The organism is Ramlibacter sp. WS9 (assembly GCF_003797765.1).
GTDB lineage: Bacteria > Pseudomonadota > Gammaproteobacteria > Burkholderiales > Burkholderiaceae_C > Ramlibacter.
On record NZ_RKMB01000011.1, the window covers coordinates 1 to 56926 of the forward strand.

The 56926-nt window shown below is 67.8% G+C and carries 47 protein-coding genes and 2 pseudogenes (1 of these 49 cut by a window edge); 20 read left to right on the forward strand and 29 right to left on the reverse strand.

Annotated elements, in window-relative coordinates; all coding sequences use genetic code 11:
• Window positions 1-160 precede the first annotated feature (160 nt).
• Together EEB15_RS17110 and EEB15_RS17115 are read right to left on the reverse strand one after the other, a co-directional pair.
• Window positions 161-2449 carry a xanthine dehydrogenase family protein molybdopterin-binding subunit gene (locus EEB15_RS17110; protein ID WP_141511091.1) on the reverse strand — a complete coding sequence of 763 codons (2289 nt, stop codon included), beginning with the start codon at window positions 2447-2449 and terminating at the stop codon, window positions 161-163.
• Entirely contained in the window at window positions 2446-2898 is a 453-nt protein-coding gene (locus EEB15_RS17115; protein ID WP_141511092.1) for a (2Fe-2S)-binding protein, read from the reverse strand. Before EEB15_RS17115 ends, EEB15_RS17110 begins: the two co-directional genes overlap by 4 nt.
• Before the next feature lie 104 nt (window positions 2899-3002).
• Here EEB15_RS17115 and EEB15_RS17120 point away from each other — a divergent pair, with 104 nt between their 5' ends.
• Both EEB15_RS17120 and EEB15_RS17125 read left to right on the forward strand, forming a co-directional pair.
• A complete protein-coding gene (locus tag EEB15_RS17120; RefSeq protein WP_141511093.1) occupies window positions 3003-4874 on the forward strand; it encodes an ATP-binding cassette domain-containing protein in 1872 nt (623 codons plus the stop codon).
• 87 nt (window positions 4875-4961) lie between these two features.
• Window positions 4962-6695, forward strand: coding sequence for a phospholipase D family protein (locus EEB15_RS17125; RefSeq protein WP_141511094.1), 1734 nt, complete (start codon window positions 4962-4964; stop codon window positions 6693-6695).
• Window positions 6696-6704: 9 nt separating this feature from the next.
• On the opposite strand, the gene EEB15_RS17130 is transcribed toward EEB15_RS17125, so the two are convergent.
• Complete coding sequence (locus EEB15_RS17130; protein ID WP_141511095.1) at window positions 6705-8153, reverse strand: PLP-dependent aminotransferase family protein; 1449 nt, start codon at window positions 8151-8153, stop codon at window positions 6705-6707.
• A gap of 123 nt (window positions 8154-8276) precedes the next feature.
• Here EEB15_RS17130 and EEB15_RS17135 point away from each other — a divergent pair, with 123 nt between their 5' ends.
• The 10 genes from EEB15_RS17135 to EEB15_RS17180 all read left to right on the forward strand — a co-directional run bounded on the left by EEB15_RS17135 (window position 8277) and on the right by EEB15_RS17180 (window position 15810).
• Window positions 8277-8891 carry a LysE family translocator gene (locus EEB15_RS17135; RefSeq protein ID WP_141511096.1) on the forward strand — a complete coding sequence of 205 codons (615 nt, stop codon included), beginning with the start codon at window positions 8277-8279 and terminating at the stop codon, window positions 8889-8891.
• Window positions 8888-9787, forward strand: coding sequence for a DMT family transporter (locus tag EEB15_RS17140; protein WP_141511097.1), 900 nt, complete (start codon window positions 8888-8890; stop codon window positions 9785-9787). The genes EEB15_RS17135 and EEB15_RS17140 overlap by 4 nt, the downstream gene beginning before the upstream one ends.
• A gap of 43 nt (window positions 9788-9830) precedes the next feature.
• On the forward strand, window positions 9831-11072 hold the full coding sequence (locus EEB15_RS17145; RefSeq protein WP_141511098.1) for a PLP-dependent aminotransferase family protein: 1242 nt from the start codon (window positions 9831-9833) through the stop codon (window positions 11070-11072).
• A gap of 4 nt (window positions 11073-11076) precedes the next feature.
• Window positions 11077-11697 (forward strand): glutathione S-transferase family protein, encoded by a 621-nt coding sequence (locus EEB15_RS17150; protein WP_141511099.1) that lies wholly within the window; start codon window positions 11077-11079, stop codon window positions 11695-11697.
• Between the two features lie 23 nt (window positions 11698-11720).
• Entirely contained in the window at window positions 11721-12593 is an 873-nt protein-coding gene (locus EEB15_RS17155; protein WP_141511100.1) for a PhzF family phenazine biosynthesis protein, read from the forward strand.
• Window positions 12590-13276 (forward strand): VOC family protein, encoded by a 687-nt coding sequence (locus EEB15_RS17160; protein WP_141511101.1) that lies wholly within the window; start codon window positions 12590-12592, stop codon window positions 13274-13276. Before EEB15_RS17155 ends, EEB15_RS17160 begins: the two co-directional genes overlap by 4 nt.
• Window positions 13276-14244 (forward strand): threonine dehydratase, encoded by a 969-nt coding sequence (locus EEB15_RS17165; protein WP_141511102.1) that lies wholly within the window; start codon window positions 13276-13278, stop codon window positions 14242-14244. Before EEB15_RS17160 ends, EEB15_RS17165 begins: the two co-directional genes overlap by 1 nt.
• An 82-nt stretch (window positions 14245-14326) precedes the next feature.
• The gene (locus EEB15_RS17170) at window positions 14327-14998 is read left to right on the forward strand and encodes a histidine phosphatase family protein (RefSeq protein WP_141511103.1); all 672 of its coding nucleotides are present in this window, start codon (window positions 14327-14329) and stop codon (window positions 14996-14998) included.
• Window positions 14999-15029: 31 nt separating this feature from the next.
• On the forward strand, window positions 15030-15377 hold the full coding sequence (locus tag EEB15_RS17175; protein ID WP_141511104.1) for a thioredoxin family protein: 348 nt from the start codon (window positions 15030-15032) through the stop codon (window positions 15375-15377).
• A 151-nt stretch (window positions 15378-15528) separates the two neighbouring features.
• Entirely contained in the window at window positions 15529-15810 is a 282-nt protein-coding gene (locus EEB15_RS17180) for a KGG domain-containing protein (protein WP_233259522.1), read from the forward strand.
• Window positions 15811-15859: 49 nt separating this feature from the next.
• Here EEB15_RS17180 and cynS read toward each other — a convergent pair whose 3' ends face one another.
• The 7 genes from cynS to EEB15_RS17215 form a co-directional block, all read right to left on the reverse strand.
• The gene (cynS, locus tag EEB15_RS17185) at window positions 15860-16303 is read right to left on the reverse strand and encodes a cyanase (RefSeq protein ID WP_141511105.1); all 444 of its coding nucleotides are present in this window, start codon (window positions 16301-16303) and stop codon (window positions 15860-15862) included.
• 10 nt (window positions 16304-16313) lie between these two features.
• Window positions 16314-17174, reverse strand: coding sequence for an ABC transporter ATP-binding protein (locus EEB15_RS17190; protein WP_141511106.1), 861 nt, complete (start codon window positions 17172-17174; stop codon window positions 16314-16316).
• Window positions 17164-18021: a nitrate ABC transporter permease gene (gene ntrB / locus EEB15_RS17195; RefSeq protein ID WP_141511107.1), complete on the reverse strand. Its 858-nt coding sequence runs from the start codon at window positions 18019-18021 to the stop codon at window positions 17164-17166. The genes EEB15_RS17190 and ntrB overlap by 11 nt, the downstream gene beginning before the upstream one ends.
• Window positions 18018-19379 (reverse strand): CmpA/NrtA family ABC transporter substrate-binding protein, encoded by a 1362-nt coding sequence (locus tag EEB15_RS17200; protein ID WP_141511108.1) that lies wholly within the window; start codon window positions 19377-19379, stop codon window positions 18018-18020. Before EEB15_RS17200 ends, ntrB begins: the two co-directional genes overlap by 4 nt.
• Window positions 19380-19494: 115 nt before the next feature.
• Entirely contained in the window at window positions 19495-20166 is a 672-nt protein-coding gene (locus tag EEB15_RS17205) for a response regulator transcription factor (RefSeq protein WP_141511109.1), read from the reverse strand.
• Window positions 20159-21370 (reverse strand): PAS domain-containing sensor histidine kinase, encoded by a 1212-nt coding sequence (locus EEB15_RS17210; protein ID WP_141511110.1) that lies wholly within the window; start codon window positions 21368-21370, stop codon window positions 20159-20161. Before EEB15_RS17210 ends, EEB15_RS17205 begins: the two co-directional genes overlap by 8 nt.
• Window positions 21371-21430: 60 nt before the next feature.
• Window positions 21431-21898 carry a nuclear transport factor 2 family protein gene (locus EEB15_RS17215; RefSeq protein WP_141511111.1) on the reverse strand — a complete coding sequence of 156 codons (468 nt, stop codon included), beginning with the start codon at window positions 21896-21898 and terminating at the stop codon, window positions 21431-21433.
• 97 nt (window positions 21899-21995) lie between these two features.
• Here EEB15_RS17215 and EEB15_RS17220 point away from each other — a divergent pair, with 97 nt between their 5' ends.
• On the forward strand, window positions 21996-22553 hold the full coding sequence (locus EEB15_RS17220) for a TetR/AcrR family transcriptional regulator (RefSeq protein ID WP_141511112.1): 558 nt from the start codon (window positions 21996-21998) through the stop codon (window positions 22551-22553).
• Between the two features lies 1 nt (window position 22554).
• Here EEB15_RS17220 and EEB15_RS33705 read toward each other — a convergent pair whose 3' ends face one another.
• The 5 genes from EEB15_RS33705 to EEB15_RS34250 all read right to left on the reverse strand — a co-directional run bounded on the left by EEB15_RS33705 (window position 22555) and on the right by EEB15_RS34250 (window position 25105).
• Entirely contained in the window at window positions 22555-22731 is a 177-nt protein-coding gene (locus EEB15_RS33705; RefSeq protein ID WP_158290148.1) for a hypothetical protein, read from the reverse strand.
• A gap of 171 nt (window positions 22732-22902) precedes the next feature.
• The gene (locus EEB15_RS17225; protein ID WP_141511113.1) at window positions 22903-23343 is read right to left on the reverse strand and encodes a CBS domain-containing protein; all 441 of its coding nucleotides are present in this window, start codon (window positions 23341-23343) and stop codon (window positions 22903-22905) included.
• A gap of 142 nt (window positions 23344-23485) precedes the next feature.
• On the reverse strand, window positions 23486-23905 hold the full coding sequence (locus tag EEB15_RS17230) for a PaaI family thioesterase (RefSeq protein WP_141511114.1): 420 nt from the start codon (window positions 23903-23905) through the stop codon (window positions 23486-23488).
• Window positions 23906-23922: 17 nt separating this feature from the next.
• On the reverse strand, window positions 23923-24507 hold the full coding sequence (locus tag EEB15_RS17235; protein ID WP_158290149.1) for a TetR/AcrR family transcriptional regulator: 585 nt from the start codon (window positions 24505-24507) through the stop codon (window positions 23923-23925).
• Window positions 24508-24529: 22 nt separating this feature from the next.
• On the reverse strand, window positions 24530-25105 hold the full coding sequence (locus EEB15_RS34250; protein WP_233259523.1) for a hypothetical protein: 576 nt from the start codon (window positions 25103-25105) through the stop codon (window positions 24530-24532).
• Window positions 25106-25120: 15 nt separating this feature from the next.
• Between EEB15_RS34250 and EEB15_RS34255 the strand changes: the two genes are divergently transcribed.
• Window positions 25121-25678, forward strand: coding sequence for a serine hydrolase (locus EEB15_RS34255; RefSeq protein ID WP_233259524.1), 558 nt, complete (start codon window positions 25121-25123; stop codon window positions 25676-25678).
• Window positions 25679-25684: 6 nt separating this feature from the next.
• On the opposite strand, the gene EEB15_RS17245 is transcribed toward EEB15_RS34255, so the two are convergent.
• Window positions 25685-26503, reverse strand: coding sequence for a creatininase family protein (locus EEB15_RS17245; RefSeq protein WP_141511116.1), 819 nt, complete (start codon window positions 26501-26503; stop codon window positions 25685-25687).
• A gap of 170 nt (window positions 26504-26673) precedes the next feature.
• On the opposite strand from EEB15_RS17245, the pseudogene EEB15_RS34260 reads away from it, so the two are divergent.
• Window positions 26674-26924 (forward strand): annotated as a pseudogene (locus EEB15_RS34260) (CsbD family protein).
• 10 nt (window positions 26925-26934) lie between these two features.
• On the opposite strand, the gene EEB15_RS17255 reads toward EEB15_RS34260, so the two are convergent.
• The 9 genes and pseudogenes from EEB15_RS17255 to EEB15_RS34635 all read right to left on the reverse strand — a co-directional run.
• Window positions 26935-28929, reverse strand: a complete 1995-nt coding sequence (locus EEB15_RS17255; protein ID WP_141511117.1) for a hypothetical protein — start codon at window positions 28927-28929, stop codon at window positions 26935-26937.
• Complete coding sequence (locus tag EEB15_RS17260; RefSeq protein ID WP_141511118.1) at window positions 28926-30068, reverse strand: VWA domain-containing protein; 1143 nt, start codon at window positions 30066-30068, stop codon at window positions 28926-28928. Before EEB15_RS17260 ends, EEB15_RS17255 begins: the two co-directional genes overlap by 4 nt.
• Entirely contained in the window at window positions 30065-32386 is a 2322-nt protein-coding gene (locus EEB15_RS17265; RefSeq protein ID WP_141511119.1) for a DUF5682 family protein, read from the reverse strand. The genes EEB15_RS17260 and EEB15_RS17265 overlap by 4 nt, the downstream gene beginning before the upstream one ends.
• Before the next feature lie 10 nt (window positions 32387-32396).
• Window positions 32397-33482, reverse strand: a complete 1086-nt coding sequence (locus EEB15_RS17270) for an AAA family ATPase (RefSeq protein ID WP_233259525.1) — start codon at window positions 33480-33482, stop codon at window positions 32397-32399.
• 64 nt (window positions 33483-33546) lie between these two features.
• On the reverse strand, window positions 33547-36981 hold the full coding sequence (locus tag EEB15_RS17275) for a DUF4132 domain-containing protein (RefSeq protein ID WP_141511121.1): 3435 nt from the start codon (window positions 36979-36981) through the stop codon (window positions 33547-33549).
• The gene (locus tag EEB15_RS17280) at window positions 36978-39212 is read right to left on the reverse strand and encodes a DUF4132 domain-containing protein (protein WP_141511122.1); all 2235 of its coding nucleotides are present in this window, start codon (window positions 39210-39212) and stop codon (window positions 36978-36980) included. The genes EEB15_RS17275 and EEB15_RS17280 overlap by 4 nt, the downstream gene beginning before the upstream one ends.
• Window positions 39213-39336: 124 nt before the next feature.
• Window positions 39337-42687, reverse strand: coding sequence for a DUF4132 domain-containing protein (locus EEB15_RS17285; RefSeq protein WP_158290151.1), 3351 nt, complete (start codon window positions 42685-42687; stop codon window positions 39337-39339).
• 52 nt (window positions 42688-42739) lie between these two features.
• On the reverse strand, window positions 42740-46486 hold the full coding sequence (locus EEB15_RS17290; protein WP_141511124.1) for a DUF4132 domain-containing protein: 3747 nt from the start codon (window positions 46484-46486) through the stop codon (window positions 42740-42742).
• A gap of 393 nt (window positions 46487-46879) precedes the next feature.
• Window positions 46880-47194, reverse strand: a pseudogene (locus EEB15_RS34635) (IS91 family transposase); the annotation flags it as partial.
• A gap of 64 nt (window positions 47195-47258) precedes the next feature.
• Between EEB15_RS34635 and EEB15_RS17295 the strand changes: the two are divergent.
• The gene (locus tag EEB15_RS17295) at window positions 47259-48209 is read left to right on the forward strand and encodes an amidohydrolase family protein (protein ID WP_141511125.1); all 951 of its coding nucleotides are present in this window, start codon (window positions 47259-47261) and stop codon (window positions 48207-48209) included.
• Between the two features lie 21 nt (window positions 48210-48230).
• Here EEB15_RS17295 and EEB15_RS17300 read toward each other — a convergent pair whose 3' ends face one another.
• Window positions 48231-48995, reverse strand: coding sequence for a hypothetical protein (locus tag EEB15_RS17300; RefSeq protein WP_158290152.1), 765 nt, complete (start codon window positions 48993-48995; stop codon window positions 48231-48233).
• Between the two features lie 149 nt (window positions 48996-49144).
• Entirely contained in the window at window positions 49145-51820 is a 2676-nt protein-coding gene (gene mdeB / locus EEB15_RS17305) for an alpha-ketoglutarate dehydrogenase (protein WP_141511127.1), read from the reverse strand.
• A 120-nt stretch (window positions 51821-51940) separates the two neighbouring features.
• Between mdeB and EEB15_RS17310 the strand changes: the two genes are divergently transcribed.
• Window positions 51941-52414 (forward strand): Lrp/AsnC family transcriptional regulator, encoded by a 474-nt coding sequence (locus EEB15_RS17310; protein ID WP_141511128.1) that lies wholly within the window; start codon window positions 51941-51943, stop codon window positions 52412-52414.
• Between the two features lie 227 nt (window positions 52415-52641).
• Here the strand turns inward: EEB15_RS17310 and EEB15_RS17315 are convergent, their stop codons facing one another.
• Together EEB15_RS17315 and EEB15_RS17320 are read right to left on the reverse strand one after the other, a co-directional pair.
• Entirely contained in the window at window positions 52642-53523 is an 882-nt protein-coding gene (locus tag EEB15_RS17315) for a hypothetical protein (RefSeq protein ID WP_141511129.1), read from the reverse strand.
• A gap of 128 nt (window positions 53524-53651) precedes the next feature.
• The gene (locus tag EEB15_RS17320) at window positions 53652-54116 is read right to left on the reverse strand and encodes a helix-turn-helix domain-containing protein (RefSeq protein WP_141511130.1); all 465 of its coding nucleotides are present in this window, start codon (window positions 54114-54116) and stop codon (window positions 53652-53654) included.
• A gap of 324 nt (window positions 54117-54440) precedes the next feature.
• On the opposite strand from EEB15_RS17320, the gene EEB15_RS17325 reads away from it, so the two are divergent.
• The 3 genes in view from EEB15_RS17325 to EEB15_RS17335 are tightly spaced (each overlapping or abutting the next) and all read left to right on the forward strand, a layout consistent with a single transcriptional unit that may run on beyond the window.
• Window positions 54441-55436 carry a 3-oxoacyl-[acyl-carrier-protein] synthase III C-terminal domain-containing protein gene (locus EEB15_RS17325; RefSeq protein ID WP_141511131.1) on the forward strand — a complete coding sequence of 332 codons (996 nt, stop codon included), beginning with the start codon at window positions 54441-54443 and terminating at the stop codon, window positions 55434-55436.
• Window positions 55436-56428: an NAD(P)-dependent oxidoreductase gene (locus EEB15_RS17330; RefSeq protein WP_141511132.1), complete on the forward strand. Its 993-nt coding sequence runs from the start codon at window positions 55436-55438 to the stop codon at window positions 56426-56428. Before EEB15_RS17325 ends, EEB15_RS17330 begins: the two co-directional genes overlap by 1 nt.
• Window positions 56425-56926: the 5' portion of an MBL fold metallo-hydrolase gene (locus EEB15_RS17335; RefSeq protein ID WP_141511133.1), read on the forward strand. Its footprint extends 341 nt past the window's final position; 502 of the gene's 843 nt are visible here — the first part of the coding sequence; it begins with the start codon at window positions 56425-56427; the stop codon falls past the right edge of the window. The genes EEB15_RS17330 and EEB15_RS17335 overlap by 4 nt, the downstream gene beginning before the upstream one ends.

Consider the following 56926-nt stretch of genomic DNA (forward strand, 5'->3'; position numbering starts at 1 on the left):
TTGCCGCTTAGCTGCGATCAGCTGAGCCTTGAATTCTATACCAGTTTTTGATCACCAGTCAAACTCGATTTTCTTTTTTTCCGCCGCACCCGCCGCTTTCGCGTCGTCTTCAGCAGAGCCTGCGATTATGGCACGAATTTCGGGGCTGCCCAACTTCCGCTCAACTTTGTTTCAATGGGCCCGAAGGCAGCAGCGGTAAAGTGCGCTGCCTCACACCCGTCAAAGCGAACAGGGCATTGGCAACAGCAGGTGCCAGCGGCGGTACCCCTGGCTCACCAACGCCCCCGGGCGGGCGCTGGCTCGCGACGAGCCAGGTTTCCACCTGCGGCGCCTGGGACATTGTGACCATGGGGTAGCTGGGGAAGTTCCCCTGTTGCACCACACCGTCGTGGATGTCGATCCTCCCATGCAACGCCGCGGTGAGCGCGAAGATGACAGAGCTCTCCATCTGCTGAGCCACGATGTTGGGATTGACGACCGTACCGCAATCGACAGCGCACACAACGCGGTGGACGCGTGGCTTGCCGCCTTCAACAGAAACCTCGGCCACCTGCGCGACGATCGACCCGAACGATTCGTGCAGGGCCACCCCCAGTGCGCGGCCGGCAGGCAGCTTGCGCCCCCAGCCGGCCTTCTCGGCCGCCAGATTCAGGACAGCCAGGTACCGCGGAGCGCCTCTGAGCAGCTTGCGGCGGAATTCGACCGGGTCCTGGCGCGTCTCTGCGGCAAGCTCATCCATAAAGCTCTCCGAGAAGAACGCGTTATGGGAATGGCCGACCGACCGCCAGAACCCAACGGGCACGCCCATGCGGGTAGCGACATGCTCCATGTGTTGATGGGCAAAGCCGTACGGCAAGTCGAACAGCCCCTCCGCGGTCGTTTTGTCTGGCGTATCAACCGGCCCCGAGAGCGCGGGCAGGCCCCGAGCCATCCAGCGCGGCGTGATCGCATCGCCCGCCGAGGTGATCCGCAGGCTCGCAACGTTGCCCTGGCCGTCGATCGCGGCGCGCAGCATCGCCACATGCATGGGCCGGTAGAAGTCATGGGCGGTGTCTTCTTCGCGCGACCAGATCAGCTGCACCGGCGCCCCACCGCAGTCCATTGCCACACGCACCGCTTGCGCGACATAGTCCACTTCCAGCCGTCGCCCGAAACCTCCGCCCAGCAGCGTCAGGTGCACCTTGACCTCATCGACAGACACGCCAGCCACCCGCGCCGCGATGGCTCGCGCCATCTGGGGGACCTGCGTGGGCACCCAGATTTCCACCTTGCCGTCCTTGACCTGGGCCGTGCAATTCATCGGCTCCAGGGTCGCGTGGGCCAGATAAGGCGCGCGATACCAGGACTCGACTTTGCGTGCGGCCTGCCGCTCGGCGGCCTGCGTGTCGCCCTGCTCGTGAAAGACATAGCCATCGGCCGTCCGCACTGCCGCTTCCAGTCCGGTATCGATCTGCCGGGAATCCAGCGGCCCCCGGGGTCGCTGGCGCCACTCGACTTCGACTGCCTTGACCGCGCGGCTCGCGTGCCAGTAGCTCTTGCCCACCACAGCGAAGCCCGCGGTAGAGCCGGCATACGCGGGCAGCCGCACCAGGCGTTCGGCACCGGACATGGCGAGTGCCTTGTCTGCGTTGATCTGGCCCGGTGAACCGCCCAGCATCGGGCACAGCCGGATCGCGGCGAACCTCATGCCGGGCGGGCGCACATCGAGTCCGAAGCGCGCCGTGCCGTCGACCTTTGACGGCACATCGAGGCGCGCCGCCGGCTGACCGATCAGCTTCCAGTCCTTGCGATCCTTGAGCCGCACCGCCCCGGGGGGTGTCGCCGACGCAAGCTTCGCCATCTCGCCATAACCCACCGACTTCCCGCTGGGGTGGGAGATCACCCCAGCCTTGACCGTCAGTTCCTCGGCCGGCAGCCTCCACTGCAGGGACGCAGCCCCCAGCAGGGATGCCCGGGCGGTGGCGGCGGCCATCCGGACCACCTCCCAGGCATCGGCCACGCTGGACGATCCACCCGTCGCATTGATACCCAACTCGCGTGCCAGCTTGCCGACCACCCAGTGACCCGCCTTGACGCGTCCGAACCCATCCTCGTTCTCGGCCTCCAGCGGATGAAAAGGAAGACTCGCCACGAGCATGGCCACGTTGCCGTAGATCGTGTCCGATCCTGCCTGCTCGATGCGCACCGCCGACAACGGCACGTCCAGTTCCTCCGCCGCGAGCATGGGCAATGACGTATGGACGCCCTGCCCCATCTCGCTGCGCGGCATCGCGAGGATCACGGTGCCATCAGTGGCGATCTTGATCCAGCCATTCAGCGCGAAATGGCCCTCGGCCGGCAGCATCAGCCTCGCCGAACCGAGGCGAGAGCGCTGCGGCAACGCGCCCCAGCCGACGACCAGCACCCCTGCGGCACCCGCCGCAGTCAGCAGCATCATCCGCCGCTTCATGCTTTGACCCCGGCAGCCCGCTTGATCGCCATCCGCACACGCTGGTAGGTGCCGCAGCGGCAGATATTGGTCATGGCCTCGTCGATCTGCGCGTCCGTGGGCTTGGGCGTCTTCTCCAGCAGGGCCGCCGCCGCCATCAGCATGCCGCTCTGGCAATAGCCGCACTGCGGGACCTGCTCGGCAATCCACGCCGCCTGGAGGGCGTGAGGTTTGCCCGGAGCACCCAACGACTCGATCGTCTGGATGCGCTTGCCCGCCACGCTGGCGACCGGCGTGACGCAAGAGCGCACCGCTTGGCCATCCACGCGCACGGTGCATGCGCCGCACGCGGCGACGCCGCAGCCGAACTTGGTCCCCGTCATATTGAGCACGTCCCGCAGCACCCACAACAGGGGCATATCGGGTTCGGCATCGGCCTGTACGGCCTTGCCATTGATTTGCAATTCCACTCCGCCTCCTTGGGGCTTTGCCCAGCGTGCGACGACTATATAGAGGCCCGTCCGGAGGCGATAGAGGGCCCGCTCCAGCCGCTACCCGGATAATCGCGCCCTTCATGGCACTCATTACCCTCCTCAACGCACAACTGGCCTTCGGCCACGTGCCCCTGCTCGATCACACCGATTTCGCCCTGGAGACCGGCGAACGCGTCGGCCTGATCGGGCGCAACGGCGCGGGCAAATCCTCGCTGCTCAAGATCCTCGCCGGCCTGGAAAAGGCCGATGACGGAACGTTGCAATTGCAACAAGGGTTGCGCAGCGCCTATGTCGCGCAGGAGCCATTGCTCGACGCCACCGCCACGGTTTTCCAGGCGACGCTTGCGGGCGTGGCCGACGTGATCGCCCTCATCGACCAGTACACGCATGGCCAGGGCGATCTGGACAAACTCCAGAGCGCGATCGAGGCTCAGGACGGCTGGAACTGGGAGCAGCGGGTCGAAGAAACGCTTCACCGCCTGCACCTTGACAAGGATCTCGTGGTCAGCACGCTGTCCGGCGGCACCAAGAAGCGCGTCGCTTTGGCCCAGGCCCTGGTTCGCCGTCCCGACGTCCTGCTGCTGGACGAGCCGACCAACCATCTGGACCTGGACTCCATCGAGTGGCTCGAGAACCTGCTGATCGACTTCAAGGGTAGCGTCGTCACCATCACCCACGACCGCACCTTCCTGGACCGCGTCGCCACCCGCATCCTGGAGCTGGACCGCGGCAAGCTCCGTTCGTACCCCGGCAACTTCACCCAATACCAGTTCCAGAAAGAGGAGCAGCTGGCGCAAGAGGCGGTCATCAGCGCCAAGGCCGACAAGCTGCTGGCACAGGAAGAAGTGTGGATCCGCAAGGGCGTGGAGGCGCGGCGCACACGTGCGCAGGGCCGTATCACGCGCCTGCAAACGCTTCGGGCGCGCCGCGAAGCGCGCCGCGAGGCCCTCGGCAGCGTGCGCCTGGACGTCGCGTCGGGAATGCCAAGCGGCAAGATCGTGGCCGAGCTCACCAAGGTGAGCAAGTCGTTCGGTGAAAAGAACATCGTGCGCGACTTCACGGGCACCATCCTGCGCGGCGACAAGGTCGGCCTGATCGGCCCCAATGGCGCCGGCAAGACCACGTTGCTCAAGATGATCCTGGGCGAACTCGCGGCCGACAGCGGGAAGGTGCGGCAAGGCGCGAACCTGCAGGTCGCATATTTCGACCAGATGCGCGACGCGCTGAATCTGGATGCCACGCTGGAAGATTTCATCAGCCCCGGCAGCGAGTGGATCGAGATCGGCAACCAGCGCAAGCACGTCAAGAGCTACCTGGGCGATTTCCTCTTTTCGCCGGCGCGTTCCGGCTCGCCCGTACGATCGCTTTCCGGCGGCGAGCGCAACCGCCTGCTGCTTGCGCGGCTTTTTGCCCGGCCCGCCAACGTGCTGGTGCTGGACGAGCCCACCAACGATCTCGACATCGACACCCTCGAGCTCCTGGAAGACCTGCTGCAGAACTATGACGGCACGGTGTTCCTCGTGAGCCACGACCGCGCGTTCCTCGACAACGTCGTCACCAGCACCATCGTGTTCGAGGGCGACGGCCTGTGGCGCGAGTACGAAGGCGGTGTGCAGGATTGGCTGACGCAATCGCGCCGTTCGCAGGCGCTGGCACTGGCAAGTGCGCCAGCCGCGCCGCGTGCTGTGCAGGACCCGGTCGCCAAGCCGGCGGCTGCCCATGCGGCCGCCAAGAAGAAGCTGAGCTACAAGGAACAGCGCGAGCTGGAGGCACTCCCGGCACTGATCGAGGCACTGGAAAAAGAACAAGGCGCAATCCACGAGGAACTCGCCGATGCCAGCATCTACGCCGACGATCCTCAGCGCGCGACCCGCCTGTCTGAGCGCAATGCGCAGATCGACAATGAACTGCTGGCCGCGATGGAACGCTGGGAATCCCTGGGCAGCATGTAAGCATTCGTCCGTCAGCGACTGGCGACTACGGCTGACCCAGACGGACCGCACCACCACAGGGCTGCGGGGTAGAGTGGCTGCACCGTCATGCAGCACCTTTCCGCACCCGGCCGCTCCCACCGCCTCCCCCACACTTCGTGGGCCGCGGCATTGCGCTGGCTCACCGCCGGACTGCTTCTGACGTGGGCCGCGGGCTGTGCCAGCTTGCCGGCCAACACCGCCCGCACCGCCTCAAAAGCCTTTGATGCGCCCGACCAAACCGCGTTGGGCCGCCTGGTGCTGGAGCGCAAGACACAGGACAAGGCCCGCGCCGACTCCGGCTTCAACCTGCTCGACACGGTGGAGGCCGCATTCGGCAGCCGCCTTGCACTGATCGACGCGGCCCAGCGCACGCTCGACCTGCAGTATTACGCCATCCACGCCGACAACTCCACCGAAATCCTGCTGCAGCACCTGCGCGATGCGGCGCGGCGCGGCGTGCGGGTGCGAATCCTGATGGACGACTTCAACACGGTCGGCGAGGACGCGCAGGTGCTGCGACTGGCCTTCGAGCCGAACGTCGAGATGCGCCTGTTCAACCCGCTGCCCGGCTCGCGCGGCTCCCTGTTCGGTCGCATCCTCACCTCGATGCACGACATGGAGCGGGTCCAGAAGCGCATGCACAACAAGCTGTTCATCGCCGACAACGCCATGGGCATCACAGGCGGGCGCAACCTGGGCGACGCATATTTCGGCGGCGACGGCAAAAGCATGTTCCTCGACCTCGAGGTGCTGGCCGTGGGGCGGATCGTCCGCGACATGTCGACGAGCTTCGACCGCTACTGGAACGACGAACTGGCCTATCCGATGCAGACGCTGGTCTCGGCCGAGGACCTGGAGCGGCTGCGCAAGCCGCTGGCCACGCCCACCGCCGATCCGTCGAAAGCCCCTGCTGCCGGGCCGATCCCGACGGCGGCCGCCAGCGCGCCCAAGCCGACGGTCACCAGCTCCATCCTGCCCGACACCAGCGCCACGGCGGCTGTCGGCCCCGTGCTCGGTTCCATGGACCTGCGGCGCGTGCCGCTGAACTGGGCTCCGGCGCTGATCCTGGTCGACCAGCCCGGCAAGATCGGCCCGGGCAACGACGAAGCGGACGCCGGCGAAACAGCCGTCGACGGCCTGCTTCAGCTCATGCAACTGGCCAAGCAGGACGTCCTGGTGGTGTCGCCGTATTTCGTGCCGGGTAAGCCGATCATGGAACTGTTCCGCCAGATGCGCGCCAAGGGCGTGCGCATCCGTGTGCTGACCAATTCGCTGGCGTCCAACGACGCAGTGGCCGCGCACGCGGGTTATGCGCGCTACCGCAAGGACCTGGTCGCGATGGGCATCGAGCTGTGCGAAATGCGCGCCGGCGAGGCCGGCGAGACGGGCTCCGCGGGCATGAGCTACGGTATCGGCTCGGGCGCGGGCGGCGGAAGAGGCGGCGGCGCCGGCTCCAAGAGCGCGACCTCGCGCGCCAGCCTGCACTCCAAGGCGTTCATCATCGACAACCGCCTGGCGGTGATCGGCTCCATGAACCTCGACCTGCGCTCGCAGCGCAAGAACAGCGAAGTTGCCCTGGTGATCCGCAGCACGGCGCTGTCTCAGCGCGCCACGCGACAGGTGGAAGCGACGTTCGCCAACGGGGCTTACCGCGTGCACGTCGACGGCGGCGGGCAACTGGTGTGGCGCGCACCGCCCGGCGCAGCATTCAAGGACAGCCACAAGGAGCCAGACGCCGGCGCCAAGCTCAGGATGCTGTCAGGCCTGATCGCGCCCTTCGCGCCCGACGAGATGCTCTGAGCGCGGAGCTCACATCCGTTTCACGATCTCCGAGTACTTCTTCCAGAACGCGGCTTCCTGCGTGGTGGTGAAGTTGATGCGCATCAGCGTGCTGGGCTTGCGCTCGGCGTGGAACAGCGCGCCCGGCGCCAGCAGGTAGCCCTCGTCGAGCATGCGCTGCGCCAACGCGTCGGTGTCCACCCCCGTGTCCACCCAGCCGAACAGGCCGGCGGGCTCGGCCGCAAAGGTGCAGCCTGCGTTGAGCGCGAGCTTCACGCTGCGGCTGCGCGCCGCGTCCAGGCGGGTGCGGATGCGCTCGGCGTGCCGGCGCAGCTGGCCCTGCTCCATGCACAGCGCCAGCGCCTTCTCCAGCAGCGCGGGTGTAGTCAGTGTCGCCAGCAGCTTGGTGTCGAGCAAACGCTCGATCAGCGCGGGGTTGGCGGCCAGGAAACCCACGCGCCAGTTGGGCGCCAGAATCTTCGCGAAGCCGCTGACGTAGATCGTGCGTTGCAGGCCGTCCAGCGCGCACAGGCGCGTCGCATGCTCGGGCGCGATGTGGCTGTAGGTGTCGTCCTCGACGATGTGGAAGTTGTGCTGGTTGGCCAGCTGCAGCATGCGGTGCGCGCTGCCCGGCGACAGGCAGTAGCCCGTCGGGTTGTGGAACACGCTGACGCTGACGTAGAGCTTGGGCTGGTGCTCCTCGCAGTAGCGCGCCATCACCGCCAGGTCCGGCCCCTCCGGCCCGCGCGGCACCGGCAGCAGGCGCATGCCCAACGCGTTCAGCCGTGCGAATTCCACCGCCCAGCCCGGCTCCTCCACCATCACATGGTCGCCCGCGCGCAGCAACGTGCGGCTCACGATGTCCAGCGCGTGCGTGGCGCCGACGGTGGTGATGATGGCTTCCGGCGCGGCGTGCAACGACAGTGAGGCCAGCTTCTTCGACAGCACGCGGCGCAGGCCGCTGTCGCCCATCGGCTCGCCGTACTGGAGCGAGAACTCCTGCAGCGCGCGCGTGCTGGTCACCTTGCGCACCGCCGCGGGCATGAAGGTCGACTCCAGCCATTCTGGCGGGAAGACGCCCATGCCCGGCTGCGGCTTGTTGCTGACCTTGTGGAACATGCCGCGAATCAGCGCCGTCGCGTCGATCGGTACGTAGCTGCGCGTGCCGGAAAGGCCGGTGGCCGTGGTCCAGGCCGTCACCACCTCCTCACGGGCTGCCGCGCCCGGCGATGCCGGCGCAGCTTCGCCGCGGCTCTCACGCACGAAGAAGCCGCGATTCTTGCGGGCTTCCACCAGGCCCTGGGCGAGAAGCTGGTCATACGCCGCCACCACCGTGGATGGGCTCACGGCGTGCTGCTGCGCGCATTGCCGCACCGAGGGCAGGCGCGCGCCGGGCGCCAGCAGCCGATCGCGGATACGCTGGGAAAAGCGGGACGACAGCTGGTCGGTGAGCGACTGCGAGGAAGCTTTCATCAACATCGTGAGCGTCCTTGTGTATTGGCGTTTCGGGCAGTACAGATATCCAACTGAACTGGACAACTGTACTGGTCGTGTATTGGCCGCACAGACTACAGTGATCCACATGAACAGGCAAGCCCCCCAATGACCGCCGGCGAATTCCTCGCCCTGCTGCTGTTCTGCGCCGCGATGAGCTTCTCGCCCGGCCCCAACACCACGCTGTCCACCGCCCTCGCGGCCAACCACGGCCTGAAGCGCGCATTGCGGTTCTGCTTTGCCGTGCCCGCCGGCTGGACGCTGCTGATGGTGGCGAGCGGCCTGGGCCTGGGCGCTCTGGTCACGAGCGTCCCGGCATTGACCTGGGCGATCAAGGGGGTCGGCGCGAGCTACATGTTGTGGCTGGCGTTCAAGCTCGCCAGCGCCGCGCAGCTCGCGCGGGTCGACGACTCGCGGCTGGAAGTGACCTTCGCGCAAGGCGTGGGCATGCAGTTCCTCAATATCAAGGCCTGGATGATGGCGCTGACGCTCACGGCCGGCTGGGTGGTGAACGCCGCCGGCCAGCCGGCCGCCAACCCCGGCCAGCGCCTGGCGATCATCAGCGCGGTGACGATGGCCTTCGCCTTCAGCAGCAACTTTCTGTATGCACTGGTCGGCTCTCTGTTGCGGCAATGGCTCGCGCACGGCGCACGCTTGCTGTGGTTCAACCGTGCACTGGCCCTGGTGCTAGTGCTGACGGCCGCCTGGATGGTGACGGTATGAGGCCGGAAGAGACCAAAGGCCTGTGGCTGGGCGCACTCGGCGTGACAATCTTCGCGCTGACACTTCCGATGACGCGGCTGGCCGTGGGCACGCCGGAAGCGCCCCAGATGTCCGGCGTGTTCATCGCGCTCGGCCGGGCTGTCGTAGCGGCCGTCCTGTCGGCGATCTTCCTGCTGGCCACGCGCGCGCCCTGGCCGCGGCGCGAGGACTGGCTGCCGCTTGTGATCACTTCCGCCGGCGTGGTGTTCGGCTTTCCGCTGCTCACGTCGGTGGCAATGCGCCATGTCGAAGCTGTGCACGCCAGCGTGATTGTGGGCGTGCTCCCGCTGGCCACGGCTGCGGTCGGTGCATGGTTGCACCGCCAGCGCCCTTCCACGGGCTTCTGGATCTGCGCGGCGATCGGCAGCGTGCTGGTGGTGGCCTTCGCGATGATCCGGTCCGGCAGCGGCGGCGGCATCTCCATCAAGCCGGCCGACGCGTTGCTTCTCGGCGCGATGGCCTGCGCCGCCGTCGGTTACGGCTGGGGCGCGCGCCTGTCCCAGCGCATGCGCGCCGAACACGTGATCTGCTGGGCCCTGGTGATCGCACTGCCGCTCACCGCTCCGCTCGCCTTGCTCACCCGCCCGCAAGCCGCATTGAATACCGCGGCCTGGTGGGGCTTCGCCTACGTCGCCGTGTTCTCGATGTGGCTGGGCTTCTTTGCCTGGTACCGCGGCCTCGCCCTGGGCGGCACGGTGCGCGTGAGCCAGGTGCAACTGATCCAGCCCTTCCTCGGCATGCTGTTCGCCGTGCCCCTGCTGGGCGAATCGCTCGACGCATTGACGCTCGGCTTCGCCCTCGCCGTGATCGCCGTCGTCTTCATCGGCAAGAAAATGCCGGTGCGCGCCGCCGCCTGAACCTACAACCCTTTCCCTTTGCCACCACCCCTAGGAGACCGCCATGAAACTGAACGACCTGCAACACACGCAATGGGTGCTGGCCGCGCGAGCCGAGAAGATGAATCCTTCCGTCATTCGCGAGATCCTCAAGGTCACGGAGCGCCCCGGCATCATCAGTTTCGCCGGGGGCCTGCCGTCGCCCAAGACCTTCCCGGTCAGCGAGTTCGCCGCTGCCTGCGAAAAAGTGCTGCGCGAGGACGGCTCCGCCGCGCTGCAGTACGCCGCCAGCGAAGGCTACGCGCCGCTGCGGGAAATGGTCGCCGCCATGCTGCCGTGGAAGGTCGACCCGGCGCAGGTCCTCATCACCACCGGCTCGCAGCAAGGGCTGGATCTGGTCGCCAAGGTGTTGATCGACGCCGGCTCGCGCATCCTGGTGGAGACACCCACGTACCTGGGCGCGCTGCAGGCGTTCGCGCCGATGGAGCCCGAAGTCGTGAGCGTGGCCAGCGACGCCGAAGGCGTGGACATCGACGATCTCGCCGACAAGGCCTGCGCTGAAATGCAAGCAGGTGCGTCCGTCAATACGGCGCGCTTCCTGTACGTGCTGCCCAATTTCCAGAACCCCACCGGCCGCACGATGAGCGAGCAGCGCCGCGCCGCCCTGTCTCGCCGCGCCGTTGAACTGGGCCTGCCCATCGTCGAAGACAACCCGTACGGCGACCTGTGGTTCGACGCCCCGCCGCCCCTGCCGCTCACCGCGCGCAACCCGGAAGGCTGCGTCTACCTGGGCTCGTTCTCCAAGATCCTCGCGCCGGGCCTGCGCTTGGGCTTCATCGTCGCGCCCAAGGCGCTCTACCCCAAGCTGCTGCAGGCGAAGCAGGCGGCCGACCTGCACAGCCCCAGCTTCAACCAGCGCATGGTGGCCGAAGTGATGAAGGACGGCTTCCTCGATCGCCACGTGCCGACCATCCGCGCGCTTTACAAGTCGCAACGCGATGCGATGTTGGCCGCGCTACAACGCGAGATGCAAGGGCTGGATGTGCAATGGAACACACCCGACGGCGGCATGTTCCTGTGGGCACGCCTGCCGGAAGGCGCGAGCGCCATCGACCTCTTGCCCAAGGCGGTGGACAAGGGCGTGGCGTTCGTCCCCGGTGCGGCTTTCTACGCCGGCGCGGCCGATCCGCGCTGCTTGCGCCTGTCGTTCGTGACGGCCAGTGTGGAGCAGATCGACATCGGCATCGCGGCGCTGGCCGCTGCGATTCGCGAGCAACTGGGCGAGCTACTGGGCAAGGGGGCGTGAAGCGATGCTGAAGATCTGGGGACGGCTGTCGTCCATCAACGTGCGCAAGGCGGTGCTGGCCGCGCAGTGGCTGCAAGTCCCGTTCGAGCGCGTCGACGCGGGCCATGAGTTCGGCATCGTCAATACGCCGGAATATCTGGGCAAGAACCCCAACGGCTTGGTCCCGGTGATCGAGGACGGCGGCTTCGTGCTGTGGGAATCGAACGTGATCGTGCGCTACCTGTGCGCCAAGCACGGTGCCGGAAGTCTGTATCCGGAGAAGCTCGAAGCACGCTTCGACGCCGAACGCTGGATGGACTGGCAGCAGACCACGCTCAACCCCGCAGGCCGCGGTGCCTTCGTGCAGCTCCTGCGGACCGCGCCGGAAAAGCGGAACCAGGACGTGATCGCGCAATCGATTGCCGCGACGGAGCCGCTGCTGGACGTGCTGGACGCCCATCTCGCGCAACGCCCATTCATGGCCGGCGACAGCTTCACCATGGCCGACATCCCGATCGCCTGCGAGATCCATCGCTGGCACGGCCTGCCGCTGCAACGCCCGGAGCGCCCGAACCTCGAGCGCTGGTACCAGGGCATCCTGTCGAACCCCGCGTCGCGCGGCGTGCTCGACCTTCCTCTTTCCTGACGCACTTCGCCATAGAGATCACCATGCAACAACGCAACTTCAAGCAAGTCGACGTGTTCACCGCCACCGCGTACCGTGGCAACCCGCTGGCGGTGGTGCTCGACGGCACCGGTTTGTCCGACGCCGAAATGCAGCACTTCGCCGCCTGGACCAACCTGTCGGAAACCACCTTCCTGCTGCCGCCCGACGACGACGCAGCCGACTACCGCGTGCGCATCTTCACGCCCGGAGGCGAACTGCCCTTCGCGGGCCACCCCACGTTGGGCAGTTGCCACGCCTGGCTCGAAGCCGGCGGCAAGCCGCGTGGACGCGAATTCATCGTGCAGCAATGCAAGAAGGGGCTGGTCAAGCTGCGCCGCGACCCTTCGACAGGCTCAGGACAGGCCGCGCTGCGCCTCGCCTTCGCTGCGCCTTCTCTCAAGCGCAGCGCGCCCAGCCCCGCGGTGCTCGCGCAGGTCGCGTCGGCCCTTGGCCTCAAAGCCATCCAGGTGGTCGCCGCCCAGACGCTGGACAACGGGCCGGTGTGGCTCGCCCTGCTGCTCGACAGCCCGCAGACGGTGCTGGGCCTGGCGCCCAACCATCTCCAGCTGAAGAACCTGGGCCTGGGGATTGGCGTGGCGGCGGCCTATCCCACGCCCGAACCGGGCGCCCCGCAGCTCGAGGTGCGCTTTTTCGCCGCTGCCTTCGGCGTGCCCGAGGACCCGGTCACCGGCAGCCTGAATGCCAGCCTGGCGCAATGGCTGATCGAAGACAGACACATGCCGGAACGCTACCTCGCCGCGCAGGGCCAGTGCCTGGATCGCGCCGGGCGCGTCCACATCGAGCGCGACGATGCCGGCCAGGTCTGGGTGGGCGGCGAGTCGGTCACCTGCATCACGGGAACGGTGACGCTGTGACACCTTCCTCCCGCTCCCGGGTCGACCATCTGGTCGTGGCGGCGCAAACACTGGACGAAGGCGTCCAGTGGTGCGAGGCCATCCTGGGCGTGACGCCGCGCGCGGGCGGCGAACACCCGTTCATGGGCACGCACAACCGGTTGCTGAAGATCGCCAGCGAAAGCTATCCGCGCGCGTACTTCGAGATCATCGCCATCAACCCTGACGCGAAGGCGCCGGGCCGTCCGCGCTGGTTCGACCTGGATGACCCGGAACTGCGTGAGGCAGTGCGCCAACAGCCGCGGCTGGTGCACTTCGTCGCCAGCACGACGGAGGCATCTCCGGCGCTCAAGGCGCTGCACCGCCTGGGCATTGACCGCGGCCCCCTGATCCACGCCGAGCGGCCGACGCCCGAGAGCATGCTGCGCTGGCAGATCAGCGTGCGCGAAGACGGCCAGCGCCTTTTCTACGGCGCGCTGCCCACGCTGATCGAATGGGGCGACGCGCATCCCGCCGACGCGATGCCGTCGTCGGGGCTGGCTTTGCAATCGCTGCACGCCGCGCACCCGCGCCTGGCCGATCTGCAGGCGGCGCATGCGGCCATCGGCCTGGAAGGCGTGACGGTCGAACAAGGCCCGCCGAACCTGGTGGCGACGCTGTCCACGCCCAAGGGCACCGTCATCCTCGAATCGGCAGGTACCTGATGAATTTCAAACCCGAAGAAATCGAAGCGGCGCGGCAGGCCGTCTACGCCGTGATGCCGCCGACGCCGCAATACGCCTGGCCCCTGCTGCGCGAGCGCCTGGGCGCGAAGGTCTGGGTCAAGCACGAGAACCACACGCCGGCCGGTGCCTTCAAGGTGCGCGGCGGGCTGACCTATTTCGCCGGTCTCGCTGCGGGCCGCGGTGACGTCAAGGGCGTCATCACCGCCACGCGCGGCAACCACGGCCAGTCGGTCGGCGCCGCCGCGCGCAGGTACGGCATGTCCGCCACCATCGTCGTGCCGCACGGCAACTCGGTCGAGAAGAACGCCGCGATGCGGGCACTGGGCGTGGAGCTGATCGAACATGGCGACGACTTCCAGGCGGCCAGGGAGTACGCCATGTCCATCGCGTCGGAGCGGCGCCTGCACATGGTCCCGTCGTTCCACCACGACGTGGTCAAGGGCGTGATGACCTGTTGGCTGGAATTCTTCGAAAGCTTTCCGCGCGGCGAGGAACCGGACGTGGTGTTCGTTCCCATCGGGCAAGGCTCGGGTTTTTGCGCGGCCGCCGCGGCACGTGCGCACACCGGTGCGCGCTCTGCGCTCATCGGTGTCGTGTCCGCGCACGCGACGACCTATCTGGATTCCTTCCGCGCACGCCGCGTGGTGGAGGCGCCCGTGACGACCGCGCTGGCCGACGGCATGGCGTGCCGAATCGCTGACGAAGAAGCTCTGGAAGTGGTGCTGCGCGAAGCGGAAGACGTGATCACGGTCACGGACGACGAGGTGGCGCAGGCCATGCGCGTGCTCTTCGCCGACACGCACAACGTGGCGGAAGGCGCAGGCGCCGCCGGCATCGCTGCTGCAACGCAGCAACGCGAACGCTGGCGTGGCCGTACGGTGGGCGTCGCGCTCACCGGCGGCAACGTGGACACCGCAGTGTTCGCGCGGGTGCTTGCGAGTAAGTAGTTCTACGGCGTCTTGTCGCCTGCGCAGCTTCTGGTCGCGGGCGTGACTTCGCGCCCTTGCGCCGAAGTCCAGAATCCGCCCAATGGGAACTCTCTATCTCGTTCGGCACGGCCAGGCATCCTTTGGCGCCGAAGACTACGACCAGCTCAGCGACCTCGGCCACAAGCAGAGCGTCCGGCTCGGTGAATACTTTGCCCGCAAGGGCATCCACTTCGACGGCCTCATCGCCGGCACCCTGCGCCGCCACAAGCAGACGCTGGAGGGCATCCTCCAGGGGATGAACCACGAGGGCGAACATCTCTCGTGGGAAGGCCTCAACGAATACGACAGCGAAGCGGTGATCGCCACCATCCATCCGCACAAGCTGGAGAAGCCCACGTCGCCCGAGATGTACCGGCACCACTTCCGTCTGCTGCGCGACGGCCTCGCGCAGTGGATGGCGGGCGTGGTCAGCCCCAAGGGCATGCCCAGCTACGACGATTTCGTCACGGGCGTGTCGAGTGCGCTCGATCATGTGCGCGCCAATCACTACGGCAAGAACGTGTTGATGGTCACCAGCGGCGGGCCGATCGCCACCGCCGTGGGCTACGTGCTGGGCACGGGCGCGGACGCCACCATCGAGTTGAACCTGCGCATCCGCAACAGCTCGATCACCGAGTTCGCCTTCACGCCCAAGCGTCACATGCTGGTTTGCTACAACGCTGTTCCTCATCTTGACGCAGAAGAATACAAGGACTGGGTCACCTACTCCTGAACGATCCTGGCGGATTGCTTAAACTGGCCGGATGAAAGACTGGTCGGTGATCTGCCTGTGCGCGCAATGGTGCGGCGTGTGCCGCGAATGGCGCACCATCTTCGACGAGGCGGCGGCCTCGCACCCTGACGTGCAATTCGCGTGGATCGACGTCGAGGACGAGGCCCAGGCCATGGGCGACGTGGACGTCGAAACCTTTCCCACACTGCTCATTGCGCAGGGTACGCGCCCGCGCTTCTTTGGCCCGGTGCAGCCGTCCGGCGCGCAGGTGGCGCGCCTCATCTCGAACCTGAAGGACAACCAGGTCGAGATGCGCGACCCCACCTCCGCGACGGCCCTTCTGGGCCGTTTGGCCCCCATCACGCTACTGAATTCATAGCAACCAATCGTAACTGGGCAAGGTCTCGTCCTACACTGTCGTGCTTGACTTACTGACGAGTGTGAAAGCGTGACGAACGCTCAATGGGGTCATGGCCGGTTTTAGCGCTGGCCATGAATCACCCACGCGTTTATCAGGAAGGATTCAAGTCATGGCACCCGACAACCAGAGCATGCAGGAAAAGAAACAGGGCAAGTCCAACCGGGGCTTTGCCTCGATGGATCCACAGCGCCAGCGCGAAATCGCCAGCGAAGGTGGGCGCGCCGCCCATGAGAAGGGCACCGCGCACGAGTTCACGTCCGAAGAGGCACGTGAAGCCGGCCGCAAAGGCGGCCAGGCCCGCAGCGAAAGCAACCGCGCGCGCAAGATCGGCAGCAGCGCCGGCATGAGCGACAGCAGCAACTTCAGCGGCGGCAGCGACAGCAACCGCTGATTCACGCGCGCATCCGGAATCAAGGGCGCCCCGGCGCCCTTTTTCCGCTTCAGTAGCTCTTGTAAGGCAGGAACTTGCCCGAGAGCACCACATTCACGCGGTCGCCCTTCGGGTCGGCCTCGCGCTGGATGTCCATCGAGAAGTCGATCGCGCTCATGATGCCGTCGCCGAACTCCTCGTGGATCAGTTCCTTGATGGTCGTGCCGTAGACGTTGACGATTTCGTACCAGCGGTAGATCAGCGGGTCGGTCGGCACGGCGCTGACCAGCGAGCCCTTGTACGGCACCACCTTCAGCCACTTCTGCTCTTCTTCGGTCAGGCCGAAGATTTCGCCCACCACCTTGGCCTGCTCGCTGTTCAGCGTCATCTGGCCCAGGCAGGCGGCCGTGGTCCATTCCTTGGACAGGCCGACCTTGGCGGCCACGTCGGCCCAGTTCAAGCCCTTGGACACTTTGGCGGTGATGATTTTTTCGGTGACGTCGTTGCGGTTCATATTGGCTCCTTCAAGTTTGAGTGCTGGGTCCCGCCAGGGCGCGGGTGACGAGGAAATCGACGATGTGGTTGCGCAGCTCGTAGTAGCCGGGCAGGTGGTGCAGGCCGGCGCGCGAGCGCGCCCGGGGCAGCGTGTTGGTGACGACCTCGGCGATGCCGCCGGGTGAATAGCCGCCCGCGCCTTCGGTTCCGTTGCTCATCAGCAGGATGCGGTCGGCCAGCAGAATGGCCTCGTCCACGTCGTGCGTGATCATGAAGACCGTCTGGTGCGTCTGCCGCACGATGGCCATCAGCTCGTCCTGGATGGTGCCGCGCGTCAACGCATCCAGCGCGCCGAAGGGCTCGTCCAGCAGCAACATCTTGGGCTGGATCGCGAAGGCGCGGGCGATGCCCACGCGCTGCTTCATCCCGCCCGACAGCTGCGACGGCTTCTTGTCGATGGCGGCGAGGAGGCCCACCATCGCCACGAATTTCTCGACGTGCTCCACGACCTGCGCCCGGTTCCACTCCGGCCAGCGCGACTCCACCGCGAAGGCAATGTTCTTGCGCACCGTGAGCCAGGGCATCAACGCATGGCTCTGGAACACCACGCCGCGCTCCAGGCTGGGGCCGGCGACCTCGCGGCCGTCCATGAAGACGTTGCCGGAGCTCGCTGTGTCCAGGCCCGCCAGCACATTCAGGATGGTGGTCTTGCCGCAGCCCGAGTGGCCGATGATGCAGACGAACTCGCCCTTGTCGAGCGTGAACGACACGTCGGCGAAGACCGGTTTGCCGGGGACGAAGGACTTGGACAGGCCCTCGACTTTGAGGAAGCCGTGCAGCGCCGGGTCCTGGCGCAGGTCGGGCATGACGGCGGCCAGGTCATTCAACATACGTCACCCATTTCTGGAACTGTGCGAACGCGAGGTCCAGCAGCATGCCGACCACGCCGATCACCAGGATGGCGAAGATCACGTTGGTGAGCGACAGGTTGTTCCACTCGTTCCACACGAAGTAGCCGATGCCGGTGCCGCCCACCAGCATCTCGGCCGCCACGATCACCAGCCAGGCGATGCCCATGCTGATGCGCATGCCCGTCAGGATGGTGGGCGCCGCGGCCGGCAGGATCACCAGGAAGGCCTTGCGCAGCGGCTTGACTTCCAGCGTGCTGGCGACGTTGAGCCATTCGCGCTTGACCGAGGCCACGCCGAAGGCCGTGTTGATCAGCATCGGCCAGACCGAGCAGATGAAGATCACGAACACGCCGGAGATCGACGAGTCCTTGATCGTGTACAGCGCCAGCGGCATCCAGGCCAGCGGCGAGATCGGCTTCAGGACCTGGATGAACGGGTCGAACGCTTTTCGCAGCAGCGGCGACATGCCGATGATGAAGCCCAGGGGAATCGCCACTGCGCATGCCAGCAGGAAGCCCAGGCCGACACGCATCAGCGAGTGCCCGAGCTGAATGGCGATGCCCTTGTCGTTGGGGCCGTTGTCGTAGAACGGGTCACTCAGCTGCTTCACGAAAGTGGAACCCATCTGGCCCAGCGTGGGGAAGCCGGTGGTCTTGCCGCTGCCGGCGTCCTTGCCCATCATCTTGTTGTATTCGGCCTGCTCGGCCGACATAGCGCCGGAAGCGCCGCCCACTGCGCCCGGCTGCGTGGCCGTGTACCAGATGCCCAGGAACAGCGCGAACAGGAGCAGCGACACCAGCGCCGCCTTGAAATTCAAGGATTTCACGCGGCGCTCATCTTGTTGATGGCGAAGCTCTTGACGTACTCCTCGGGCTTGGCCGGGTCGAACTCCTTGCCCATCACCTTGAACTTCTTGCCCGTGCCATCGGGCGCCTTCCAGCCGGCCGCCGCCATTTGCTTCTTCGCGTCGGTGAGCATGAAAACGCGCTCGGCGATCTGCTTGTAGTTGACCTCGCCCTTGATGTAGCCCCACCGTTTCATCTGCGTGAGCATCCACACCGCCATGCTCTGCCAGGGCACGGGGTCGAAGTTGGCGCGGTCCGGCACGGTTCGGATGTTGCCCAGGCCGTCGGCGAACTTGCCGGTCAGCACCTGGGCCAGCACCGTCTCGGGCTGGTTCAGGTACTGGGTGGGCGAGATCACCTTGGCGATCAGCTCGCGGTCCTTGGGCTGGCTGGCCATCAGCGACGAGGTGATGATGGCGCGGTACAGCGCGGCGAACGTGTTCGGGTTCTTCTGGATGAATTCCTCGCTGACGCCGAAGGCGCAGCAGGGGTGGCCGTCCCAGATTTCCTTGGACAGGATGTGGATAAAGCCGACTTCGTCATACACCGCGCGCTGGTTGAACGGGTCCGGGCCCAGGAAGCCGTCGATGTTGCCGGCGCGCAGGTTGGCCACCATCTCGGGCGGCGGCGTCACGCGGATCTGCACGTCGGTGTCGGGGTTGATGCCGTTCTCCGCCAGGTAGTAGCGCAGCAGGAAGTTGTGCATGCTGTACTCGAAAGGCACGGCGAACTTGAAGCCCTTCCAGCTCTTGGGGTCGCGGTTGTTCTTGTGCTTGACGTGCAGCGTGATGGCCTGGCCGTTGGTGTTCTGGATGGTCGCCACGTTCATCGGCACCTGCGTCGAGCCCAGGCCCATCGAGATCGCCAGCGGCATCGGCGACAGGAAGTGCGAAGCGTCATGCTCCTTGTTCAGCATCTTGTCGCGGATCAGCGCCCAGCCCGCCGTCTTGTTCAGCTGCACGTTCAGGCCCTGTTGCTTGTAGAAGCCCAGGGGGTCGGCCATGATCAGCGGCGTCGCGCAGGTGATGGCGATGAAGCCGATCTTCAGATCCTTCTTCTCCAGCGAACCCCGCTCCTGCGCCATCGCTTGCAGCGACGCGATGGGAAGCACGGAGGCGATGGCCGCGCGCGCCGTATTGGCGCCCACCGCCTTCAGGAAGCCACGCCGCACGGCGTCGACCGGGAACAGCGCCTTGACGAGGCTGGCTTCCATGAAGCTGTGCGACAGCTCTTCTTCGCTGGCCGCCTGCGCGTGTTCGCCGGGGGCGTGGTCCTGGCCGCAGGCGCAGCGCAGCATCAGGGGACGGTCGGCATCGTAGGCGTCGTAGGGCTTGGACATGGGTCACCTCGTTTGAAGATGACTTGCCCGTCGCAAGCGTCACGCCCGTTTGCCCCGCAAGAGGGCCGGCTGCGGGAAATCACTCCCGCCGCGTCTAGGCCTTGTAGTGGCAGCCCTACAAACGGCTGCCCTTGCCATGCCTTTCCGCGTACAAAGCCAGCTCCACGTCGTTCTTGGTGCCGGTCTTTTCCAGGATGCGCGCCCGGTAGGTGCTCACTGTATTGGGCGCCAGCTGCAGTTGCGCACCAATTTCGCTCACGCTATGCCCCGAAGTAAGGAGCCGGAACACCTGGTATTCCCGATGCGACAAGGCTTCAGGCCCCGTTTTGGCGCCTGACATGCCGACCGCGGTGGCCAACGCCTCCGCGGTGGCGGCGGTGACGAACATGCCGCCGGCCGCCACCTTGCGCACCGCGGCGATCATGTCGTCGGGGTCGGCACTCTTGTTCAGGTAGCCTGCCGCGCCCATCTTGATGCAGCGCACCGCGTACTGCCGTTCCGGGTAGGTGCTGAGCATCAGCACCGGCAGCCGCGGCCAGGCCTGGCGCAGCTCCTGCAGCACGTCCAGGCCGTCGCGGCCCGGCATGGCGATGTCGAGCAGCACCACGTCCAGCCCATCGGGCCCGCCGAAGGCCGCCACTTGCCGCATCACCTCGAGGCCGTCTATCGCCTCGGCCCGCACGTCGATGTCGGGCGCGTCGGCCAGCACCTGCTTGAGCCCCTCCCGCACGATGCGGTGATCGTCCCCCAGCAGCACACGGATGCGCGCTTGCGCACTGCTATCCATGGCGCAGCGGCAATACCAGCGTGAAAGCCGAGCCGTGCCCGACCTCACTGGCGATGGCGATGTGCCCGCCCAGCTGCCGGGCCCGCTCGCGCATGCCCATCACGCCGTAGGCGGTGCGCGACTCGAAGGCTTCCGGCGAGGCGCCGTTGCCGTTGTCTTCCACCGTGATCCTCAAACGCTCGGCGTCCGCGGCGATGCGAACCGTGACGCGGCTGGCCTGCGCATGCCGGCCCACGTTGCTCAGCAACTCCTGGAAGATGCGGAACACCGCCATCGCCGACGGCTCGGGCAGATCCGCCGCATCGGCGGCCTGCATGTCCCACTCCAGTTCCAGCTCAGCCGACTGGACGAACTCATGCGCCTGCCACTCCAGCGCCGCCCACAGGCCCTGGTGGTCCAGGATGCTGGGGCGCAGGTCGGTGATGATGCGGCCCACATTGTCGACGGCGCTCTCGATCAGGCGGCTCATGTTCTGGCATTTGCAGCGCATGCGTTCGCGCATGGCCTGGGCCGCGTCGGCGGTGCGGCCGGGCTGTTCGCCGAGCCGCTTGTCCAGCCAGTTGACGTCCATCTTCAGTGCCACCAGCAGGCTGCCCAGTTCGTCGTGCACCTCGCGGGCGATGCGGGTGCGCTCTTCCTCGCGCACGTTCTCGGAGTAGGCGGCCAGCTCGCGCTGCTGGGCCAGGGCCGCCGACAGCTCGCGCGTGCGCTCGGCCACCCGCAATTCCAGTTCGGCCTTGGCCTTTTGCAGGGCGTCGGCGGCGCGCTTGCGCTCGGTGATGTCGACGAAGGTGATGACCGCGCCGCGCACCTGGCTGCCGTCGATGATGGGGTGGCTGGAGTACTCCACCGCAAAGGAAGTGTGGTCACGCCGCCAGAACACCTCGCTGTCGATGCGGCAGGGCAGGCCCTGGCGAAAGGCGTTGAAGATGGGGCAGTCGGTGTCGGGGTAGTGGCTGCCGTCGGCGTGCGAGTGATGCGTCAGCTCGTGCATGTTGCGCCCGAGCACCTCCACCGGCTCGAACCCCAGCAGGCGGGCGCCGGCCCGGTTGATGAAGACGCAATGGCCGGCCAGGTCGACGCCGAAGATGCCCTCGCCGGTCGATTCCAGCAGCAGCCCCAGCTGGTTTTGCCAAAGCGGCTGCGAAACCGGCCCGGCCGTCAGGCTGGCGGGCCGAAGAAGGTGCAAGGCGTCGGCGTGCATGGGGCGAAGCCCAAGCAATGGCTGTGCCACGTTGGTGCGCGGCCCGAGCCGCCTCGCACCTCAGAGGCCCAATTCGCTCAGGCCTGGGTGGGCGTCGGGCCGGCGGCCCAGCGGCCAATGGAATTTGCGGTCCGCCTCGGCGATCGGCAAGTCGTTGATGCTGGCGAAGCGCCGCTGCATCAGGCCCTGCTCGTTGAACTCCCAGTTCTCGTTGCCGTAGCTGCGGAACCACTGGCCCGAGTCGTCATGGCATTCGTACGCAAAGCGCACCGCGACGCGGTTGCCGCCGCAAGCCCACAGCTCCTTGATCAGGCGGTAGTCCAGCTCCCGCGCCCATTTGCGCTGCAGAAATTGCCGGACTTGCTCGCGGCCGACCGGGAATTCGGCGCGGTTGCGCCAGCGCGTGTCTTCTGTATAGACCTGGACCACCCGGTCCGGGTCGCGGCTGTTCCAGGCGTCTTCGGCCATGCGCACTTTCTGCGCGGCGGATTCGGGAGTGAACGGGGGCAGGGGCGGCTTGGTTTCCATGGCGGGTCCTTGGTGTCTTTTTTTAGGAGGGAGTAGACAGAGCTGTCTACTTGCACGGACTGTGCCACAGGTAGACAAGTCTGTCTACAATGCACTCATGGACCTTGCCGCCCTGCCCGCCCGCGACCGCATCCTGGTCACGGCGCATGAACTCTTCTACCGGGACGGCATCCGCGCCACCGGCATCGACCGCATCATCGCGGAGTCGGGCGTTGCCAAGCTCACCTTCTACCGGCACTTCCCCAGCAAGGACGACCTGGTGCGCAGCTTCCTCGCCTTTCGGCACGAGCGCTGGATGGCCTGGTTCGTCGATGCGCTGGGACGGCATGGCGCCAGGCCGGGCGCCGGGCTGGCGCCGCTGGCGGCCGCCATGGCCGAGTGGTTCGCCGACCCGGCCTTTCGCGGCTGCGCGTTCATCAATGCCGTGGCCGAAGTCGGCGGCAGCCTGCCGGATTCGGCGGCCATCGCCCGGAAGCACAAACAGGAGATGGAACAGGTGATCGCCGACCTGCTGCCCGCCGGGCCGGCGCTCGCCTCACAGGCTCAAGCGGCGGCGCTGGCGGTGGACGGGGCGATCGTGCGGGCCCAAATGAGCGGCGCGCAGTCCGCCGTCGGCGGGCTGCGCAGCCTGCTGGAGGCGCTTCAAAAAGGTTGAGCTACCACTCGCCGACCAGGCGCACGCGCTGGTCGAGATCGGCCGGGAGCTCTTTGACATCTACCGGCTCGGGCTGCTGCTGGTGCGGCAGCTGGCCGCTGACAATGCGGCGGATGAAATCGGAAGCCGCGCTGGTGCGCAACGGCTGCTGGGGCTGGATGGCTGCTGAGAATCGCATGTCGGCTCCTTTCTTTCCCTCAAGTGTAGGAACCGCTGTGTGACGCGAATGTGATGGCGCGCACAACCTCGTCAAGTATTCGTGTGCGGGTTGGGCACGCGCAACACCAAAGCGTGAAGAATTCAACGGCCGACGGCCTCTTGCGCGCCTCCTCGGCATGGTGGTCTCCTTTCAGACGCGGTCCGGCTTGGCCGGCGAAGAGATTTCGGCGAGCGACTGGGCCACATCCAACTCGTCGCCCGGGTCCTTGTCGGCGATGTCGCCCAGCGAGATGATGCCCACCAGGCGCTGGTTGCCGTCCACCACCGGCATGCGGCGGATCTGCGAATCGGCCATCTGGTCCAGGACGTCGTCGATCTCCTGGCCTTCGGTGGCGCAACGCACGTTGGCACTCATCACGTCGGCCAGCTTGGCCGTCTTCATGTCGAATTCCCGGGCGATGCCGCGCACGACGATGTCGCGGTCGGTCACCATGCCCACCACCTTGCCGCCGTCGCACACGGGGATCACGCCCACGTTCAACTCGTCCATGGCCTGGGCGGCCTTGGCCACGGTGTCGGTGGGAGACATGCTGCGCACGCCTCGGGTCATCACGTCGGCAACTGTCGTCATTGTCTGGCTCCTTGGGGAAGTAAACACCGGCAAGCGCCGGCGATTCCCCAGCCTATCGCGTGGCTGCGCGAGCGTTGTCGGCGCCGGCACCAAGTGGCGTAGGACGACGCCGATGAACGCCGATGCAGTTCCCGACAGACGCTCAGAGGACCATCTGCGTGCAGCGAAACAGCGCCAGCGTTTTGCCCGTGCCCTGGTGGCGCACCTCGGCGTCCCACACATGGGTGGTCCGGCCCAGGTGCACGGCCTTGGCCTCGACCTCGATCACGCCCTCCAGCGCCGTGCCCAGGTGATTGCTCTTGAGCTCGATCGTGGTGAAGCCCTTGGCCGTGGCCGGCAGGTGAGCGGAGCAGCCGTAGCCACAGGCCGTGTCCGCCAGGGTGACCACGGTACCGGCATGCAAAAAGCCGTTGGGCGCGTGCAGATCCTTGCGGATTTCGAGCTGCGCCTTCAGGCGGCCCTGTGCTACCTCGAGGATCTGGATGCCCAGCAGCCCGGGCAAGGTACCGGGGCTCAGACGGTTGAAAAAGTCGACGTTGCGCTCGGGGACGTACTGGGACATGGCGTTTTCTCGCTCGTTCAGGAGGGTTGGAGTTGGGCCCGGACCAGCGACCCGGCGAGCTCGCCGGCCTCCAGTAAGGGCTGGGTGCTGCGCGCGGCGCGGGCCTGGACCAGCGCGCCTTCGAAAGCGGTGATGACGAAGCGGGCCAGGGCCTTGCGGCGCGCGGCGGGCAAGGGCTCGAACAGCACGGCGAGGGTCTGCGTCCACGAATCCAGCAGGCCGCTGCACACCGGGCCGAGCGCGGCGGAGTCCTCGTCCAGGTCGAGCGTGACGCCGGCCACGGCACAGCCGTAGCGGAAATCTTCTTGCGCCATGCCCTTGGCCGCGCGCTTGAAGAGGCGGGCGATCTTCTGGTCAGGCGGGCCGTCGCCGGCCAGCACCGTCTGCAGTTCCTGCTGGCGCGTTTCGCCGAATCGCTCCAACGCTTCACGCGCCAGTTCGAGCTTGCCGCCCGGGAAGTAGTGGTACAGCGAGCCCTTGGGCGCGCCGCTGGCGGCGATCACCTGGTTGATGCCGGCGCCGGCCAGGCCGCAGGTGCGCATGCCAGCGATGGCGGCGTCGACCATCCGGTCACGGGGGCTGTCGAGGAAGCGGGCGTCCATGGCCCGAATTATATAGACTGGTCTAGATATTTGCCAGAGGCCCGAACACGCGCAGCAGCACCTGCTCATATTCCGGAAGCCCGCGCAGCGGCACGTTGGCCGGGTCGCGCAGCGCCATGGGCAGCACCCCGCAGTGCGCCCGTTCCGCCGCATGGAGCAAATCGAAGGCGCGCGCATGATCGCCCACCGCGACCAGGGCTGCAACATAGAGCACCGCCGCGCACGGCGAGACGGCGCCGCACGCCAACGCAGCGTCGACCACCTCCATCGCCTCAGCGGTCAGGCCCGCCCGTGCGAGCGCGTACGCGACGACGGACAGCGCCATCGGCGGCGCATCCCGCTGCTCCGCCGCCGCCCAGGCCGCCGTCGCCACCGCAGCGTCCGGCCGGGCCCAGGCAAGAAGCCCCTGGCGATAGATGGCCGCGATGGCGCTCTCGGGGTGCTCGTCGCAGGTGGCCTGCGCCTCCGCGAGTGCGGCCTGCGCATCGCCGGCATGGGCGAGGGCCCGCGCGAGCGTGATGCGAAGCAGTGCCGAAAACGGGTGCAGCCGCGCTGCCGCGCGAAGCCGTTCGACCGCACCTGCGGCGTCGCCCGTCACGAGCAGGAAGCGCCCGTGCAGGAACAGCGCATCCGGATCGCCGTCGATCCGCGGCAGCGCCGCGGCTGGATCGTTTCGCGCGTCACCGGCAAGCACTTCGCCGACTTGCTCAGCGAGCGTGTGTGGACGAAGCTCGGGATGGAAGAAGACGCGAATCTGATGGTCGACCCGGTGGGCACGCCGCTTCAAGGCGCCGGCCTGAGCGCCACGGCGCGCGATCTCGCACGTTTCGGCGAGACGCTGCGCCGGGGCGGTGTGTTCAACGGCCAGCGCGTGTTCGACCAGGCCGTCGTCGACGACCTGCGCCGCGGCGGCGACCGCGAGAAGTTCAAGGCGTCGGGCATGGCCTTCCGTGCTGGCTACAGCTACCGCAACCAGTGGTGGATCCTGCACAACGCAGATGGCGCGTTCGAGGCCTCGGGCGTGAACGGGCAGATGCTTCACGTCAACCCGGCGGCCGAGATGGTGGTGGTGAAGCTGAGTTCGCATCCGGTGGCCGGCGCGGGCTTCACGCATCCGCTGACGCTCAAGGCGTGGGACGCACTGGCAGGTGCCGTGCGGCAGATGCGGTAGCCGGCGTTACAGCGAAGGCTTGTCAACCAGCGTAGTAAGCGGCAGGCTGGAGATTTCCTGCAGCAGCTGCGCCAGCTGCCTGCCCGCCGCGTCGAGCACCGCGCGGCCCTTCTCCGCCGTGGCACCGGCGGCGTTGCCCGCCGCGCCCTGGGCGTTGTAGTCCTGCATGGCCCAGCCCAGCTTGGCGCTGCGGCCGTTGCCGAGGATGGGGTATTGGGCCGCACGTTGTTGCGAAGTCGACTTGAAGTCTTTGGCCTGCGCCATGTCGACGAACTGCCCGCGCAGCGCCAGCATCATCGACGTTTCGATCTCGCCGGCGTGCACGCCGAAGCGGTGTTCTTCCGCGCTGAAGAGGCCATTCACCGCATCGCCCAGCGGCAGGTTCCACCAGCTGCTGCTGTAGACGATCAGGTTGGCGCCGGTGCGCAACTCACGCGCCGCGATGTCCATCAGGCTCACTTGCCCGCCATGGGCGTTGAGCAGCAGCAACTTCTTCACCCCCGAGCGCGCGACGCATTCGCCGATGCCGACCCAGGTCTTGATCACCGTGTTGAAAGGCAGTGTGAGCGTTCCGGGAAACTGAGAGTGCTCGGGGCTGTAGCCCACCGACTGCGTCGGCAGCACCAGCACCGGCACGTCCGCCGGCAACTGCGGCAAACATGCAGCCACCACACCATCGACCAGGCTCTGGTCCACCGACAGCGGCAGGTGCGGCCCATGCTGCTCGGTGGCGCCGACGGGCAACACCGCCACGGTCTTCGCGGCGTCGAGCGCAGCGAAGTCGGTGGTCTTGAGGTCGGCCCAGAAGCGGGAGGGGGTAGGCATGGGCACATCTTATCGCCGTCACACGGGCCGGGCATGGATTGCGGATCAAGCGAAGTAATCGGCCGGCTGCCGAAAATCGTCCGAAAGTAACTCCCAGAAAAATGGACTCTCAGATCAACTACTTAGCGGGAGTTATTTAAGACCGGCCGCAAAGGCCTTGTGAGCTACGCATGAACTGGGACCGCATTCAAGGCAACTGGAAGCAACTGACCGACCGCGCCAAGACCCAATTGGGCAAGCTCACGGACGACGATCTCGACGTCGTCGCAGGCGTCGCGAAGAACTCTCGGGGCGCATCCAGCACCGATTCGGCATCGCCAAGGAAGTCGCACAAGAGCAGACCGCGGCGTGGGGGCGCTCGGCCACCGACAGCAGGTTCGACGGCGACAAGAAGGAAGAGAAGCACCCAAAAAGATCTTGACGGCGGGCGTTCAGCCGGCCGGCGCCAAGCCGGCCAGCACCAGCGCATCGTCATGCAGCTGGGCCAGTGCGGTGAGCTGCAGCAGTAGCGGAGCGAGCCGCGCCTGGCGCGGATTCGCTTGCGCCGACAGAGTAGCGATGCGCAGGCCGTCGAGCCGCCCGGCCAGCGTGTGCAGGCTATGGGCGCTCAAAGTCCGCCCGGCGTCCAGGCATTGCTGGTTCCATCCGGCTGGCAGTTGCACCAGGCCGTGATGCAGCAGTTCCGCGACGGCGCCGCGCAGCCGCGCGAGCGCGGCACCCACGGGATGCGCGGTTTCCTCCGGCAAGCGCCCCAACGGCAGTTGCGCGAGCGTGTCGGAGGCCGGTGCGAAGTCGGGCACCACGATGCTGTCGCAAGCCACCGCCCACGGATCCAGCACCGGCCAGTCACCGGTCCAATGCAGCACCCCGGCCACGTGCCGCACCGGCCCATGGCTGCCCGTCATGGCCGCGGCCAGGGCATCCAGCGCTTCGCGCACATGGTTCTCGTGGCTGCGGCGCACCAGCAGGGGCTGGCCAGAGGCGTCGTGCAGCACCGCGCCGAGCGTCTGCGTCACGGGGTCGTACACCACACTTTCAACCGCGGCCGGGCTGAAGACGGCGAAGCGGCGCGCCGCATGGCGCGGGAGCACCTGCACCGTCGGGTGCGACTGCTGCTGCGCCCGCAACGCCTCCACGCTGTCGTAGCGCAAGGGCGGGCCCAGAGAACCCCAATCGGGGACTTGCGGCAGCACGCTGTTCTGCGAGCCGCGGCTGCGCGCCAGGCTCAGACTGCCGTCGGCGCGGCGGCGTGCTTGGCGCGCCAGCAACTGGCCCTGCGCCAGCGCATCGAGGCGCACGCCCGGCGCCAGCCTTTGGGTGGCGCGCTGCACGCGCTCGTTGATCGGTTCACCCGACGGCACTGTCCATTCGTGCGTCCCCACCAGCGCGGTGCCGGTGTCCGCATCGGCCAGCACCAGGCGGGCGCGCCGGGCTTCACCGTCGCGCGTGGTGCGCGCGCCCAGGCAAATGAGGCGCAGGCGGTCCAGCTCGGTGTCGTCGCCCTGCCCGATGCCCAGTACCGCCTGGGCACTGCCGGGCAGCTGGCCCGCGTTCAAGCGCAGGCCAAGTTCCGCGAGCAGGGCGAAGCCGTCTTCGGCGCGGTAGAGCGCGCTGCGCGCCGCATAGGCGCCCGACCATTTCTCGATATCCTGCAGCAGGTGCACCAGCCAGGTGGCCTTCAGGCCCCGTGCGGCTTCCAGCGCCTGGCTGAGCGCCGGTGTCACCGGCGCCGGACCGGCGGCCGCGCCGTGCAGCACGAGCGCCTCGGCCAGGGCATGCCAGGGGGCGAAATTGACAGCGAGGCGCTCGCCGTGCCGCCCGAGGTGGACGCGCTGCACCGGCAGCGCGGCGTCCCGCGCGTCCGCCACCCGGAACGCCCACACGCCCAGCGCGACGTGCTCGCACGCCGCCTGCGCGACGCAGTCGCAGCGCGCGGCTTCGATGGAAGCGCCGGCCCAGAAGCGCACGGTGGCCGCCGGCAGGCGCGCGGTGTCGCAAGGCTCGCCGCTGGACGCGCGGTGCACGTCGATGCCGATGCCGCCGTCGCGCGCGGCGGTGGCGCGTGCGAGCAGCGCCGACGGCAGCAGGCGGGCCAGGGCTTCGTCCGTCGCCTCGCCGGGCGACGCCGCGGGGACCGCGGCATGCGCCTGCGCGCCTGCGCGATACGCAAGCGCCAGGATGATGCGGTGCCGGCAGATGCTGGCCGCGCCGCAGGTGCAGCGCACATGCTGGATCGGCGTGGCAGCGGGCCAGACCGTGCGGATGCCGTCGCTGAATGCCGCCTCCAGCGTGCCATCGTCGCCCTGCGTCCACTGCGGCCGGTAGCCGCCTTCGAGTTCGCGGACGGCGCGCTTGACGATGCCTGCATTGGCCGCCTGCGTCAGCGCCTCGGGGCTGAGGTGCAGCAAGTCGGTGCGCAGGCTCAATTCAGCTTCTCCGCCAGCCACGCCGCCAGTTGCCCGGGCGTCATCGCCGCGACTTGCGCGCCCACGTCCGCCAGGCGTCCGGCCAGCGCGCGGTCGTACTCCGGGTTGGCCTGCTCGTCCAGCGCGGCCAAACCCAGCACCTTGGTGCCCTGCGCGCACAAGGCGCGCACGTGACCGACCAGCGCGTGTTCGGAACCGCCTTCGTAGAAATCGCTCACGATGACGACGATGGCCCGGCGCGGCGCCTCGATGCGCTCGACGGCATAGGCCACCGCCTTGCCGATGTCGGTGCCGCCGCCCAACTGCACGCGCATCAGCACTTCCACGGGGTCCTGCACGCTGTCGCTCAGGTCCACCACCTCGGTGTCGAAAGCCACCAGGTGCGTGCGCACGCCGGGCAGGCCCCACAGGCATGAAGCCGTCACCGCCGAGTGGATGACGCTGCCCAGCATACTGCCGCTCTGGTCGACCAGCAGGAAGACCTGCCACGGCTCCAGCGTGCGGCGCGTGTTCGCGTAGAACAGAGGCCGCTCGATCAGCACGCGCCGTCCGGCGGTGTCGAAGTGCTTCAGGTTGCGCCGCAGCGTCTCGCGCGCCGCGAACTGGCTGAAGGAACCGCGCGACGAAATACGCTGCCGCCGCCGCGTGCCGCTGAACGAGCGCTGCACGTCCTTCGCCAGCTTCTCGATCAACTCCTTCACCACCTTGGCCACGAGTTGCCGGGCCAGGGCCAGCACGTGCGGATTCATCAGGTGCTTGGTGCGCATCACCGCCTTCAGCAGCGCGGGGTTGGGTTCAGCCCGCGCCAGCACCTCGGGGTTGGTCACCACTTCGTCGATGCCGTAGCGCTCGATGGCGTCGCGCTCCAGCCTCTCGATGGTCTCGCGCGGGAACAGCTCGTGGATGTCGTTGATCCACTCGGGCACGGTCAACTGCGAAGCCCCGCCGCCGCCCTGGCGTTCGCGGCTGTCGGTGGCGTCGCCTTCCGGCTCATCGCGGCCGTACAGCCAGGCCAGCGCCCGGTCCATGGCGGCGGCCGTGGCGCCGTCACCCAAGCCGCCACCCAGGCTTTGCTGCGCCGCTTCGCCCAGCAGCAGGCGCCAGCGTTCGGCGGCCGACAGCACCACGGCGGGCTTCATGCGGCCAGCCCCAGGGCACGTGCCCATTCCAGCGCCTGCGCTTCCACCCGCTTGGCGTCGAGCAGCGCGTCGGTGCCGCTGCGCAGCGTGAGCAGGCGCTGCTGCTCCATGGCCGACAGGCCCAGCAGCGCCGCCACGCGATCGGCGACAGCCCCGCGCTCGCGCGGCGGAAACCAGGTGAAGGCCGCGCGCAGCTGCGGCAGGGCCACCAGGAAGTCGTCCGTGCTCATCGCCTCCAGCGCTTCGTGCACGGCCGCCACGATGGCGCCGGAGCCGGTGGCCAGCGCACGCGCGCAGGAGAAGAGGCCAAAGAGAAAATCGCCGAGCGCATCGCGCGGCGGCACGGCGCGCAGCAACGCCAGGATCTGCTCGGCCGCCTGGTCGCCCAGGTGGTCGTGGCCATAGCTCACCGCCAGCGCCGCGCCGCGCAGGGCGGGCGGGGCCGTAGGCGTGCGCGCCAGCCGCAGCAAGGTGTCGAGCAAGGCGGTGCGGTCCAGCCCCGCCGCGCCTTCAAGCTGCTGCCGCAGCATGGTGTCGAGCACGCCCACTGCGGCCACGTCCGCCTCGAGGGCCTGCCCTTCGGCCGGCCCCTGCCGGTCGTCCAGCAGCACGAGGATGCGCGCGGCCACCGCGGCCAGCGCGCCTTCCAGCAGGATCCGTGTGTCCTGGCCCCAGAAGCCCGCCTGCACCACCTCGAGCAGGACACGGGCGGCGCCGGCCAGCGCGCCCAGGTCGTGGGCCTGCGGCAGCGCCGCCTCGAGCTGGCGCGCGAGCTCCGCGCCCATGTCGTGCAGGCCGGCGCGCATCGCCTGCAGCAGCGCGTGGGCCGCGCGCGCCACATCGCCACCCGCGCCGCGCACCGCTTCCGCCAGGCGCTGGCGCGCGGCGGCCTCGAGCGTGGCGCCGTAGGCCGCGGCTTCGATCACGTCGGGAAACCAGCGCTCGTCCTGCACCAGCGTCCAGTGTTCCTCGAAACGCAAGGTCGGCGGCAGGTTGCGCGCGGCGAGCGGCGCTTTCGTTTCGGCCAGCCGCGCACCGCGCACCCCGATCAGCTGCAGGCGCCAGAGCAGCCGCGCGCGCGGTTCGTCGTCCGCGCGCCGCCGGTCGATGACGTGCTTCTGGCTGGTGGCCTTCGCCTCCAGGCCGCATTGCGCGAGTTGGGCGACGATGTCGTGCACCAGCGGCGGCAGGGGCGTGTCGGCGTGCAGGGAGCCACCCCCCTCGCCGGTGAGCGCGATCAGCGCCTCGCGCTGCACGGGGTGATGGTGGGCACCCAGCAGGCCCTGGTCCACCCAGGGCGGCGGCGCTTCGAGCGCTTCCTTGATCACGGCGGACTGCAGGGCATCGAGGATGTCGCCGCGCAGGGGGTGCGCACGGCCGCGCAGGTGGGCGAGCCGGCCCAGCGATTCGCGCATCGCCATGAGGTCGGCGGTGGAAAGCGGAACGTCTTTCGCGCGCAGGCGCCGCACGATCTGGGCGATGGCGCGCTCGCCCGCGGCTGGCAGGCCGTGGTCCCACACCCACTGGTAGAACATGGGCGACTGCATGCCGGACCAGTAGCCACCCAGCGCATCGACCTGCCGCCAGGCATAGGGCACCAGGTAGCAGCCGGCCGCGCGCACGTCTTCGGGCGGCGAGGTCACCGGCTCTTCCAGGACGGATTGCCGCGGCCAGAGCTGCTCGATGGCGCGCTTGTGCCAGCCCCCACAGACCACCAGCACGCTGCCCCCGCCGACCTGCCGCGTGGCCCAGGCGACCCAGCGTGCCATCTGCAGTTCGCGCGCCTGATCCTGCGGCGTGCCCGGGTCGTCACCGCGCAGCTCGTCGAAATACAAGTCCAGCCGCTCGCGCAGCGCGGTGTCGTCCTCGACGGTCTCGAACAACTGGTCCCACAGCGCGTTGTCCCCATCGCAGCCGAAGCGCCGGCACAGCGCCTGCACGGCGTCGGCGTAACGCGAACGCTCCGGCTTGATCCTGCCGATGTGCGCACGCGCATCCGGGATGGCGCGGTACTGCCAGTGCGGCAGGTCGATGAAGCGCAGCAGCGCGCCTTGCGCATGCGCGGCGCGCAGCGCGACCCACTCGGGCGAGTAGTCGAGGAAGGGGAACCAGCACTGGGCCGGGCTCGCACCCTCGTTCGCGTAGCTGTAGAGGGCGACGGGCAGCTGGTGGTCCAGCAGCAGCTCACCCATGCGCGCGTTGAAGTCCGCCGGCCCTTCGATCAGCACGGCGGCGGGTTGGTCGCGCTCGATGGCGTGCCGCACCAGCCGGGCGCAGGCCGGGCTGTGGTGGCGCACACCGAGGACGCGGACCTGCACGTGCCTGCTCCTACTGCGGCAACAGGTGCCGTGCCGCGTGGAACTGCTGCCAATGCTCGCCCTTGCGCTTGCCCGCCTTGTGCTCGATGTAGCGACGGATCTTCTTCAGGTCGTCCGGGTTGTCCTTGGCGGCAGCGCCGGCCAGCGCTTCGACGATGTCGCCCGGCTGGCCCGAGTCGCCGCGCAGGTAGTGGCCGCGCAGCGCCACGCCGTAGGCCACGCTCACGGCCTCGGCGGTGCTGACCACCGTGGAGAGGCGCTCGATGGCGCCGCCTTCCTGGTCGACGCCCTGGCGCAGTTCGCGAAACGTGGTGACCAGCACCTCCAACACCTCGGAGGCCGGTCGCGTCGCCACGCCGTCGTGCGCCAGCATCCGCGCCACCTCGCGTTGCACCAGCGCGAGTTCCTCGTCATAGCTGGCGATGGGGAACACCGTCTCGAAAGCGAAGCGGCGCTTGAGCGCGGCCGACATCTCGTTGACGCCGCGGTCGCGGGTGTTGGCAGTGGCGATCAGGTTGAAGCCGGGCGCGGCGAAGACGGCGTTGTCGCCGGGCAGCTCGGGCACCATCAGGAGCCGTTCCGACAGGATCGACAGCAGCCCGTCCTGCACCTCGGCCGGGCAGCGCGTGATCTCCTCGAAGCGCACGATGCGCCCTTCCTGCAGCGCGCGGTACAGCGGCGAGGTAACCAGCGCGCGCGGGCTCGGCCCTTCGTTCAGCAGCAGGGCGTAGTTCCAGCCGTACTTGATCTGGTCCTCGGTCGTCGCAGCGCTGCCTTGGATGGTGAGCGTGCTGGTCCCGCTGATGGCCGCCGCCAGCAGTTCCGACAACAGGCTCTTCGCGGTGCCGGGCTCGCCCACCAGCAGCAGCGCGCGGTTGGAAGCCAGTGTGACCATGGCGCGTTCGATCAGGCTCGGCGGGCAGACGATCTTGGTCTTGATGTCGTGGTCGCCGACGACGAAGCGGCGAACGGCTTTCATCGACAGGCGCCAGCCCGGCGGGCGCGGGTCGCGGTCCGATCTGGCAAGTGCCGCGAGCTCGTCGGCGTGCAGTACTTCGGCCGGCGGGCGCTGGCTCTTGTTGGCGGTGGTAGTCATGGGTTTCATTGTGGCGCGATCGGTGGCAACTCGAACTCTCGCAGGACCTCGCTGGCCTGGCAGGTCATGCAATGTCGTCGCGGGCCGGAGCCAGCAACTCGAGGTCGCGCACGAGTTCGCTGGCGTGGACGGGGTCCAGGTCCGCGAAAGTGGCGGAGGAGGGCTGGACGCCCTCGCCGCCTTCGCGCGAGATGTAAACGTCGAAAAGTGTCTGTCGGTAGTCGGGAACGCCGCCGGCGACGTAGATGCCGGGGGAGAACGACACGCTCAGCACCAGGCCGCCATTGGCGCGCTTGGTGTAGTGGCTGATCATGCCGCCGTCACCGGCGTATCCGCGCTGCCAGGTCCATTGCGCCAGCCCGAGCAGGCTACCGCAGGCGACGTCCTTGTCGTGCCAGCGCGTCAGCACAGACTTCTGCAGTTCGTCCGGCGTGAGTGCGTAGGTCTCACGCGCCAGCTGGCGGAAGGGTTGCGCGATCTCGTAGTCGGCGAACAGCTGCGAGATCGGCGCCAGGTCGTGCCGCGGGATCTCCAGCACGTGCGGTACGCCGACAAGGACATCGTCCGGCAAGGCGAACTCGCGGTCGGCGCAGTCCGCCAGCGTGCTTTCTTCGCGCACGCGGAAAGCGTGCACGCAGCGACCGTCCTCGAATACGCCCCAGGCCACGCGCGCGGCCAGGTGCCGTACCAGCGGATGGTCCACGAAGAAGCGGCGGAACTCGGGCGCATTCCAGCGCCTGCGCAGCAGCATGGCGCGCTCCAGCCGCGTCACCTGCAGACTGGCAACGGTCTTCACATCTTTCTTCAGGTTCTTGAAGCACTCCACTGCGGCAGCTGCGAGCACGGCATCGTCGGCCTTGTTCGGCTTCGGCAGGTCCTTCAGCCGGGCCCCTTTGGCGTCGCGCACGAACGGGCGCAGCGCCTCGTCGAAACCCAGGCTGAAGTCGCGTGCACCGAAGTCCAGCGTGCCGGCACCTTCCTCCTCGAGGCCCAGCGTGGGCACCAGCCGGTCGCCGAGTTCGTCGATGGTGAGTCCGCGCTCCGCGGCCACCGCCGCAATCATCGCCGTCGCTTTCTTCTGCACGCGCTTGTGGCGGCCCTTGGTGGCCAGGACGTTGAGCACCATCAGCGCGACGTCGCTGCCGATCGCCGCCACCAGGTCGAGCGCCGTTTCGGCGCGGCCGCGGGTGGCGGGTTGGGCCGACCAGTCGTTGATGCGCGTGAGCAGGCGGCGCGCGGTTTCATCATCCCCGAGCAGCCCCAGCGCCCGGAACGCCCAGCTGTCCTTGCTGGGCGCGCCGGCTCCGGCCCAGGCTTCGTACAGGTCCCACGCGAACTCGGCCAGGCTCGCCGGCATGCAGGCCTCCTTCACCAGTGCGACGCCCGGGTAAGGCGTGCCGGATCGGCCGAGCAGCAGCATGACCCCGATATGCTCCAGCGCCGCCTGCGGCAGCGCGCCCGCGCCGCCGTGCAGCAGCGGCCGGCGGAAGGCGGTGGCTGCGAAGAACTTCGGCAGCTCCGGCATCTCCCCGGGCAGCAGGTAGAGCGGATCGGTCTCCAGCACCGCCTGCACGGCCTGCGGCATCGCCCCGCCGTACTCTTGCGCGGCGTGCAGCACGGTTTCGTGTTGGCCATGCTCGGCCAGCCAGCGGATCGCATGCCGCGCGTTGTCGCGGGCGGCGCTGTGATCGGCGGCGAAGGCCTGGGGCAGGCTGCGGGCGAGGGTCGTGCGGGCGTGCTTCGCGATCCAGGCCGCTGCGTTGCGTGAGTGGATGCGCGAGTTCCGCAGCAGCTCCGCCATGGGCTCCACCAGGGCCGGCGTATCGACCAGCAGGGCGATGCGCGGCGCCTTACCGGCGTGCGTGGCTAGGTAGCGCAGCACGCCGGGGATAGCGGCCGCGCCGTGGAGATCCATCATCTGGTGGAACACGCTCTCGATGCCGTAGCCATAGCTGTAGCCGCCGTAGAGACGCTCTGTGGGATAGCCGTTCCACAGCAGCGCCCGGCGCTCGGGCGGCACATGCACGATCGCGTTGGCGGCGTCGTAGCCGCTCAGCACTTTGCAGTCACCGGCCTGCAGCGGCTCACCGCCGGCGAGCCGGCGGCTGCCTTCGGCCGTCAGGCCCAGCGCGCGCGGGAAGCCGTTTGCGTCGCGCTCCGGTGGCTTCTCGTCGATGCGATGCGCGAGGGGTTGCGCCTGCTGGCGCTGGTCCGTTTCCCAAACGATGGCGTCGGGCGTGACACGCACCGGGACGTCGAGCACGGGCAGTTCCCCGCGGCGCTCCGGCTGCAGCCACGGCGGCTCGCGCAACACGGGCGGCAGCGCCTCCGGCGGCGCTTCGGTGGGGTTGAGCGCCGCCAGCGTGGCTTCGAAGCGCGCCCGGCCGGCGGGTTCCAGCGCGGCCAGGGCGGCGGGCAAGGCGTCGGCGTGATCGTGCGCGAGCCGCACCGCCCAGGCCTCGACCGCGCGGTTGCGGCCGGCGAGCATCTGGCGCAGCGCGATGAGCAGGGCCGCCTGCGGATAGCGCGCCGCGAGCCGCGCGTAGGCGTCGCGCACCTTGGGCTGCTCTGCCAGGTCTGCGAGCAACGGCAGCACGCCGGGCACATGCATGGCGCCGGCCAGCTTGAGCGCGAGGGTGGCTTCCTTGGCGTCACGGGAGCTCAGGCTGCGGTGCAGGACGGCGCCCAGCACGGGCAACGCCTCCTCGCCATGCAGGCTCACCTGCAACAGCACGCCCGGCAGCGCATACTGCAGGCCCTGCATGCGAAGCAGGTTCGCTTCGAGATGCCGGACGACGAAAGTGGCCACCGGCATCGCGCAATCACGCAAGGCGCCGTCGCGCGCGTCGGGATGTTGCTCGAGCCATTCCGCGCACCAGTCCTGCCGGTGGGCGAACACGAAAGCGCAGGCCTGTGCCCGGTACTCGGAGCCCAGGCGCACGGTCTCGGCCTGCGCCTGGGCGGCCGCGTGTTCTGCCTCGGGCGCGCAGGCGACAGCCTGCCGCAAAGCGCGCAGCAGCGGCTCGGTCCAGGGGCCGTCCGACACGCCCATCTTCCTGTAGAGGGTCATGGCGCGATCGAAGGCGAACGCCGCACCGTGCAGCGACGCGCAAGCGCTTGCCACCCAGGCCATGCGCGCGCCGCGCTTGTGGGTCCACGCGTAGGCTTGCGCCAGCAGTTCCAGCCACCATTCCGGGTCGCGCTGGCGCAGGGCCTCGGGCGTGATGCGTTGGCGCGACCCGGCTTCGCCCCAGTAGACCCAGGGCCGGCCGTGCGCCGCGGCGAGTCGCGGCAACGCGCTCTCGTAGGTGCTCGCCGGATGCGCGCCGGCATCGGGCAAGACCAGCGCCTGCGCCAGCCAGGTCTCGGCCGCGGGCAGCGGCGGTGCGTGCACGCCGCGCACCACAGGCAGCAGCTGCTTCCACTCGGGCTTCCACTGGAAGCCGGCGCTGGGCCAGCGGATGTCTGGCAGCGTGTCTGGCCCGGCGTTCGTATTCATTGACCGGCACCCGGTGAGATGAGTGATTCGATCTCCAGCAGAATCTCGCTGGCGGCGACGGGGTCGAGCGCGCCGATTTCGGCGGGGGTGCGGCCTGACTCGTCCAGACGGAACAACCGGACGCCGCGCAACGCCTGCGCGGGTGCCGGCAGGTCTGCCCGCAGGGGAATGCCGGGATCGCATTGGAGAGTGGCAACCAGGTCGCCGGACGCGGGCCGCAAGAAGCTCCCGACTGTCCCGTCGTGCGCAGATTCCCCGTATTGCCACATCCACTTCGCCAGGGCATGGAGACCCGCCGGACTCCCCACCTTGCCCTCCCAGCGATCGAGCACCAACGCACGACGCTCCTGCGGCGAAAGCTCGAAGGTGCGGCGGCCCAGCTGCGCAAAAGGCTGGGCGATCTCGTACTCGGCGAACAGCTGCAACATGGGCCGCAACCGCTCGCCCATCTCCAGCGGATGCGCGATGCCGACGACCGCGTCGTCGGCCAGCGTGTAATGCGCGTCGCGCGCGTCCGCGAGCGACCAGTCTTCGGCTATCCTCAACACGTCGACGCAATGGTCGCCGTCGAAGACGCCCCAGGCCAGCCGGGCCGTCAGCAGGCGAACCAAAGGGTGCTCGAGGAAGAGCCGCCGCCATGCCGGTGCGGGCCAGCGCCGCCGCAGCACCATGGCGCGTTCGAGGCGCTGCTTCTGCTGCTGCGCCAGGGCCCGCGCTTCCTTGGTCAACCACTTGACGCGCTCGCTCGCGGCGCGGGCCAGTGCCTCGTCGTCCCCTTTCTGCGGGCGCGGCAGGCCCTTTTTCCGCACGCCCTTGGCATCGCGTACGAAGGGCTGCAGGTCTTCGTCGAAGCGCAGCGGAAAATTTCGTGCGCCGTAGTCCACGACGAACGATCCCGGCGCGTCCAGCCCCAGGCCAGGCACCAGCCGGTCCGACAGTTCGTCCACCGTCAGGCCGCGCGCCTCGGCGACGCGAGCCAGCATCGCCGCGGCCTGCTGTTGCACCTTGCGATGGCAACCCTTGCGCGCCTGGTGGTCCAGCAGCGCCAGCGCCCGGTCGGAAGCGATGACGGCGGCCACTTCCATCGCAGCGTCGGAGCGTGGCCGCGTGGTGTAGTCACTGGCCCATTTCTCGATGAGGGGCGCCAGGCGGGCGATGGTTTCGTCGTCGCCCAGCAGGCCCAGCGTACGGAACGCCCAGCGATCGGCGCTGGGCGAGCCGGCTACGGCCCAGGCTTCGTACAAGTCCCACGCGAATTCCGCCAGGCTGGCCTCGGTGCAAGCTTCCCGCACTTGCGCCAAACCGGGGTAGGGCGCGTCAGGCTGGCCGAGCATGAGCATGGTCGCGATGGCTTCGATGCTCGCCGCCGGCATGGCCGCACCGCCGTCTCGCAACCGCGGCGGACGCAACTTGGCGGTCTGCAAGAACTTCGGCAGCCGCGGGATGCGCGCGGGCAGCATGAAGAGGGGGTCGAGCGCCAGCAGCTCCTCGGTGGCCGCCACCATCGCATCGCCGTACTCGGCCGCTACGGCCAGCACCTGCGCGCTTTGCCCGCGCTCGGCCAGCCAGCGGATCGCATGGCGGGCTTGGTCCCGCGGTGCATCCGGTGCCGCAGCGAAAGCCTGCGGCAAGGCGCGGCACAAGGTGGTTCGCGGAAACTTCGCGAGCCAGCGCTCCGCATTGCCGCGATGAACGCTGGCCCGGCGCGCGAGGCCCGTCATGCGATCCACCAAACGCGGGCTGTCGATCATCAGCGCGACGCGCGGGCCTTTGCCCGCGTGCGTGGCCAGCATGCCCAGCGCGCCCGGCAGCGCTTCGGGGCCGAACCGGGCCAGCACCTCCAGGATGTCCTCGCCATGCCGCAGGTCGCTGAAGTGCCAGCGATCAAAGCTGTTCCACAAGGCCAGCTGCGCGTCGGGCGGACTCTCCATCACGCAGGAGATCCACGCGTAGTCGGCCTGCGTGTCGCCTGCTTGCAGCGGCTGGCCTGCCAGCAGCCGCTGCGCACCTTCCGCGCTCAGTTGCAACTGCTGCGGGAAACCGAATGCGTCGCTCGCAGAGGCCGGCGTCCGCACCCAGCGTGCCTGCAGCCGTGCCAGCAAAGGGGCCGGCCAGTCGATGGCCTCGGCCGTTGCGATGGCCGCGACTTCGACCGCCGGCAGTTCGGCAGGCCGGTCGGCGCGCAGCCAGGGCGGGTCGCGCAGGATGGACGGCAGCGTTTGCACCGTCATAGCGCCTCGGGGGATGAAGGGCGGCGGGTCACAGCTGTAGCCAAATGCATTGCAGCGTGGCCGTTGTCAGTCATGCGTCCAGTCCGCATGGGCCAGCAGATCCCGTAGACGGAATGTTCCCGCTTCATGGGACATCCGCCGCCAGCGGCAGCAGTTCGAAGTCACGCAGAAGCTCGCTGGCCGACACCATGTCGAGACTGGCGAACGTGGGGCTGCTGTCGGCCGTTGCGCCGTTGCGGTGCATCCGGATCTCGGGGATGCGCTGCTTCGGCTCGTGTAGCGGGTTGCCCACGATAGTGCCCGGCTCCATGCGGAAGTCGATCCGGACCTCGCCGAAGGGCTTGGTCAGCTCGCTGATCCAGCCGCCGCCGTCAGCGCCGGTGGCCTGCCAGCCCTTGTTGGCGAGGTTCAGCACGCTGGCGCATACCACGACGCGGTCACGAAACCGGGTGAGTTCCGCCGTCTCCCGCTCGGCCTCAGTCAGCAGGTAAGTTTCGCGGGTCAACTGCTTGAAAGGCTGCAGAACCTCGTAGTCGCTGAAGAGGTCCTGCAGGCGGCGCAGGCGCTCCGGCCCGAACTCCAGCGGGTGCGGGAGCGCTACCGTGGCGTCGTCGGTGAGCGTGAACGTCGCGTCGCGGTCGTCCGCCAGCGACCAGTCCTCGGCCACGCGGAAGCCACACTGCAGCTCCTCGCCTTCGAACACGGCCCAGGCGAGCCGCGCCACCAGGTGGCGCAGCACCGGGTGGCCGATCAGCAGCGTGCGGAATTCTTCCCCGGTCCAACGCCGCCGCGTCGCCATGGCTCGTTCGAGGCGCTTGACCTGCTGGTCTGCTATCAGCTTCGAGTCCTTCTTCACCGCCTTGTAGCGGCGGGTGGATGCATCGGTCAGTTCCGCGTCGTCGTTTGCGGCCGGCTTGGGCAGATCCTTCAGCCGCTTGCCCGCGCCATCTTTCACGAACGGCTTGAGTGTCTCGTCGAAGTGCAGCGTGAAGCGCCGGGGCCCGAAGTCCAGCACGTCGGCGCCCGCAACGTCCAGCCCGAGGCGCGGCACCAGCCGGTCGGCCAGCTGCTCGCGTGTGAGCTCGCGCGCCTCGGCGATGGCCTGGATCTTCGTGCTCGCCGTGCCCCGCAGCGCCGGCGTCTTCGCCTTCGAGGCGATCGCATCCAGGTGCGTGAGCGCGACGTCGCTGCCGATCGCGGCCAGCAGCTCGATCGCCTGCGCTGCACGTGCGCTGGAGCCCTCGCTCGGCCACTTCAGCACAAGGGGCGCAAGCTTGCGCACGCACTCGTCGTCCCCGAGCAGCGCCAGGCCCCAGAACGCCCAGTTGTCCCCGGCGTTGCCGCCCCAGGTCAGCCATTGCTCGAACAGCCCCCACGCGAAGTCCGCCAGACTGGCCGGCGTGCAGGCCTGCTTCACCAAATCGAGGCCCGCATACCGCGCCTCCACCGAGCTGATGGCGAGCATTTGCACCACCACACCGACCGCGCCCAGCGGCAGCGGCTCGCCGCCCCGCAAAGCCGGCCAGGGAAGGGCGTGTACGCGCAGGAAGTCGGGCAAGGGGGGCATGCGCGCCGGCAGCACCAGCAGAGGATCCTCGTCCAGCAGCGCCGTCGCCGCCTCCACCATGGCGTCGCCGTAGGCCGCGGCCACCTCAAGTACCAGCGCCCGCTGGCCTTCGCGCGCGAGCCAGCGCACAGCATGCCGGGCATCCTCGCGCGGCTTGCCGGCGGCACGCTGGAATGCGAGCGGCAGGGCTTGGAACAGCGCGGTGCGAGCGAACCGGCGCAGCCAGCCCATGGCACGCGGCCGTTCCTTCTTCTGGTGCCGCAGCACCTGCATCATCAGCGGCACCAAGCGCGGGCTCTCGACGTCGTCGGCGTGGTACAAGCCGCCGGTGGTCGCCTTCTGCTGCACGTAGGCCGCGAGTCCCGGCAGGGCGGCGATGCCGTAGTGGGCACGCAGCCAGATGACTGTCTGGCCGTCCCCCTCCCAGGGCCCCGGCCAGCTGTTCCACAGCTGCACCCGGGTGGTTTCCGGTGCCAGCATCACCAGCCGCAGGGAGGGGGTCGAACGTCCGGCCTGTTCGACGTCCGCAGGCCGCAGCGGCTCGCCAGCGAGCAGCTGGGACCGGCCTTCCTGCCGCAGCCCGAGGGCGACGGGGAAGTTGTCCGCCATAGGCTGCTCGCTCCAGAAACGCGGCGGGTGCGCCAGTACCCGCTCCTGCTGCCCTTCCGGCCAGTGGATGCGCTCCTCGGTGGCGATGGACGCCAGTTCCAGCACCGGCAGCTTGGGCGCCTTCACGCCGCGTTCCCAAGGTGGATTCGCCAGCAGCGCGCGCGCCGCAGCTTGGGGGCTGTCGCTGCGTTGCAGCTGCGCCTGTCGCACTTCGAAGCGCGCGCGGCTGCCGTCGTCCAGATTCGCCAGCGCCAGTGCCAGCGCGGCCGGCTCCCGGTCGCCGAGCGCGAGCAGCCACGGCTCGAGGGTGCGGGTGGGTGCCTGGAACTGCCGCTCGATGGCGGCGTGCAGCGCTGCTGCCGGATGCGTGACGGCCAAGGCGTCGAGCGCGCCCTTCAGCTTGGGGTGTTCGATGTGGCGCACCAGCAGGTGGACCAGTGCCGGCACCCTCAGAGCGCACAGCATTTCCAGCGTCTTGTCGAAGGCCCTGCCCTTGGCCAGTTCGTGCTCGAGCCGGCGCGCCAGCGGGTCGAAGGCTACGCGCCCGTGCAGCCGTAGCTGCAGCAGTTGAGGCCCGAAGAAACCGCCCGGCGGCTGAAGCGCCTCGAAGTCCACCGGGCTGACAGCGCAGGTCGCGAGCAGCTCGGCGGCTGCCGGCTGCCGGTCCGCCAGCGCATCTCGCGCCCAGTCCGCCCTGTGCGGGAACAGCCAGGCGCACGCCAGGCGGCGCACCGGATCACGCTGGCGCTGGCTTTCGGCGGCTGCGAGCGCGGCCTCGTGCTCGGCGTCTGCCGCACCCGCGAGCCAGTTGCGCAGCACATCGGGACCGCTGGTCTGGACACAGCCATCGCGGGCAGCCGCCTCCACCACCCACAGCGCCAGCACGCGGTCGAGCGCGAAGGCGAAGCCGTGCAGCTGCAGGCAAGCGTCCACCGCCCAGGGGTAGGGGTGGGAGAAGCTTAGGCTGCGGGCTTGGGCCAGTAGTTCGAGCCAGGCGGCAGGATCGGCTTGCTGCAGGGCCTCCGGCGTGATGCGCTCCTCCTCGATGCGCCACCAGGGCGTCCATGGCTGGCCTGCGGCCTCGCCGAGCCGGTGGAGCATCTCCGCCGAGGGGTGTTCCATCATCTCGTAAATGGCCGGGTGGGCGTCACGCAGCGACACCAGAAGCGACACCAGCTCGGGATAGCGGGGTGGGCCCGGCGGTGGCGGCGCACACAGGCCGCGAAAGGCCGGGAGCTTGTCGGTCCAGGCCTCGTCCCAGAGCAGCCCTTCGTCGGGCCAGGGGATCGTCATCGTCATGTGTCTTCCATGTTGTCGACATCGCACACCAGTTCGTAGTGCTCCATCGCCTTCACTCCTGCAGAGGCGCCAGCAGGTCGAGATCGCGCAGGATCTCGCTGGCGAGGATGGCATCGAGCTGGCCGAAGGGCACCAGCCCCTCGTTGCCATAGGTTCCGGTCTTGCGCAACGTGACTTCCGGCATGCGCTGCCTGGGTTCGTAGGACATGTCGCCGACGATGGTGCCGGGGTCGAGCGAAACGTCCACTTCGAGGCCTTCGCCCAGGCGCCGCGTGAACTCGCCGACCCAGCCCGCGTCCTGCGCCTGGCCGCGTTCCCAGCCGCGGTTGATGAGCCCCATCACGCTGCCGGTCGCCACGGTCTTGTCGGCGAAGCGTTTCAGCGTCGGCTGGCCCTGTTCGTCGGGCGTGAGCGTGTAAGTCTCGCGATCCAGCTGGCGGAACGGCTGCTGGATCTCGTAGTCGGCGAACACCTGGCCGAAAGCCGCATGCATCGCCGCGTCCAGCTCCAGCACGTGGCAGATGCCCACACTGGCGTCCGCGGGCAGCTCGAACCGCAGGTCGTCGGCGCCCGCCAGCGTCGCGTCTTCGGCGAGCCGGAAGCCGTCCGTGAGGCGGCCCTCCGCGTAGACGCCCCAGACCAGCCGCGCGGCGAGGTGGCGCATCAGCGGATGCTCGACGAAGAACAGCTGGAAGTCGGCGGCGCTCCAGCGGCGACGCGCGACCATGCCCATCTCCAGCCGGATCAGCTGCAGGCTGGCGACGGCCTTCGCGTCCTTCTTCATCAGCTTGTAGCGCTCGGTCGCGGCCTCGGCGAGCGCGGCGTCGTCGGTTTTCACCGCCTTGGGCAGGTCCTTCAGGCGCGCCCCTTCGGCATCCCGAACGAAGGGCTTGAGCGCCTCGTCGAATCCGATGGTGAACTGGCGCGGCCCGAAGTCCAGCACCACCGTGCCGCTTTCATCCAGCCCGAGGTCCGGCACCAGGCGGTCAGCCAGTTCCTCCGGCGTGAAGCCGCGCGCTTCGGCGACGGCGGCGATCTTTTCCTTCGCGCGCTCCTGCAGGGCCTTGAACTTGACCTTGCCCGCGATGCCGTTCAGGTGCATCAGCGCGACGTCGGTGCCGATCGCGGCCAGCAGATCCAGCCCGGTGACGGCGCGCGCATGCGCCGACTCGCCCGGCCATTCGCGGATGCGCGGCGCCAGCCGGCGCGCGGTTTCGTCGTCGCCCAGCAGGCCGAGCGCGCTGAAGGCCCAGGCTTCCTTGCTGGGAGCGCCGGCGGTGAGCCAGGCCTCGAACAAGTCCCAGGCGAATTCAGCCAGCGAAGCGGGCGCGCAGGCATCCCGCACCAGTTGCAGGCCGGCGTAAGGCGCGTCGAGCTTGCTGATGGCGAGCATGGTGCCCAGGTGTTCGGCGGCAGCGACAGGCAGCGCGCCGCCCGAGTGCAGCACCGGCCGGCGGAACGCGGCCGGCACGAAGAAAGCCGGCAGCTTCGGCATGCGTGCGGGCAACGCCAGCAGCGGGTCCAGCGCGAGCAGTGCGTCGAGCGCCGCCGTCATGCCCGCGCCGTAGCCGGCGGCGACTTCGCGCGCGAGGGCATCGAAGCCCTGCGCGTGCAGCCAGCGCACTGCGTAGCGCGCATCGTCACGCGCGCTCGCCGCGCCTTCGCGGAAGGCCTGCGGCAACGCCTCCGACAGCGCCGTGCGCGCATGGGCGCGCAGCCAATGCTCGGCCACGCCGCGCGATTTCTTCAGGTTGCGCAGCGCGCGCGCCATGGTCTCGACCAGCCGCGGGCTGTCGATGCCCGCGGCGAGCGGCAGCGCCTTGTCGGGCGCGGCCTGGATCAGCCGTTGCAGGCCGGGCAGCGCGGCCACGCCGTGCCGGGCAAGGATGGCACGCACGGCCGGGCCCGGCTCGGCCCAGAGCGCCCAGCTGGAAGGCGGGAAGCTGTTCCACAGGAGCAGCTGCGCCACCTGCGGCGAGGCCAGGATGAGATCGGGACGCGCACGGCTGTAGTAGTTGTCGATCTTCACGTCGCCGCCCTGCAAGGGCTGGCCGGCCAGCAGCCGTTCGGCGCCGCTGGCGGTGAGGCCGAGGTCCTGCGGGAAGCGCTCACCCTTGGGCATATTGCGCAGGCGATGTTCGACCTCGAAGCCGCGTGCTTCGCGCAATGCGGCTTCGTCCCATTCCAGCCGGTCGGGCAGCGGCTGCGGTGTCACGGCCAGCACGGGCAATTCGCCCTGTCGCGCGCGACCCAGCCACGGCGGTGCGCGCAAGACGTCCGGCAGCTGCTCGGGTGAGGCTTCGGGCCGCTGCAGCAACGCGAGCGTCGCTTCGAAGCGGCTGCGCAAGGTTGGCTCGGCGCCGGCCAACGCCTGTTGCAGCGCGCCCGGGGCCCGCAGGGCCATACGCACCGTCCAGCCTTCCAGCATGCGGTCGCCAGCGCTCATGCTGCGCTGGATCGTCTGCTGGAGCACCGCGGCGGGATAGTCCGCCGCGAGTTTGTCGAGCCCGTCCCGCACCTCGGCATTGTCGATGCCGCTGGCGAGCAAGCCGACGATGGCCGGTGTCTTCAGGCGCAGCAGCAGCGTGACGGTTTCGCGCGCGGTGTCGCGGTTCTCCGCGCGCGCCAGCGCCCAGGCGAACGCGGGCAGGGTCTCTTCGCCATGCACGGCCACTTGCACCAGAAGGGCAGGCCGCACCACACCCCAGTGCAACCAGGCCTGCGCCTTGGCGTAGCGGATCCAATCCGCCACCGGCAGCGCGGTCGCAAGCAGCAGGTGGCCTTCGTGAGGCGCCGCGCCCGCGGCTTCGATGCACCAGTCCGCCAGGTGCGGAAAGACGAAGGCGAACGCCGGTGCCCAATCGGAGTGCTGCGCCTTGAGCGCGCCGGCCGCGGCCAGCGCTTCTTCGTACGCGGCGGGTTCGGCGGCGGCGACGGCCCAGCGCAGCGTCGTGAGGGGCTCCTCGCTCCGGTAGGCCGTACCCTGGCCGCCCTGCTGCGCGGCCCAGAGGCGCAGGACGACTTCCAGCGCGAAGGGCAGGCCGTGCAGCGTGCAGCAAGCGTGCACGGCGCGCTGGATTCCAAACTCGTTGCTGTCCCGCGGCTGCCCGTATCCCTGCGAAAGTTCCGCGCACCAGACCTGCGCCAGCAATTCCATCCACGCATTCCCATCCTTGCGCGAGAACGCTTCGTGCGTGAGGTGGTCCTTCGAAGCCTGGCCCCAGGGCGACCACGTCGCGCCGACCGCCAGCGCCATGGCGGCGAGGAGGTCGTGCCGGAACCACTTGGCGGCGGAAGCGAAAGCGGGCACCGGCTGCCCCGGCGTGTAGGGCTGCTCCGGCGGGGGGACATGGACGCCGCGCAGCGCGGGCAGTTCCTGGCGCAGGGCGGGTGTCCATTCGAAGCCGCCTTCGGGCCAGGCGATGTCCGCCGACGGGGCAGGCGTGGGGTTTGCCGTGGGCAGCGCCGGCGCAACCGGCGCGGGGGAGGCCGTGGGCGTGGCTGGCGCTGTTGCCGCTGGCGCCGGCGGAGCTTTCGCGGCAGGCCCTGCCGGGGCGGCCGGCTTGGCAGCCGCCAGCGCCAGGGTGCCGCCGCTGTTGACCAGGCCGTACCCCTTCCCCGTCTTCTCCTTGACCAGCTTCTCCCATTCCTTCTGCGCCGCCGCGGCATCACCGAAGGTCTTGGTCTTGGTCTGCCCCGCCGTACCGATGCGCCCGAAGCGCACCGTCAGGTTCATCCCACTCACTTCCACTTCCCAGAATTTGCTGGAAGCGCCTTCCACCAATTCATAGCGTTCCATCGTCCCTCCCTCGCCGGTGTCAACAGTTCCACGTCGCGCAAGATTTCGTTGACCAGAACAGAGTCCGGCCGGGAGAACGGGACGCGCTGGAACCGGCCCGTGTCGTCCCGCAACGTCAACTCGAGCCTAGCCAGTGCCTGCACCCGTTCGGCGTTCGGACCATCCCGGCCATAGCCGAGTCTGAAGTGCAGTTCGGCCAAGTATGGCATGGGTTTGGCGCGCAAAAAACACCGCTGATTGCTGAAGTCGGAGCGGTCGCAGACGTTGTATGACGAGGCCGTTGTTGACAACTCGGCTTACGGTCTGGCGTACACGCAATCCATCACGCAGCAAGTCTGAGTCGGCGTTTCGCTCAGTCCACCAATTGACACGCTGATCGACTTCGCAGTCGGGGATTCTCCTGATCCGCGTGCCCTCGGTGATAAAGGCGATTAACCGCATTTGCCCACGGCACATCGCGCACAGCTGCGGAACAACCTCGTAGATACACGTGCGATCAACACCGCCCACAGGTAGTGCGCCGGTGAGCGCTTGGGTGGCGCGCAGGTTCGGGCGTGGGTGGGACAGTTGCCTTGCGGCAGCACCCAGGCACGCACCCGCGGTAGTCTGCCCGCCCTGCACCGCAACCGGTTGCGCCGGTGCTGCCTGGGCCATGGCCACCACCGCGGCCCTCAGCGAGCGCGCAGGATGCGCCGGCGCAAGGTAGCCGGCACCTGGGCCACGGCAGCCTCATCGATTGCACTGGCAGGGAGGAAGAGAAGTCAAGCCCGCTATGACCGCATTTGCGGGCAAAGCCATGTCAACGGGCGCCGGCGCGCAGCGTTTGACAACTGTGCGCCTCACCCTGATCGCCGTCTTTGCCCTGGCTTGCGCCCTGCCCGCCTTTGCACAAGCGCAGCAACTTACCATCCCCTTCGTCGACGCCCACGCCCACCTCAACGACGAAGCAATGCAGCTGGAATTCATGGACCGTTACGGCGCCAGCCATGCCGTCGTGTTCTGGGGCGGCCGCAGCGACAACGACACCGTGGCCCAGGCCGCCAAGCGCCATCCGCAACGCCTTATCGCCTTCGCATCCATCTCGCCGGAGCGCACCGCCTACCGCCCGGCGTGGGACGGCAACGACAAGGCTTTGCTGGAAACGCTGGACCGGCTGCTCGCGTCCGGCCAGTACAAAGGCATCGGCGAGATCTCCGCCGTGCACTTTCCTTCAGCGGGTTTCGGCGAAACCAACTTCGACCCGCTGGGCCCGATGGTGACAGGCATCATGGCGCTGGCCCGCAAGCACAAGGTGCCGGTGATGCTGCACATCGAGTCCACGCGCATGGCGGAACTCTCGGCGCTGCTGGAGCAGTTCTCGGACGTGCCGGTGATCTGGGCTCACGGCGGCTACACGCCGCTGTTCCTGGCGCAGCGAATGCTGCAGCGCCATGCCAATCTCTACTACGAGCTCAGCGCACGCACCTGGCCGCGGCATCCGCGGTCGCCCGACTACACCATCCTGCGCGACGGCGTGCAGGTGTGGCCGGAGTGGCTGGCCCTGATCGAGGCGCAGCCAAGGCGCTTCCTGGTGGGCACGGACGCGAGCCATCGGTCGCGCGACAGCGAAGTGATGAAGTTCGAGAGCGTGCAGAACCTGCTGCGGCAGCTGAGCCCCGCCGCGCGGCTGCGCGTGGGGCAGGACAACCTGCTGGAGCTGGTCGGCTTGCGCGATCGGAAGTAGCCGCCACTTTCAACGATGCAGCTACTTGCAAGACCACACGAGCGGCGTCACCCAGCGGCAATTGCCGATGCTCGTGGCATCCTCCTCCGCCGCCGGCTGGCTGCCAGCCTGGGCAGGCGGCGCAACTGCGAATGACGCCCGCGCCTCCGGCCGGCGCAGCAGATGTTCGTGGCGCGCCACGGCCTGCACCATGGCCACGCTCGGGTACATGCCCGTGGCGGCAAGTTCCTTCTGCCGCTCCTTGATGCTGGCGAGCACGGGCTCGCCCTGCGCAGTGTTGAGCACGGGGTAATCGCCCTTGGCGCGTTGCAGGACGCTTTCCACTTCGGCAGCCGCGGCGCTTTCCGCCGCAGCCTTGCGGGCGGCTGCCGCCTTCGAGGCAGCGATGCGATCGACCTCTGCCCTGTCGGCGACCGCTTTCCTGGCCGCGGCCTGCTCCGCTTGCTCGCGCTCGCTCGCGTCCATCAGCGCTGCCCGCCGCGCGGCCTCGGCAGTCGAGAGCGTCTCGGGCCTGTTGAAGTCGATCGGCGGCGGCGCCGGCTCTGCCGAGTCGGCCGCGGTTGCGGTCGCCGGCATCGCGCCGCCTGTGGACTGTGACGAAGTGGGGCCACGCAGGCGGATCGTCGTGCCGGAACTCTCGGAGTCGGACTTCTTGCTGGCCCCGGCACCGCTGCTGCTGCGGCCACCACGACCCTTCGCGTCGACCTCCGCGACGAACGCCACCAAGGCCAGTAGCAGGAAGACCCGGCCAGCGGCCGAAAGCATAGTCGACGAGAACGAAATCATGTTTCCCCACCCTCCAGTTGTCTCCAGTGTAGCCAAAAGTTGATGTGCAAAGATCGGACTTGTCCATCGCCTGATGAGTCCTTGAAAGTGCCATTCGACGACTTGATCCGGCATCCATGGCGGCGAGTGGATTGCGGGTCAAGCCAAGATCAAGCCCGCAATGACAGCGTGTGACGGGCGGCCTTGACGATAGCGGCCGCATCCACACCGAAGAACTCTCGCAGCGCAGCCCGCGTGTCGCTGCGTCCGAAGCCGTCGGTGCCGAGCGTGAGGTAACGCCGGCCCTCGGGCAGGAAAGCGCGCACCGATTCCGGCACCGCGCGAACGTAGTCCGTCGCGGCGACGATCGGACCAGAGTTGCCTTTCAACAGCGTGCGAATGTACGCTTCGTCATTCCCGCGCAGGCGGGAATCCAGGGCGCCCTGGCCCCCCGCCTCCGCGGGCGTGACGGCAATCCCATCCCGCGCCAACTCGCTCCAGCTCGTCACGCTCACCACCTCGCACGCCACACCTTCAGCGGCGAGCCGTTCCGCCGCCTTCACCACCTCGGTCAAGATCGCGCCCGAGCCCATCAGCGTCACCTGCGGCTTGCCTTCGCCGTACGCGCCGAAGCGATACGCCCCGCGAATCACGCCCTCTTCCGCACCCGCCGGCAGATCCGGCTGCGCGTAGTTCTCGTTCATGAGCGTGACGTAGTAGAAAACGTCTTGCTGCTCCACCAACATCTCGCGCATGCCGCGGTCGATGATCACGGCCATTTCGCCGGCGTAGGCCGGGTCATAGGCCTTGCAGTTGGGAATCGTCGCCGCGACGAGATGCGATGTGCCGTCCTGGTGCTGCAAGCCCTCGCCACCCAGCGTCGTGCGGCCCGACGTCGCGCCCAGCAGGAAGCCGCGCGATCGCTGGTCCGCCGCCGCCCAGATCGCGTCGCCCACACGCTGGAAGCCGAACATCGAGTAGTAGATGTAGAACGGCAGCATGGGCACGCCGTGCACGCTGTAGCTGGTGGCCGCGGCCGTCCAACTGGCGATGGCGCCGGCTTCGCTGATGCCCTCTTCCAGAATCTGCCCGTCCAGCGCCTCGCGGTACGACAGCACCGAGCCGATGTCTTCCGGCTCGTAGCGCTGGCCCACGCTGGAATAGATGCCCACCTGCTTGAACAGGTTGGCCATGCCGAAGGTGCGCGCCTCGTCGGCGACGATGGGCACCAACCGTTGACGGAACTCGATGTCCTGCGGACCCAGGGTCTTGTCTTTCAACAAGTTGCCCAGCAGCCGCACGAAAGCCATGGTGGTCGACATCTCCTTGCCCGCCGCCGCGGTGGCGAAGGCGGCATACGAAGCGAGAGCAGGCACGGGTATGGCCTGCGAGGTGGTCTGCCTTTTGGGCAGGTAGCCTCCGAGCTTCGCGCGCTGAGCATGCATGTAGCGCATCTCGGCGCTGTCTTCCGCCGGCTTGAAGAATTCGAGATTGGTCGCCTGCGCATCCGAGATCGGCAGGTTGAAGCGATTGCGGAACTCGATGAGTGCGCCTTCGTCCAGCTTCTTCTGGCTGTGCGTCGTCATCTTGCCCTGGCCGGCCGTGCCCATGCCGTAGCCCTTCTTGGTGTGAGCCAGGATCACCGTGGGCTGGCCGCGATGCGCGGCGGCCGCCGAATACGCGGCGTGGATCTTCACCAGGTCGTGCCCGCCGCGCTTCAGGCGGTCGATCTGTTCATCGGTCATGCCCTGGGCCAGGCGCTGGAGCTCCTCGTTCTGGCCGAAGAAGTTGTCGCGGTTGAAGCGGCCGTCCTTGGCCGCGAACGTCTGCATCTGCCCGTCGACCGTGTTGGCGAAGGTGCGGGCCAGCGCGCCGGTGACGTCGCGCGCGAACAGGCCGTCCCAGTCGCTGCCCCACACCAGCTTGATGACGTTCCAGCCCGCGCCGCGGAACAGCTTTTCCAGCTCGTCGATGATGCGGCCGTTGCCGCGCACCGGGCCGTCGAGCCGCTGCAGGTTGCAGTTGACCACCCACACCAGGTTGTCGAGCTTCTCGCGCGAGGCGAGCGTGAGCGCGCTCATCGATTCGGGCTCGTCCATCTCGCCGTCGCCGAACACGCCCCACACTTTCCGGCCTTCGCAATTCAACAGGTTGCGGTGGGTGAGGTAACGCATGAAGCGCGCGTGATAGATCGAGCTGATGGGGCCGATGCCCATCGAACCGGTGGGAAACTGCCAGAAGTCCGGCATCAGCCACGGGTGCGGGTAGCTGGAAAGGCCGCGCGCGCCGTCGGCCGGGGCGGTGATCTCTTGCCGGTAGTGCGCGAGGTCGTTCTCGGTCAACCGCCCTTCCAGATAGGCCCGCGCATAGACGCCCGGCGCGCTGTGCGGCTGGAAGAACACCAGGTCGCCGCCCTGCGATTCATTGCGAGCCTGGAAGAAGTGGTTGAACCCCACCTCGAACAAATCCGCCGCACTCGCATACGACGCGATGTGCCCGCCCAACTCCCCATACGCCGCGTTCGCCCGCGCCACCATCGCGAGCGCATTCCATCGCATCAACGAACCCAGCCGTTCCTCAATGGCCAAATCTCCCGGAAACGCCGGCTGCTGATCCACCGCGATGGAGTTGACATACGGCGTCACCAGCTCCGGCGACCAGCCGACGTGCGGGCTTCGCGCCAGCGCCGCGATCTCGTCGAGGATGAAGCGCGCCCGCGCCGGGCCGTGCGTGGCCACCAGCGATAGCAGCGCGTCGCGCCATTCGGCGGTTTCGGCCGGGTCGCCGTCTTCTTTGATGCTGCCGGTTTCGTCGGCCAGGAATCGGGTAAGGCTATGGTCGGTCATTTCGCAAACTCCAATGCTTGCACTGTAGGCAAAAAGCCGCGAAACAGGGTTGCGGAAAATAGGTCAGAAGCCGAACTCATCAGCATAAAATGCCGCGAATACTCGGACTAAAGGCATTTCATGCAACTGGACACGATGGATCTGAGAATCCTGGCCGAGCTGCAGCAAGACAGCTCGCTGACCAACGTGGAGCTGGCCAGGCGCGTGCACCTGTCGCCATCGCCCTGCCTCACGCGAGTGAAGGCGCTGGAGGCGGCCGGCGTGATCCAGCGCTACGTGGCGCTGACCGATCCGAGGGCGCTGGGCTTAGGTCTGAACGTGTTCATCAACATCAGCCTGAAGGAACAGAGCAAGGCCGCCCTGGCCGAATTCGAGCGCCGCATCGCCGAGCACGACGAGGTGATGGAGTGCTACCTGATGACGGGCGACAGCGACTACTTAATCAGAGTCGCCGTGGCCGACATGGGCGCGCTGGAGCGCTTCATCCTGGAGCAGCTGACGCCGATTCCGGGGATCGAGAAGATCCGGTCGAGTTTTGCGTTGAAGCAGGTTCGGTATAAGACGGCGTTGCCGTTGCCGAGAAAGATTCAATGAGCCTATGCACACTCGCAGCTGATTGAACACGGGCTCATTGGCCTCGATCAGTTTGGCCTGAGTAGTTATACCAATGATCCCGGAAGCTGCGACAAGCGCGAACAGGGGAGCCTTCGCCAGCGTCGATCTCTCGATGAGGCTTCCGCGTCAGGACACGGTGACGATTCGCGAGGTTAGCGGAATGCGAGGTCGAAGCCTAGGCGGCTGCGCGCAAACCGGGTTGACGTCTAGTAGAAGCTGCCACCAAGACTCGCGCCTCCTGCACCCGGCTGCCCACGAACCGCACCCAAAATTGCTCGTCTTGCATTCGGGCTCTGTAGAAGGGCACGGAAGAGAGCCGCTCTCTGTACAGTGGTGCTGCCTGGCCCACCAGGCTGTCGAACTCCGCCTTCGTCAAGTAGGCGTGCGATGTCATCCGGCTCGAGGATTGAGCCGTCAGCTGCTTGAAACCGGCTAGTTTTGACATCGTAGATTACAGATTTCGCCGTTGGCGCAGCGGCATCAGTTGTGGCCAATGAGGCCATTACCATTGCTTGGATATTAGCAAGCGTATCACCAACGGTCCAGCTCAGCGGTGCAATTCCCTTTTCTGGCGCACCAACCAGCTGGTCCGGATGAGGCTCCAAATGACCTGTTGTGCCGTATTTCACGGCCGAACTCAGCATATTTTCCAAGCGCCGCCGCATGGCTGACTCACTGACCCCCAACGGATCGCCAATGAAAACGCATCCGTTGATGTGGGCATAGTTGGCAACCAGGTCGTAAACCCGGCTGCCACCCAACCCCTCGCCAACGTCGGAAACGTTGACCCACACGCTTGCATGCTCGCGGGAAACGACGCCAAGCCGGTTGGCAGGTGTTTCCACAATCCAAGACTCGACATCTGGGCGGTCAGGTTGCGTATTGGCAAGTAAGTACTCGTCCCCTCTGCCAGCATTTCGATCAGCACGACGAACTATCAAGTCCTTCTCTCTGCCGACTTCGGCAATATCTCTACTGCTGGACTTCGGATATTGAAAAAGATCTGGCACCTTTCCGAGCTCAAGCAGTGTGGAGGCGATGTCGTTGGCCGGATCACCTGGTCGCACGAAATTTGGTAAGCCGCTCATCACAACCTCGTTTCACGGGCCCGCCAGACATTGCCCGCAAGGTGCAGGTTTGCCCCGCTTAGGTCAATGCTGCCGCCGTCTGGGCGATCGTGCTTCAAAAGCAGCGTGTACCTCGCGCTGACCGCCACCTACAGTTCCTCGCCGATCTCGTCCGACACCTCGCGCAGCTTCTTCAACGCCTCTTCGGAGCGCTGCTTCTGCTCGTCCTGGTAACGGGTCAGCTCTTCGAATTCGATGCGGCGATGCCGATTCACCAGCCGGCACTTCAAGCGCCCCGCCTCAATCTCCTTGATGATGAACGGGCGCGAAACGTTCAGGAACGCGGCCGCGTCCTGCGTGGTCATTTCGCACTTCTGCGGCACGAGCACCATGGGCTCGCGCTTTGCCATCTGCCGTAGAACGTCGGCAAAGAAACGCAGTGCGCGCGGCGGCACGTTCAGCACCGGCAGGTCCGCGCCTTCCACGCCCGCATCAATGGTTACTCTGATCTGGTCGGCTTTCGAGTGATCCAACGCGGCCACCAGGCAGGCTCGCGCCGCGGCGGCCATTTCGGCCTCCTCTTCGCTGGCGGGGTCTAACACTTGTTGGCTCATCTCAGTTCTCCTGCAGTTGCCCGTGGTCAAAATGGGCCCATCTTTTTGGGGGCGACTGGTCGCATTATTAGCATTAAACGCATTATTCGCAACGCTGGATGACTCCAATTGCGTGTAGGCGGTGTCTGACGGTGCGGTATAAAAACAGCGTTGCCGTTGCCCGGAGGAAGCTGAGGTACAGGCGAACACACATGCCGCCAATCGATACCGAAGGCGGCAAATTTCTGAACCTCGATCTATCGGTCAGCTTCTACGAACCGCCTCACCGCATACTCGCCGCCGATCCCCCACCATGACCGACACTCCAGCCCCCGACAATCCACAATGGCCCAGCACATAGCGTTCCACCTCGCCGGCAGTGCAGTGGCGACTCCGCGTCGGCGAGTGCCGTCGGCGGAGGTGGACGCGCTCATCGGTCAATCGGCAGGATGGGTGGAGGATCGCTTCGGTATCGCCTCGCGATTCTGGGCGGAGCCTGACGAGACCAGCTCCATGCTGGGCGCGCAGGCTGCACAGGCTGCTCTCATCGACGCGGGCTGGGATGCAGGTAGCCTGGATGTCATCGTCGGGGCCTGCGGCGTGATGGAGCAGCCCATTCCCGGCACAGCCGTACTCATCCAGCGCCGCCTGGGCTTGAGCGACAGCGGCATCCCGGCATTCGACGTCAACGCCACCTGCCTGTCGTTCCTGCTCGCATTCGACGTCGTGCTGTCCGGATTCGCGCTCGGCAAATGGCGGCGCGCCTTGATCGTGGGTGCGGACATCGCCTCGGCGGCGCTGGACTTCTCCGATCCCGAGGCCAGCGCGATCTTCGGCGATGGCGCTGCGGCTGTGGCGTTGGAAGCAGGAGGCCCGCACCAGTTGCTGACCTTGCGCCTGGCCACCTACGGCGAAGGCGCCGACCATTGCCGCCTCGAAGCCGGCGGCACGCGCCTGCGCCCTCACGACGATCTTGCCGGCTTCCTGGCGCGCAGCAAATTCCAGATGGACGGGGTGGGCGTCTTCAAAGCGACGGCCCGGCGGTTTCCGGCTTTCATGTCCGGCCTGCTCGACGCCGCGAACGTGGACGAGACGGCCCTCAACTCCATCATTCCGCACCAGGCAAGCGCCACGGCACTGGAACATCTGAAGCGCAGCATCGCGGGCGCGCACGGCAAGACGGTGGACATCTTCCGCAGCCACGGAAACCAGATCGCCGTGAGCCTGCCACATGCCCTACACACCGCGCGCATCACGGGGTTGCTCGCACCCGGCAGCACGTCGCTGCTCGTCGGAAGTTCGGCGGGCATCTCCCTGGGCGGAGCGGTGGTCTGCTGGTGATGCGCCGCGCGCTGGTCACGGGCGCAACAGGCGGGCTGGGCCGCACGCTGGTGCCGATGCTGGTGCGGGCCGGATATGACGTGACGGCCACCGGGCGCAACGCCGCAGTCGAGCGCGAGCTGACAACGAGCGGCGCGCGGTTCATTGCGGCCGATCTGGTGGGCGGCCTGCTTCACTCGTTGGTCCGGCAGCACGACGTTGTGTTTCATCTGGCAGCGCTTTCATCGCCCTGGGGACGCGCGGCAGACTTTGCGGCCATCAATGTGCAAGCGACGCAAGCCTTGATCGACGCCGCACGTGAGCGCGGCTGTGACGCCTTCATCTACGCGTCGACGCCCTCCATCTACGCCAGCCCGCAAGACCGGCTGGGGTTGGTCGAAACGAGCGCAGTGGCGAAACCATTTGCCAACGACTACGCCGCCACGAAGTACGCCGCGGAGCAACTCGTGCTCTCTGCCAATTCGCCTGCATTCCGGACAGTGGCATTGCGCCCGCGCGCGATCGTCGGGCCGCATGACACTGTGTTGTTGCCGCGGTTGCTGCGCGCCGCCCGCCGCGGCCGCATGCCACTGCCCAACGGCGGCCGCGCGCTCATCGAACTGACGGACGTGCGAGATGCCGCTGCCGCCTTCCTCGCCGCGGACCAGCATCTTGCTCGGGCGGCGGGCCGCGCCGTCAACATCTCCGGTGGGCAACCGCGACGGTTGGACGAATTGCTCCGCAGGATTTTTGCTCGGCGGGGAATGTCGGTGCGCCTGGTCCCCGTACCCGCTCGACTCGCCCTTTCCGCAGCGCGCATGATGGAGCTGATCTGCGCCGCGTTGCCCGGCCGGCCCGAACCGCCCGCCACGCGCTACACCGTGATGTCGCTCGCCTATTCGCAAACCTTCGACCTGTCTGCCGCGCATGAATTGCTTGGCTGGGCGCCGCGCTTTTCTCCGGAAGAAGCCATCGATGCGGCCATCGGCACGGCTGGCGGGAAGCCTCAATGACGGAAATGCAAGTCACGGCCCTGCGCGCAGGACACTGCCTGCATCCCCAGGTCATGTCCATTCGCGGCGGCAGTTGGCGGCCGGTGGAATTCCCTTCGCTGTCGATGCTTCTCGTCCATCCGTCGCAAGGGCCTATCCTCTTCGACACGGGCTACGACCCGGCCTTCATGCAGGCGACCGATTCGTTTCCTGAGCGCCTCTATCGCTGGCTCACACCCGTCACCCTGAACGACGGCGAGCAGGTCGCGAGACAGATCGTGCGGTTCGGCATTGATCCACGGGAAGTGCGCCACCTGGTGCTGTCGCACTTTCATGCCGACCACATGGCAGGCACGCATGCCTTTCCGAACGCCGCGATCCATTGCGCCCGCGCCGGGCTCGACGCTGCATGCGGAGCATCGCGCTGGTCCGCCGTGCGTCGCGGATTCCTCACATCGCTCATCCCGGCAAACATGCATGCCCGGGCCCGGTTCTTCGAAGACGCGCGCACGGTGGCGC

Excerpts from the sequence above, each read along its gene's own strand:
- EEB15_RS17165 (WP_141511102.1), top strand. The coding sequence starts at position 13,276 with ATGAATTTCAAACCCGAAGAAATCGAAGCGGCGCGGCAGGCCGTCTAC.
- EEB15_RS17220 (WP_141511112.1), top strand. The coding sequence starts at position 21,996 with ATGGACCTTGCCGCCCTGCCCGCCCGCGACCGCATCCTGGTCACGGCG.
- cynS (WP_141511105.1), bottom strand. The coding sequence starts at position 16,303 with ATGAACCGCAACGACGTCACCGAAAAAATCATCACCGCCAAAGTGTCC.
- EEB15_RS17330 (WP_141511132.1), top strand. The coding sequence starts at position 55,436 with ATGCGCCGCGCGCTGGTCACGGGCGCAACAGGCGGGCTGGGCCGCACG.
- EEB15_RS17150 (WP_141511099.1), top strand. The coding sequence starts at position 11,077 with ATGCTGAAGATCTGGGGACGGCTGTCGTCCATCAACGTGCGCAAGGCG.
- EEB15_RS17280 (WP_141511122.1), bottom strand. The coding sequence starts at position 39,212 with ATGACGGTGCAAACGCTGCCGTCCATCCTGCGCGACCCGCCCTGGCTG.
- EEB15_RS17310 (WP_141511128.1), top strand. The coding sequence starts at position 51,941 with ATGCAACTGGACACGATGGATCTGAGAATCCTGGCCGAGCTGCAGCAA.
- EEB15_RS17140 (WP_141511097.1), top strand. The coding sequence starts at position 8,888 with ATGAGGCCGGAAGAGACCAAAGGCCTGTGGCTGGGCGCACTCGGCGTG.
- EEB15_RS17295 (WP_141511125.1), top strand. The coding sequence starts at position 47,259 with ATGACCGCATTTGCGGGCAAAGCCATGTCAACGGGCGCCGGCGCGCAG.
- EEB15_RS17300 (WP_158290152.1), bottom strand. The coding sequence starts at position 48,995 with ATGATTTCGTTCTCGTCGACTATGCTTTCGGCCGCTGGCCGGGTCTTC.
- EEB15_RS17215 (WP_141511111.1), bottom strand. The coding sequence starts at position 21,898 with ATGGAAACCAAGCCGCCCCTGCCCCCGTTCACTCCCGAATCCGCCGCG.
- EEB15_RS17225 (WP_141511113.1), bottom strand. The coding sequence starts at position 23,343 with ATGACGACAGTTGCCGACGTGATGACCCGAGGCGTGCGCAGCATGTCT.
- EEB15_RS17200 (WP_141511108.1), bottom strand. The coding sequence starts at position 19,379 with ATGTCCAAGCCCTACGACGCCTACGATGCCGACCGTCCCCTGATGCTG.
- EEB15_RS17120 (WP_141511093.1), top strand. The coding sequence starts at position 3,003 with ATGGCACTCATTACCCTCCTCAACGCACAACTGGCCTTCGGCCACGTG.
- EEB15_RS17275 (WP_141511121.1), bottom strand. The coding sequence starts at position 36,981 with ATGAATACGAACGCCGGGCCAGACACGCTGCCAGACATCCGCTGGCCC.
- EEB15_RS17110 (WP_141511091.1), bottom strand. The coding sequence starts at position 2,449 with ATGAAGCGGCGGATGATGCTGCTGACTGCGGCGGGTGCCGCAGGGGTG.
- EEB15_RS17290 (WP_141511124.1), bottom strand. The coding sequence starts at position 46,486 with ATGGAACGCTATGAATTGGTGGAAGGCGCTTCCAGCAAATTCTGGGAA.
- EEB15_RS17205 (WP_141511109.1), bottom strand. The coding sequence starts at position 20,166 with ATGGATAGCAGTGCGCAAGCGCGCATCCGTGTGCTGCTGGGGGACGAT.
- EEB15_RS17285 (WP_158290151.1), bottom strand. The coding sequence starts at position 42,687 with ATGACGATGACGATCCCCTGGCCCGACGAAGGGCTGCTCTGGGACGAG.
- EEB15_RS17135 (WP_141511096.1), top strand. The coding sequence starts at position 8,277 with ATGACCGCCGGCGAATTCCTCGCCCTGCTGCTGTTCTGCGCCGCGATG.
- EEB15_RS17130 (WP_141511095.1), bottom strand. The coding sequence starts at position 8,153 with ATGTTGATGAAAGCTTCCTCGCAGTCGCTCACCGACCAGCTGTCGTCC.
- EEB15_RS17180 (WP_233259522.1), top strand. The coding sequence starts at position 15,529 with ATGGCACCCGACAACCAGAGCATGCAGGAAAAGAAACAGGGCAAGTCC.
- EEB15_RS33705 (WP_158290148.1), bottom strand. The coding sequence starts at position 22,731 with ATGCGATTCTCAGCAGCCATCCAGCCCCAGCAGCCGTTGCGCACCAGC.
- EEB15_RS17210 (WP_141511110.1), bottom strand. The coding sequence starts at position 21,370 with ATGCACGCCGACGCCTTGCACCTTCTTCGGCCCGCCAGCCTGACGGCC.
- EEB15_RS17320 (WP_141511130.1), bottom strand. The coding sequence starts at position 54,116 with ATGAGCCAACAAGTGTTAGACCCCGCCAGCGAAGAGGAGGCCGAAATG.
- mdeB (WP_141511127.1), bottom strand. The coding sequence starts at position 51,820 with ATGACCGACCATAGCCTTACCCGATTCCTGGCCGACGAAACCGGCAGC.
- EEB15_RS17260 (WP_141511118.1), bottom strand. The coding sequence starts at position 30,068 with ATGAAGCCCGCCGTGGTGCTGTCGGCCGCCGAACGCTGGCGCCTGCTG.
- EEB15_RS17190 (WP_141511106.1), bottom strand. The coding sequence starts at position 17,174 with ATGTTGAATGACCTGGCCGCCGTCATGCCCGACCTGCGCCAGGACCCG.
- EEB15_RS17125 (WP_141511094.1), top strand. The coding sequence starts at position 4,962 with ATGCAGCACCTTTCCGCACCCGGCCGCTCCCACCGCCTCCCCCACACT.
- EEB15_RS17325 (WP_141511131.1), top strand. The coding sequence starts at position 54,441 with ATGGCCCAGCACATAGCGTTCCACCTCGCCGGCAGTGCAGTGGCGACT.
- EEB15_RS17245 (WP_141511116.1), bottom strand. The coding sequence starts at position 26,503 with ATGCCTACCCCCTCCCGCTTCTGGGCCGACCTCAAGACCACCGACTTC.
- EEB15_RS17175 (WP_141511104.1), top strand. The coding sequence starts at position 15,030 with ATGAAAGACTGGTCGGTGATCTGCCTGTGCGCGCAATGGTGCGGCGTG.
- EEB15_RS17145 (WP_141511098.1), top strand. The coding sequence starts at position 9,831 with ATGAAACTGAACGACCTGCAACACACGCAATGGGTGCTGGCCGCGCGA.
- EEB15_RS17315 (WP_141511129.1), bottom strand. The coding sequence starts at position 53,523 with ATGAGCGGCTTACCAAATTTCGTGCGACCAGGTGATCCGGCCAACGAC.
- EEB15_RS17155 (WP_141511100.1), top strand. The coding sequence starts at position 11,721 with ATGCAACAACGCAACTTCAAGCAAGTCGACGTGTTCACCGCCACCGCG.
- EEB15_RS17170 (WP_141511103.1), top strand. The coding sequence starts at position 14,327 with ATGGGAACTCTCTATCTCGTTCGGCACGGCCAGGCATCCTTTGGCGCC.
- EEB15_RS17270 (WP_233259525.1), bottom strand. The coding sequence starts at position 33,482 with ATGACTACCACCGCCAACAAGAGCCAGCGCCCGCCGGCCGAAGTACTG.
- EEB15_RS17230 (WP_141511114.1), bottom strand. The coding sequence starts at position 23,905 with ATGTCCCAGTACGTCCCCGAGCGCAACGTCGACTTTTTCAACCGTCTG.
- EEB15_RS17235 (WP_158290149.1), bottom strand. The coding sequence starts at position 24,507 with ATGGACGCCCGCTTCCTCGACAGCCCCCGTGACCGGATGGTCGACGCC.